Annotated in this window: 58 protein-coding genes, 2 tRNA genes and 1 pseudogene (1 of these 61 running past the window's edge); 32 read left to right on the forward strand and 29 right to left on the reverse strand. The window is 51.5% G+C overall.

The window, feature by feature from the left end; all coding sequences use genetic code 11:
- Positions 1-632 (forward strand): c-type cytochrome (locus FDX01_RS23885; RefSeq protein WP_249360994.1); only part of this gene is annotated, 632 nt, incomplete at its 5' end.
- Between the two features lie 91 nt (positions 633-723).
- On the opposite strand, the gene FDX01_RS15090 is transcribed toward FDX01_RS23885, so the two are convergent.
- Positions 724-2199, reverse strand: coding sequence for a PLP-dependent aminotransferase family protein (locus FDX01_RS15090; protein ID WP_137400054.1), 1476 nt, complete (start codon positions 2197-2199; stop codon positions 724-726).
- A 107-nt stretch (positions 2200-2306) separates the two neighbouring features.
- Here FDX01_RS15090 and puuE point away from each other — a divergent pair, with 107 nt between their 5' ends.
- From puuE to FDX01_RS15110, 4 genes are all read left to right on the forward strand, one after another.
- Positions 2307-3572, forward strand: coding sequence for a 4-aminobutyrate transaminase (gene puuE / locus FDX01_RS15095; RefSeq protein ID WP_115258599.1), 1266 nt, complete (start codon positions 2307-2309; stop codon positions 3570-3572).
- 186 nt (positions 3573-3758) lie between these two features.
- Positions 3759-4814: an ABC transporter substrate-binding protein gene (locus FDX01_RS15100; protein ID WP_137400055.1), complete on the forward strand. Its 1056-nt coding sequence runs from the start codon at positions 3759-3761 to the stop codon at positions 4812-4814.
- Positions 4801-5805, forward strand: a complete 1005-nt coding sequence (locus FDX01_RS15105; protein WP_137400056.1) for an iron ABC transporter permease — start codon at positions 4801-4803, stop codon at positions 5803-5805. The genes FDX01_RS15100 and FDX01_RS15105 overlap by 14 nt, the downstream gene beginning before the upstream one ends.
- On the forward strand, positions 5802-6554 hold the full coding sequence (locus tag FDX01_RS15110; RefSeq protein ID WP_115258596.1) for an ABC transporter ATP-binding protein: 753 nt from the start codon (positions 5802-5804) through the stop codon (positions 6552-6554). The genes FDX01_RS15105 and FDX01_RS15110 overlap by 4 nt, the downstream gene beginning before the upstream one ends.
- On the opposite strand, the gene FDX01_RS15115 is transcribed toward FDX01_RS15110, so the two are convergent.
- Both FDX01_RS15115 and FDX01_RS15125 read right to left on the reverse strand, forming a co-directional pair.
- A complete protein-coding gene (locus FDX01_RS15115; protein WP_137400057.1) occupies positions 6538-7263 on the reverse strand; it encodes a substrate-binding domain-containing protein in 726 nt (241 codons plus the stop codon). The two genes, FDX01_RS15110 and FDX01_RS15115, sit on opposite strands and share 17 nt — an antisense overlap.
- A gap of 389 nt (positions 7264-7652) precedes the next feature.
- Entirely contained in the window at positions 7653-8297 is a 645-nt protein-coding gene (locus FDX01_RS15125) for a LysR family transcriptional regulator (protein ID WP_170974780.1), read from the reverse strand.
- 545 nt (positions 8298-8842) lie between these two features.
- Here FDX01_RS15125 and FDX01_RS15130 point away from each other — a divergent pair.
- From FDX01_RS15130 to FDX01_RS15140, 3 genes are all read left to right on the forward strand, one after another.
- A complete protein-coding gene (locus tag FDX01_RS15130; protein WP_137400060.1) occupies positions 8843-12727 on the forward strand; it encodes an inverse autotransporter beta domain-containing protein in 3885 nt (1294 codons plus the stop codon).
- Positions 12728-12781: 54 nt separating this feature from the next.
- The gene (locus tag FDX01_RS15135) at positions 12782-13444 is read left to right on the forward strand and encodes a ZirU family protein (RefSeq protein WP_223240221.1); all 663 of its coding nucleotides are present in this window, start codon (positions 12782-12784) and stop codon (positions 13442-13444) included.
- A 75-nt stretch (positions 13445-13519) separates the two neighbouring features.
- A complete protein-coding gene (locus FDX01_RS15140) occupies positions 13520-15181 on the forward strand; it encodes a hypothetical protein (RefSeq protein ID WP_137400061.1) in 1662 nt (553 codons plus the stop codon).
- A gap of 163 nt (positions 15182-15344) precedes the next feature.
- On the opposite strand, the gene FDX01_RS15145 is transcribed toward FDX01_RS15140, so the two are convergent.
- Positions 15345-15421, reverse strand: a tRNA-Val gene (locus FDX01_RS15145).
- A 4-nt stretch (positions 15422-15425) separates the two neighbouring features.
- Positions 15426-15502: transfer RNA gene (locus FDX01_RS15150), tRNA-Val, on the reverse strand.
- A gap of 294 nt (positions 15503-15796) precedes the next feature.
- Here FDX01_RS15150 and FDX01_RS15155 point away from each other — a divergent pair.
- Positions 15797-16078: a hypothetical protein gene (locus tag FDX01_RS15155; RefSeq protein WP_137400062.1), complete on the forward strand. Its 282-nt coding sequence runs from the start codon at positions 15797-15799 to the stop codon at positions 16076-16078.
- 79 nt (positions 16079-16157) lie between these two features.
- Here FDX01_RS15155 and FDX01_RS15160 read toward each other — a convergent pair whose 3' ends face one another.
- On the reverse strand, positions 16158-16541 hold the full coding sequence (locus tag FDX01_RS15160) for a cupin domain-containing protein (protein WP_137400063.1): 384 nt from the start codon (positions 16539-16541) through the stop codon (positions 16158-16160).
- A 197-nt stretch (positions 16542-16738) separates the two neighbouring features.
- Between FDX01_RS15160 and FDX01_RS15165 the strand changes: the two genes are divergently transcribed.
- From FDX01_RS15165 to FDX01_RS15175, 3 genes are all read left to right on the forward strand, one after another.
- Positions 16739-16927 (forward strand): hypothetical protein, encoded by a 189-nt coding sequence (locus FDX01_RS15165; protein WP_137400064.1) that lies wholly within the window; start codon positions 16739-16741, stop codon positions 16925-16927.
- A 741-nt stretch (positions 16928-17668) separates the two neighbouring features.
- Positions 17669-18052: a hypothetical protein gene (locus tag FDX01_RS15170; protein WP_137400065.1), complete on the forward strand. Its 384-nt coding sequence runs from the start codon at positions 17669-17671 to the stop codon at positions 18050-18052.
- Positions 18049-18396, forward strand: a complete 348-nt coding sequence (locus tag FDX01_RS15175) for a hypothetical protein (protein ID WP_137400066.1) — start codon at positions 18049-18051, stop codon at positions 18394-18396. The genes FDX01_RS15170 and FDX01_RS15175 overlap by 4 nt, the downstream gene beginning before the upstream one ends.
- A 98-nt stretch (positions 18397-18494) precedes the next feature.
- Here the strand turns inward: FDX01_RS15175 and FDX01_RS15180 are convergent, their stop codons facing one another.
- From FDX01_RS15180 to FDX01_RS15190, 3 genes are all read right to left on the reverse strand, one after another.
- Positions 18495-20279, reverse strand: coding sequence for a diguanylate cyclase (locus FDX01_RS15180; protein ID WP_137400067.1), 1785 nt, complete (start codon positions 20277-20279; stop codon positions 18495-18497).
- Between the two features lie 118 nt (positions 20280-20397).
- Positions 20398-21507, reverse strand: coding sequence for an AI-2E family transporter (locus FDX01_RS15185; RefSeq protein ID WP_096757171.1), 1110 nt, complete (start codon positions 21505-21507; stop codon positions 20398-20400).
- 119 nt (positions 21508-21626) lie between these two features.
- On the reverse strand, positions 21627-22520 hold the full coding sequence (locus tag FDX01_RS15190) for an ABC transporter six-transmembrane domain-containing protein (protein WP_170974781.1): 894 nt from the start codon (positions 22518-22520) through the stop codon (positions 21627-21629).
- A gap of 99 nt (positions 22521-22619) precedes the next feature.
- On the opposite strand from FDX01_RS15190, the gene FDX01_RS15195 reads away from it, so the two are divergent.
- Entirely contained in the window at positions 22620-23192 is a 573-nt protein-coding gene (locus tag FDX01_RS15195; protein WP_137400068.1) for a TetR/AcrR family transcriptional regulator, read from the forward strand.
- A 28-nt stretch (positions 23193-23220) separates the two neighbouring features.
- On the opposite strand, the gene FDX01_RS15200 is transcribed toward FDX01_RS15195, so the two are convergent.
- Complete coding sequence (locus tag FDX01_RS15200; RefSeq protein WP_117343122.1) at positions 23221-23565, reverse strand: DUF1294 domain-containing protein; 345 nt, start codon at positions 23563-23565, stop codon at positions 23221-23223.
- A 719-nt stretch (positions 23566-24284) separates the two neighbouring features.
- On the opposite strand from FDX01_RS15200, the gene FDX01_RS15205 reads away from it, so the two are divergent.
- The 4 genes from FDX01_RS15205 to catA all read left to right on the forward strand — a co-directional run bounded on the left by FDX01_RS15205 (position 24285) and on the right by catA (position 26512).
- Positions 24285-24674: a hypothetical protein gene (locus FDX01_RS15205; RefSeq protein ID WP_137400069.1), complete on the forward strand. Its 390-nt coding sequence runs from the start codon at positions 24285-24287 to the stop codon at positions 24672-24674.
- Positions 24675-24914: 240 nt separating this feature from the next.
- Positions 24915-25289 carry a hypothetical protein gene (locus FDX01_RS15210; RefSeq protein ID WP_137400070.1) on the forward strand — a complete coding sequence of 125 codons (375 nt, stop codon included), beginning with the start codon at positions 24915-24917 and terminating at the stop codon, positions 25287-25289.
- Positions 25290-25371: 82 nt separating this feature from the next.
- Positions 25372-25620: a hypothetical protein gene (locus FDX01_RS15215; RefSeq protein ID WP_137400071.1), complete on the forward strand. Its 249-nt coding sequence runs from the start codon at positions 25372-25374 to the stop codon at positions 25618-25620.
- A gap of 214 nt (positions 25621-25834) precedes the next feature.
- A complete protein-coding gene (gene catA / locus FDX01_RS15220; protein WP_137400072.1) occupies positions 25835-26512 on the forward strand; it encodes a type A chloramphenicol O-acetyltransferase in 678 nt (225 codons plus the stop codon).
- A 127-nt stretch (positions 26513-26639) separates the two neighbouring features.
- Here catA and FDX01_RS15225 read toward each other — a convergent pair whose 3' ends face one another.
- The gene (locus tag FDX01_RS15225) at positions 26640-26948 is read right to left on the reverse strand and encodes a monooxygenase (protein WP_137400073.1); all 309 of its coding nucleotides are present in this window, start codon (positions 26946-26948) and stop codon (positions 26640-26642) included.
- Between the two features lie 143 nt (positions 26949-27091).
- On the opposite strand from FDX01_RS15225, the gene FDX01_RS15230 reads away from it, so the two are divergent.
- Positions 27092-27790, forward strand: coding sequence for an RluA family pseudouridine synthase (locus FDX01_RS15230; protein ID WP_137400074.1), 699 nt, complete (start codon positions 27092-27094; stop codon positions 27788-27790).
- A gap of 45 nt (positions 27791-27835) precedes the next feature.
- Here the strand turns inward: FDX01_RS15230 and mdtK are convergent, their stop codons facing one another.
- Positions 27836-29209, reverse strand: a complete 1374-nt coding sequence (mdtK, locus tag FDX01_RS15235) for an MdtK family multidrug efflux MATE transporter (protein WP_096757166.1) — start codon at positions 29207-29209, stop codon at positions 27836-27838.
- Between the two features lie 217 nt (positions 29210-29426).
- On the opposite strand from mdtK, the gene FDX01_RS15240 reads away from it, so the two are divergent.
- Positions 29427-30068 (forward strand): riboflavin synthase subunit alpha, encoded by a 642-nt coding sequence (locus tag FDX01_RS15240; RefSeq protein WP_096757165.1) that lies wholly within the window; start codon positions 29427-29429, stop codon positions 30066-30068.
- A 45-nt stretch (positions 30069-30113) separates the two neighbouring features.
- Here FDX01_RS15240 and cfa read toward each other — a convergent pair whose 3' ends face one another.
- Together cfa and punC are read right to left on the reverse strand one after the other, a co-directional pair.
- The gene (gene cfa, locus FDX01_RS15245) at positions 30114-31262 is read right to left on the reverse strand and encodes a cyclopropane fatty acyl phospholipid synthase (protein ID WP_137400075.1); all 1149 of its coding nucleotides are present in this window, start codon (positions 31260-31262) and stop codon (positions 30114-30116) included.
- A 285-nt stretch (positions 31263-31547) separates the two neighbouring features.
- Complete coding sequence (gene punC / locus FDX01_RS15250) at positions 31548-32756, reverse strand: purine nucleoside transporter PunC (protein WP_096757163.1); 1209 nt, start codon at positions 32754-32756, stop codon at positions 31548-31550.
- A gap of 112 nt (positions 32757-32868) precedes the next feature.
- Here punC and punR point away from each other — a divergent pair, with 112 nt between their 5' ends.
- A complete protein-coding gene (gene punR, locus FDX01_RS15255) occupies positions 32869-33780 on the forward strand; it encodes a DNA-binding transcriptional activator PunR (RefSeq protein ID WP_096757162.1) in 912 nt (303 codons plus the stop codon).
- Positions 33781-33797: 17 nt separating this feature from the next.
- On the opposite strand, the gene purR is transcribed toward punR, so the two are convergent.
- Positions 33798-34823, reverse strand: coding sequence for an HTH-type transcriptional repressor PurR (gene purR, locus FDX01_RS15260; protein WP_096757161.1), 1026 nt, complete (start codon positions 34821-34823; stop codon positions 33798-33800).
- A 297-nt stretch (positions 34824-35120) separates the two neighbouring features.
- On the opposite strand from purR, the gene cydH reads away from it, so the two are divergent.
- The gene (cydH, locus tag FDX01_RS15265; protein WP_072036634.1) at positions 35121-35210 is read left to right on the forward strand and encodes a cytochrome bd-I accessory subunit CydH; all 90 of its coding nucleotides are present in this window, start codon (positions 35121-35123) and stop codon (positions 35208-35210) included.
- Positions 35211-35388: 178 nt separating this feature from the next.
- Positions 35389-36558, forward strand: coding sequence for an MFS transporter (locus FDX01_RS15270; protein ID WP_115258577.1), 1170 nt, complete (start codon positions 35389-35391; stop codon positions 36556-36558).
- Positions 36559-36598: 40 nt separating this feature from the next.
- Here the strand turns inward: FDX01_RS15270 and sodB are convergent, their stop codons facing one another.
- Together sodB and FDX01_RS15280 are read right to left on the reverse strand one after the other, a co-directional pair.
- On the reverse strand, positions 36599-37180 hold the full coding sequence (gene sodB / locus FDX01_RS15275; RefSeq protein ID WP_096757159.1) for a superoxide dismutase [Fe]: 582 nt from the start codon (positions 37178-37180) through the stop codon (positions 36599-36601).
- A gap of 127 nt (positions 37181-37307) precedes the next feature.
- Positions 37308-38138: a C40 family peptidase gene (locus FDX01_RS15280; protein ID WP_137400076.1), complete on the reverse strand. Its 831-nt coding sequence runs from the start codon at positions 38136-38138 to the stop codon at positions 37308-37310.
- Between the two features lie 332 nt (positions 38139-38470).
- Here FDX01_RS15280 and grxD point away from each other — a divergent pair, with 332 nt between their 5' ends.
- The gene (gene grxD / locus FDX01_RS15285; RefSeq protein ID WP_003832760.1) at positions 38471-38818 is read left to right on the forward strand and encodes a monothiol glutaredoxin 4; all 348 of its coding nucleotides are present in this window, start codon (positions 38471-38473) and stop codon (positions 38816-38818) included.
- A gap of 50 nt (positions 38819-38868) precedes the next feature.
- On the opposite strand, the gene rnt is transcribed toward grxD, so the two are convergent.
- From rnt to FDX01_RS15305, 4 genes are all read right to left on the reverse strand, one after another.
- Positions 38869-39516, reverse strand: coding sequence for a ribonuclease T (gene rnt / locus FDX01_RS15290; protein ID WP_096757157.1), 648 nt, complete (start codon positions 39514-39516; stop codon positions 38869-38871).
- Positions 39517-39610: 94 nt separating this feature from the next.
- Entirely contained in the window at positions 39611-40018 is a 408-nt protein-coding gene (gloA, locus tag FDX01_RS15295; protein WP_115258575.1) for a lactoylglutathione lyase, read from the reverse strand.
- Positions 40019-40115: 97 nt separating this feature from the next.
- The gene (locus tag FDX01_RS15300; RefSeq protein ID WP_135912092.1) at positions 40116-41213 is read right to left on the reverse strand and encodes an alkene reductase; all 1098 of its coding nucleotides are present in this window, start codon (positions 41211-41213) and stop codon (positions 40116-40118) included.
- 58 nt (positions 41214-41271) lie between these two features.
- Positions 41272-41871: a TetR/AcrR family transcriptional regulator gene (locus FDX01_RS15305; RefSeq protein WP_117343060.1), complete on the reverse strand. Its 600-nt coding sequence runs from the start codon at positions 41869-41871 to the stop codon at positions 41272-41274.
- Between the two features lie 101 nt (positions 41872-41972).
- On the opposite strand from FDX01_RS15305, the gene FDX01_RS15310 reads away from it, so the two are divergent.
- From FDX01_RS15310 to sodC, 3 genes are all read left to right on the forward strand, one after another.
- The gene (locus FDX01_RS15310) at positions 41973-42212 is read left to right on the forward strand and encodes a DUF1289 domain-containing protein (RefSeq protein ID WP_115258572.1); all 240 of its coding nucleotides are present in this window, start codon (positions 41973-41975) and stop codon (positions 42210-42212) included.
- Between the two features lie 49 nt (positions 42213-42261).
- Complete coding sequence (locus FDX01_RS15315) at positions 42262-43158, forward strand: aldo/keto reductase family oxidoreductase (RefSeq protein ID WP_137400077.1); 897 nt, start codon at positions 42262-42264, stop codon at positions 43156-43158.
- Between the two features lie 80 nt (positions 43159-43238).
- Positions 43239-43760 (forward strand): superoxide dismutase [Cu-Zn] SodC, encoded by a 522-nt coding sequence (sodC, locus tag FDX01_RS15320; protein ID WP_137400078.1) that lies wholly within the window; start codon positions 43239-43241, stop codon positions 43758-43760.
- On the opposite strand, the pseudogene FDX01_RS15325 reads toward sodC, so the two are convergent.
- The 3 genes and pseudogenes from FDX01_RS15325 to FDX01_RS15335 all read right to left on the reverse strand — a co-directional run bounded on the left by FDX01_RS15325 (position 43736) and on the right by FDX01_RS15335 (position 46875).
- Positions 43736-45776, reverse strand: a pseudogene (locus tag FDX01_RS15325) (FUSC family protein). The gene sodC and the pseudogene FDX01_RS15325 sit on opposite strands and share 25 nt — an antisense overlap.
- Positions 45773-46636: an HlyD family secretion protein gene (locus FDX01_RS15330; RefSeq protein ID WP_115258568.1), complete on the reverse strand. Its 864-nt coding sequence runs from the start codon at positions 46634-46636 to the stop codon at positions 45773-45775. Before FDX01_RS15330 ends, FDX01_RS15325 begins: the two are co-directional and overlap by 4 nt.
- 2 nt (positions 46637-46638) lie before the next feature.
- On the reverse strand, positions 46639-46875 hold the full coding sequence (locus FDX01_RS15335) for a DUF1656 domain-containing protein (RefSeq protein ID WP_137400080.1): 237 nt from the start codon (positions 46873-46875) through the stop codon (positions 46639-46641).
- A 193-nt stretch (positions 46876-47068) separates the two neighbouring features.
- On the opposite strand from FDX01_RS15335, the gene slyA reads away from it, so the two are divergent.
- On the forward strand, positions 47069-47509 hold the full coding sequence (gene slyA, locus FDX01_RS15340) for a transcriptional regulator SlyA (protein WP_269473706.1): 441 nt from the start codon (positions 47069-47071) through the stop codon (positions 47507-47509).
- 50 nt (positions 47510-47559) lie between these two features.
- Here the strand turns inward: slyA and slyB are convergent, their stop codons facing one another.
- Positions 47560-48027, reverse strand: coding sequence for an outer membrane lipoprotein SlyB (gene slyB, locus FDX01_RS15345; protein ID WP_096757147.1), 468 nt, complete (start codon positions 48025-48027; stop codon positions 47560-47562).
- 273 nt (positions 48028-48300) lie between these two features.
- Between slyB and anmK the strand changes: the two genes are divergently transcribed.
- The 5 genes from anmK to pdxY all read left to right on the forward strand — a co-directional run bounded on the left by anmK (position 48301) and on the right by pdxY (position 52873).
- Positions 48301-49422, forward strand: a complete 1122-nt coding sequence (gene anmK / locus FDX01_RS15350) for an anhydro-N-acetylmuramic acid kinase (RefSeq protein ID WP_115258567.1) — start codon at positions 48301-48303, stop codon at positions 49420-49422.
- 93 nt (positions 49423-49515) lie between these two features.
- Positions 49516-49839, forward strand: a complete 324-nt coding sequence (gene mliC / locus FDX01_RS15355) for a C-type lysozyme inhibitor (protein ID WP_096757145.1) — start codon at positions 49516-49518, stop codon at positions 49837-49839.
- 60 nt (positions 49840-49899) lie between these two features.
- Positions 49900-50556, forward strand: coding sequence for a pyridoxamine 5'-phosphate oxidase (gene pdxH, locus FDX01_RS15360; protein WP_096757144.1), 657 nt, complete (start codon positions 49900-49902; stop codon positions 50554-50556).
- 126 nt (positions 50557-50682) lie between these two features.
- A complete protein-coding gene (gene tyrS, locus FDX01_RS15365) occupies positions 50683-51957 on the forward strand; it encodes a tyrosine--tRNA ligase (protein ID WP_096757143.1) in 1275 nt (424 codons plus the stop codon).
- Between the two features lie 55 nt (positions 51958-52012).
- The gene (gene pdxY / locus FDX01_RS15370; protein WP_137362578.1) at positions 52013-52873 is read left to right on the forward strand and encodes a pyridoxal kinase PdxY; all 861 of its coding nucleotides are present in this window, start codon (positions 52013-52015) and stop codon (positions 52871-52873) included.
- Positions 52874-52958: 85 nt separating this feature from the next.
- Here pdxY and gstA read toward each other — a convergent pair whose 3' ends face one another.
- The 4 genes from gstA to FDX01_RS15390 all read right to left on the reverse strand — a co-directional run.
- Positions 52959-53564, reverse strand: coding sequence for a glutathione transferase GstA (gstA, locus tag FDX01_RS15375; protein ID WP_096757141.1), 606 nt, complete (start codon positions 53562-53564; stop codon positions 52959-52961).
- A gap of 104 nt (positions 53565-53668) precedes the next feature.
- On the reverse strand, positions 53669-55174 hold the full coding sequence (gene dtpA / locus FDX01_RS15380; protein ID WP_115258565.1) for a dipeptide/tripeptide permease DtpA: 1506 nt from the start codon (positions 55172-55174) through the stop codon (positions 53669-53671).
- Between the two features lie 614 nt (positions 55175-55788).
- Positions 55789-56424, reverse strand: coding sequence for an endonuclease III (gene nth, locus FDX01_RS15385; RefSeq protein ID WP_137400081.1), 636 nt, complete (start codon positions 56422-56424; stop codon positions 55789-55791).
- Positions 56421-56475 carry the final stretch of an electron transport complex subunit E gene (locus FDX01_RS15390; RefSeq protein ID WP_115258563.1) on the reverse strand. Its footprint extends 641 nt past the window's final position, so the window shows 55 of its 696 coding nt (coding positions 642-696); its start codon lies off the right edge, out of view; it ends in the stop codon at positions 56421-56423. Before FDX01_RS15390 ends, nth begins: the two co-directional genes overlap by 4 nt.

Genomic DNA, 56475 nt, shown 5'->3' on the forward strand with positions numbered 1-56475 from the left:
CGATGAATGAGAAAGCCTATACTCATGCTGATGCACAGTACCTGAGCGGGGCGATGATTGACGGCTGGTATGCGCCGTCCCTTCGGGGCACCGGGATGTCTGAGCAGGAGTTAACGTCGCTGTTACTGACCGGTAAAAGCAAGCATGCTGCGGTTTCGGGTTCAATGGCTGAAGTCGTCAGTGAGAGTACGCAATACCTGACGGATGAAGATGCTGCAGCGATTGCACAGTATCTGCGGAGCCTGAAAAACGCCAAACCGGAGACGACACGAGCGGGCACCACCACGGCGTCCTGGTCGAATTCACCGCAGGCGGGAAAAGTGGTCTACAACCGTTATTGCTCGACCTGTCACGGTCTGGAAGGCAAGGGCACGGATAACAACGCGCCGTCACTGATCCACAATCCGCTGGTGATGGTTGACGATCCGACCCCGCTGTTCAGGGTGATTTCGCAGGGCGCGGAAACGCCGACCACGCGGGGCAACGTGTCGTTTAAGATGCCAGCGTATAACGGATTGCTGACCGAAGTTGAGATGCGCGATGTGATCAACTATGTACGAAAAAGTTGGGGTGAAGGCAATGGCGAGGTCAGTCAGGAGGAGCTTGCCGGACTTAAACCAGCTACACACTAAGCGTTATGCCTGATGGCGCTGCGCTTATCCGACCTATAAAAACCGTATTGTAGGTCGGATAAGACGCGTTAGTGACGCCATCCGGCAACGTTTATCCTACGTTTGCCTTGATAATGCCCGCCAACCGGGAAAATGCCGCGGCCATCTCATGTTCTTCAATACTGGCAAAACCCAGCAACAGACCGCTGCGTTTCTCTTCGTTGACGTAGTAACGTGACAGCGGTCGTACCAATAACCCCTGCGTATTCGCCAGCTGTGCAATCATGCTGTCGTCGGCATGGGCTGGCAATTGTAATATCAGATGCAGCCCGGCGTTACTGTTGAACGGTCCCAGATAATCCTCTCCGAGTTGCGTGGCGATCAGGTCCACCAGCGTCTGACGACGGCGGCTGTACAGTTGGCGCATTTTACGGATATGCGCGGCGTAGTAGCCTTCGCGGATAAACTCTGCCAGCGCGGCCTGGATCAAAAGGTGTCCGCCGCGATAGAGGTCGTTATGCACTTTCTTCAGCGGTGCAGCGAGCGGTTTGGGCAGCACAACATACCCGAGTCGGAGGGCAGGATAGAGCGTTTTGCTGAATGTGCCGATGTAGATAACTGGACTTTCTTCCTCCAGTCCTTGCAGTGAAGGAATAGGCTGCCCCGAAAAGCGAAACTCGCTGTCGTAGTCATCTTCCACGATCCAACTGCGTGTTTCACGTGCGCGAAACAGTAACTGCCGTCGCCGGCTCAGGCTCATCACCGACCCCAGCGGATATTGATGTGACGGTGTCACAAAAATTAACTTCGGGGCCATCGCTGACGACACTGGTGGTACCATGCCCTGTTCATCAACGGCCATCGCCGAGAAGTTAACCGCGTTGATGCGCAGAATATTTTTGATTCCCCAATAGCCTGGCTCTTCAATCCAGGCGTTATCGCCAGGGTTACACAGTGTGCGGGTCACCAGATCCAACGCCTGGTGAATGCCTTCGGTGATCAGTATCTGTTCAGGAGCACACCTGACGCCGCGCGCGGTACGCAAATAGTCCGCCAGCGCTTCTTTTAGTTCACCGTCGCCACCCGCCGCATCATAGGTGAGAAACTCCGGGCGCAGGCGTCTTGCCAGCCTGTCCTGAATTTTTTTAAGCGTGCGGTGGGGGAAATGTTGCACATCCGGAACGCCAGGAATAAACGCCCCCCACTGGCGCGGGCTGGCGCTGGCATTACCGAGCAGCTCCAGGCAGCGGGTGGACAGGCTGGCGCGGTCTTCCTGTGCGGGGGGCGCGTTTTTTTTATCGGGCCGTTGCGCGAGGTTGTCCAGCACGCTATCGGTGACAAATGTGCCGCTGCTGGTGCGTGCAGAAATATACCCTTCGGCCTGCAGTTGCTCATACACTCGCAGGACGGTATTGCGCGATAACGCCAGTTCGCCCGCCAGATCGCGCGAAGGTGGCATACGGGTGGCGGGTTTCAAGCTGCCTTCAAGAATGCAGCTGCAGATGGCGGCATACAAACGCCGGTGCAGTTTCTCGTCGGTTTGCTGGCTAAATGCATGCTTGATCACATCTCCGGCAAGTGAACGCATTTGGATCCTTAAAATAAAACGATTTGGCTCTCGATTAAAGTACCAGATGGCGTCTAGATTTAAAGGGTAATTCAACCCTGAATGTGTTTATGGACAAGGTGTAGAGAATGAACAATAAAAACCTGCAACAACGTCGTCTGGATGCAACCCCGCGTGGCGTGGGCGTAATGTGTGACTTTTTCGCCCAGTCGGCAGAAAACAGCACCATTACCGATATCGAAGGCAATCAATATATTGATTTTGCTGCCGGGATTGCCGTCCTGAATACCGGACACCGTCATCCTCGTATGGTGCAGGCGGTTGAAGCGCAACTTCAAGCCTTTACCCACACGGCCTATCAGATTGTCCCGTACGAAAGCTACGTCTCGCTGGCGGAGAAAATCAATGCGGCCGCGCCGATTGACGGTTTGCGTAAAACCACGTTCTTTACCACCGGCGCAGAAGCTGTCGAAAACGCGGTTAAAATTGCCCGCGCGCACACCGGCCGTCCAGGTGTGATCGCGTTTGGCGGGGGATTTCATGGCCGTACCTATATGACGATGGCGCTGACTGGCAAGGTCGCACCGTATAAAAAAGGCTTCGGGCCGTTCCCGGGGTCGGTTTACCACGCACCGTATCCTTCTGAGTTGCAGGGCATCACCACCGCCGATTCGATAAAAGCCATCGAGCGTCTGTTTAAAGCTGATATCGACGCCAGCCAGGTCGCAGCGATTATCTTCGAACCCGTCCAGGGTGAAGGGGGCTTTGTGGTGGCCCCACCTGAATTCGTTGCCGCTATTCGCCGCATCTGCGATGAGCACGGTATTGTGATGATTGCCGATGAAGTCCAGAGTGGTTTTGCCCGCACCGGCGAGCTTTTTGCCATGGACCATTACGCCCACAAAGCCGATCTGATGACCATGGCGAAAAGCCTGGCGGGCGGTATGCCGCTGTCCGGCGTGGTCGGCAAAGCCGAAATTATGGATGCCCCTGCACCGGGTGGTCTGGGCGGTACCTATGCCGGTAACCCGCTCGCCGTGGCGGCCGCTCACGCGGTGCTTGATATCATTCATGATGAGCAACTGTGCCAGCGAGCAGCAGCGCTGGGTGAACAACTGCGTGCTACGCTGACCGATGCCCGTGCGTGGTGTCCGGAACTTGCCGAAGTGCGTGGGTTAGGATCGATGATTGCCGCTGAGTTTTGTGATGCCAGCACCGGAGAGCCTTCTGCGGCCACGGCGCAACGCGTACAGAAGAAAGCCCTTGAGCAGGGACTGCTGCTGCTTACCTGCGGCCAGTACGGCAACGTGATCCGTTTCCTTTACCCGCTGACCATTCCGCAGGATCAGTTCGTAAAAGCGCTGGAAATTATTAAATCCGTCACTAAATCGTGATAGTGCGCGTATAGCGTCAACCCTGGCCGACGGTGGTACACATCGTCGGCTTTTTTGTTCCTGTCGGTTTCTCAACGTCAATTGATCTTCATCGGTAGAGTTACCTGATTTATTGGAAATGCGTTGCCAGATACCTCGTTATATAATTTAATATATATCGATTTTTCTCCTGTCCAGATGGTATCTATGTTAACTCTTCGTTCATTTTTGCTGGTATGCGCCAGCATGTTGTTTGCGTTTTCGGCGCAGGCAGACCGCACGATAACCGATCAGCTTGGCCGCCAGGTCACGATCCCCGATAGCGTCAATAAGGTGGTGGTGTTACAACACCAGACGCTGAATATTCTGGTTCAACTGGATGCCACGCAGGACATTGTCGGCGTGATGTCGAGCTGGAAAAAACAGCTTGGACCGGCGTTCGCCCGCTTTATGCCGACGATTACGACCCTGCCGACGCCGGGCGATCTCACCAGCGTGAATATTGAAAGCCTGCTGGCTACCCACCCGCAAGTGGTGTTTGTTGCCAACTATGCACCTGCCGAGATGATTCAGCAGATTCAGAATGCCGGGATTCCGGTGGTGGCTATCTCATTACGTCAGGATGCTGCTGGCCAGCAGAACAAAATGAACCCGACTATGGCTGACGAAGAGCAGGTCTACAACGAAGGCTTAAAGCAGGGGATTCGCCTGATTGCCGACGTGGTGGGACGTAAACCGCAGGCTGAAACGCTGATCGACTACGTTTTTTCGGCCAGGGCTAAATTCAATGCGCCGGTGGCGGCGATTGCACAGGCGCAAAAAGTCCGTATCTATATGGCCAACCCCGATCTCATGACTTACGGTGCCGGAAAGTACACGGGCCTGATGATGCAGCATGCCGGAGGGCTAAACGTGGCTGCGGCGAGCGTTAAAGGCGCGCGGCAGGTTTCGCTGGAGCAGGTGTTAGCGTGGAACCCGCAGGTGATTTTTGTCCAGGACCGCTACCCGCAGGTGGTGACGGAGATCCTAAACGATCCCAACTGGCAGAACATCGATGCGGTAAAAAATCATCGCGTCTGGCTGATGCCGGAATACGCCAAAGCCTGGGGATATCCGATGCCGGAAGCGCTGGCGCTGGGTGAATTGTGGATGGCAAAAAAACTCTATCCGAATGCCTATAAAAACATCGATGTTGATGCGCAGGCACAGGATTACTACCACCGTTTTTACCGCGTGAACTGGCAGTCCGATGCTGCTAAGTAATCGCGCTTTCCCCCTGCAACCGATACTGATTACCGTGGTGCTACTGCTGGGTGTTGGTTCACTGTGTGTGGGGCAATATCCGCTGTCGCTGCGCGATGTGTTCTCATTGTTGAGCCATTACGCAGACTCGCAGGGTATGGCGCACCAGGTCGTCTGGACCGTCAGACTCCCGCGTATTTTGATGGCACTGCTGGCGGGCGGCGCGCTGGGGTTATGTGGGGCTACGCTGCAAGGCGTGTTTCATAATCCGCTGGTGGACCCGCATATTATTGGGGTGACCTCTGGCTCAGCATTTGGCGGCACGCTAGCGATTTTGTTTGGGCTTGATCCGTTCCTGATGATGGGGTCGACGTTCTTCTTTGGTCTGGCGGCGTTGATTCTGGTATATGCCATTGCCGCGCTACAGGGGCTGGAAAACACGCTGGTGCTGATCCTCTCGGGCATTATTTTGAGTGGTTTTTTTGCCGCGCTGGTGAGCCTGATTCAATACCAGGCCGATACCGAAGAGACGTTACCCAGCATTGTATTCTGGCTGTTGGGCAGTTTTGCGACCGCCAACTGGCATAAAGTGTGGCTGCTGACGGTGCCGGTCGGCATTGCGGCCATGCTGTTGTACCAGTTGCGCTGGCAAATCAACCTGTTATCACTCAACGATAAAGACGCCACAGCGCTCGGGGTGGCGGTGGTTCCGCTGCGGCGCAGCGTGTTGCTGTGCTGCGCATTGCTGGTTGCGGCGCAGGTCTCCGTCAGCGGCAGTATTGCCTGGGTGGGTCTGGTGATCCCGCATCTGGCCCGCCTGCTGGTAGGCGTTGATCACCGTCGGTTACTCCCCTGTGCTTTCTGGCTGGGCGGCGGTTTTATGATTGTGGTGGATGATATTGCCCGCACGCTGCTACCTACGGAAATTCCTCTGGGGATCATCACCGCCTTGCTCGGTGCGCCGCTGTTTGCCTTTTTGCTGATTCAGTCCAGCCGACGGGGGATACGATGATATCTGCCGCACTTAACGTCGATCAGTTGGAGTATGGCTACCGGATGCCGTTGTTTGCGCCGCTCACGTTCCGCTGTGAGAAAGGCAATATCTGGGCCGTGCTCGGGCGTAACGGTTTGGGGAAGAGCACGTTGCTGGATACGCTGACCGGTACGCTGCCGTTGTTGGGTGGAAACATACAAAGTGAGGGGGGAATGGGTATTGTGGCGCAGCATACGCGCTTACCGTTTCCCTACACCGTTAGCGATGTCGTGCTGATGGGCCGCGCGCAGCATGTAAAGTTATTTGCTCAACCGGGCCAGCAGGATAAAAAGCGGGCGATGCAGGCGCTGGAGCAGCTCAATATTGCGCATCTTGCGTCCTGTACCTTTTGTTCACTTTCCGGCGGGCAGCAACAGTTGGTAATGATCGCCCGGGCGTTGGTCACGGATTGTCAAACGCTGTTGCTTGATGAACCCTGTTCCGCGCTGGATTTAGCCAATCAGCAGGTGGTGCTGCAGCTTATCAGCGATCTGGCGTATCGCCAGGGCTGCAGCATACTCTTTACAACGCACGATCCGCAGCATGCACTACAGATAGCCAGTCATACGCTGCTGTTGTTGCCGCAGGGGAGATGGCTGGCGGGGCCAACGCAGGAGATTGTGACGGAAGATAATTTGTTCCAGGCGTACGGTTTACCGCTGCGAAAATTTAGCGTGGACCCGCATCCGACGCCGTTTATCGCGCCGCTGTTTACCATTCATCGTTAAGTGTTTTAAAACCGGCGCTGGCCAAACATGTTTGTCCGTCGCGCGCGAGGATAAAATCAACCAGCGCTTTGACGTTTTTAGACGCCTCGAGCACCGCCAGCTGGTATTCACAGCGAATGTTATGGTCCGTGGGGATCGTTACGCAGCGAATATCGGGCTGCCCGGCAAGTGCTGTTGCATAGTGCGCGTAGCCAATAAACAAATCCGCCAGGCCCTGGCGAATAATCCACGCGCTGGCCAGTTCGCCATTTGGCACCTTAACCGTGTCACGGCCACCGACAAGGGGAATAGCGCGTTCGCGCAGGCGCTGTCCAAGGCCGGGTTCGAGCACATCGAGGCTGTCGAATAATGCCCAGGTATAATCCCCGGAAGGGTCACAGCCGGGGGTTGAGGTGCCAATACGCAGGGTTGGATCTCGCAGTAACTCCAGCCATTCGCCGGTTTTGCGGGTGGTGAGGCTCAGTTGGTTCCAGCAAAAGGTATGCACGGACAGTGCCCTACCGCTGGCCAGCAACTGCTGCGGATGTGCACGATTGGCCGAGGCAAATAAGGCACAAGGTTCACCGGCTTCTATACGTTCGCGTAATAATCCGGCCGGGCCGTATTCCACACAAACGTCAATTCCGCTTAGAGACGTGAACTGGTTTATCAGCGGGGTAAAGGCCAGCCGTAAACTGCCAGCAGCGAAGAGCGTGATGGGGCATGACATAATGTAGTGAGTCCTGAATTCGAGGTCCGAAATGAATGACAGACATCTTAAACGTCATCATATTGTATATGACCAACTATTCGATGCAAATGGCAATAATTATCTGGGTAATAATTTTTTTAAGATATTAACAATTGAATTAATGATTAGCTGTACCCGGAAAGGCTGCTGGGTCTTTTTACTGTAAATCACAAACAGATCCAGATGGGTGGAGAAGTTATCAGGAAGTGTAGGGACCAGACCGTCGATATCTGTTTCTTTAATGATCAACTCGGGCATAAATAAATAACCAAGACCCGCTTTGGCGAGTTCGATTGCGGCATACGAGTTATCGCAGGCAAAATCACCGCTAATGATTATCTTTCTTATTTCTTTATGTGAGTCGTCATTTATATACCAGATGTTATGATTGTCTTCCATATGTGAGAAAAAAGTATACAGGGACTGTGTCCATAATCTTCAATGGAGTGGATCGGATATCTCGCAATCATGTCGCGGGTGCCATATATATTGGCCGGAATCGATGCGATATTTCGCGCAATAAGTTCGTCATTGTCGGGCAATGAATGCGTAAACAAGATGTCGCAGTCATCACTAAAAGGGACGCCAAGGGTAAATTCAGCGTTGCTGAGGTTACTGGTTGTCAGCATTAATTTAATTTCCGGATGCTGCGCTTTCAACCCAGGAATGACGTACTTGGAGATAAATAACAGCTGACCGGTAGGGGCATGGATCCTGACAAACCCATCAGACGCCAGCTTATAGGCCATTGTAAACTTCTGGATATCTTCACATGACTTCATGTGTTTTTTGACGTAGGGGAGAAGCTCTTCACCGAAACGGGTCAATTTTATCGGCCGACAAGAGCGATCGAACACGGAGAATCCAAAACGGTCCTCCAGTTGTTGTAAGGTTCTACTGATATTGGGTTGCGCAATTTTTAGCGTTTCCGCAGCCAGACTCAAACTACGGGTACACGAAAGTTCATAAAGGATACGGAGTTCGTTATCGTTAAAGCTGATTTTCTGGACCACTGAGACCTCAGATATGCCTTGTGAATATTATCTGTATACATTCCCGCACGGCTTCGGCCAGTGTCTTTTGAAATTGAATGTATACAGTCCAGCCAACAAAAATAGCGCAGGCATGTTACGTGAACATACCTTTTAAACGGTTGCACAATAATATTTCAACCAATTCTTATCCATTAAAAGATAGCATGGTTTGTGTAAGAAAACAAAAAAGCAAAATGCGAAAATTACAATGAATAAACGTGTTGTTACGGGGTTCATGACTATTTTGATAATGGGTGGGCGGTAGATAAAGCCTGTTTCTACCCATTTTAAGGTTACTGCAGGAGTGTAGGTAACGCATTATATCTATTACGCATAATGTTATGCACATTGTTTGCGAGACGCATGAGGTGAATCTGACTAGAATACCGCGCAAATTTATGGTCACAGGCTGGATTCAGGGATAACGAGTTAATACTTAAGCAAATTTTACCGAATGAATAACGTTTTATTCACTTTTATTACAAATTAAACCCTGAGCCCTCTGTAAAAGTCGCACACTTATTATGATCGAAAGAACTGCATGGCTTTGCCTGATTGTACACCTGTCGATCATTACGACGCCGGTACTGGCAACAATAACAAGCGAACCTCAATCGTCGCAATGGCAAAGCGAATTACTTGCACGACCTTCTGTCGTATATGTGCTTCAGGCCGAAGAAACAACGGATTCCGTTGCCGAACGCTTAGGTCTGACGACCATCCAACTGCGCTATTTCAACCAATTCAGAACATTTAACAAACCGTTTGAACAATTAGGTCAGGGTGATGAGCTTGATATTCCGGCCCCAGCCTCCGGTGGGAATAAGGCGGCAGGCGCGAGTGACAAGCTACACCAGGAACAGGAAAACGACACCGGGGTTAAACGCCTTGCCAGCGGTGCTTCGGGCCTAGCGAATATTCTGGAAAACGGCGATGCGGCACAAGCGGCCAGCGGTCTGGTCCGTTCGGAAATTAACAGTAAAGCGAATGAAACAGTCACTGGCTGGTTAGGGCAGTTTGGCACGGTACGGGCGCAGTTGAATGTCGGCGAACAGTTTTCCCTTGATGATAGCAGCGTAGATTGGCTGGTGCCGGTATATGAAACACAGACGAATGTCTTATTCACCCAACTGGGTTATCAGAATCAGGACGACCGTAATACGCTGAACGTTGGCGTGGGCGTACGTCATTTCAGCCATGACTGGATGCTGGGATTTAATACCTTTTATGACGCCGATTTGAGTGGCGATCATCGTCGCCTTGGCGTTGGGGCTGAACTGTGGCGCGACTATTTTCAACTTGCTACCAACGGGTATTTCAGACTGTCTGACTGGAAGGCCTCGAAAGACGTGGAAAATTATGACGAACGCCCGGCGAACGGTTTTGATGTCAGAGTGCAAGGTTGGTTGCCTGACTATCCGCACCTTGGCGGCAAGTTTATCTATGAGCAGTATTTTGGCGATGAGGTCGGGCTGTCTGGCGAAGACGAACGGGAGAAAAATGCCTGGGCCTTCACGACCGGTATCACCTGGACGCCGTTCCCACTGATGACGCTGGGTATTGAGCAGAGTATGGAAAAGGGTGATGAGCGAGACACCAGCGTGCAAATGGAGCTGGCGTGGCGACCGGGTGAAACCCTGGAGTCTCAACTTTCGCCTGATGAAGTGGCCTCTCTGCGCGAGCTGGAAGGTAGCCGCTACAGCCTGGTTGATCGTAATAATGTCATCACTCTGGAATATCAGGCACAGGATCTTGTGCAGTTGACGCTTTCTGAAGAGGCGATTCAGGACGCTGAATATACAGTGCATACGATTTCGACCGATGTCACGAGTGAATACCCGCTGGCGCAGGTCACCTGGGATAACGCGGCGTTTCTGGCGGCTGGTGGAGAGTTTCGCGAGCTGAGCGTGAATATGTTTTCACTGACATTGCCTCCTTACCAACGCTCGCCATCCTCAGACGGGACGGCAAACCAGTATCGCGTCGTTGCGATGGCAGAGGATACCGAAGGGAATACCAGTAATGCCCAGACCTTGCTGATTGAGGTTCTACCCGTAAATCTGGCGTTTGGCGATGCGTTACAGGTCACCGGTAACGGTGCGCCCGCTGATGGTAAAACGCCGGTTACTGTGACCGCAACCCTGGTCGATGATGACGGCAAACCGGTTAGCGGAAAAAATATCACCATGGGAATGACATTCGCCGACGGCAGTATCACCGCTGAGGATGTGATGAGCGATGCGGCAGGGCGGGCGATGTACAGCGTGGTCTCTCACGTTGCGGGTCAGGCAACGGCGACGGCCAGGGTGCATGAACTGAGCCAGAGCGCGAAAGTATTGTATAGCCAGGCGAATTCGGGTGTCGATGAAATGTACTCGGCGTTGCTGGTGAACCCGGCGGTGATTCGGGCCGATGGCGAAGATGTTGCTGAAATGACCTACAAAGCCAATAACAGCGAGGGCGAGCCGGTAACGGGCCTCGAGAACGTGTCGTTTCAGGTGTCCGGTGTGCCCAATACCACCTCCACAGTAGTGCGTGAAGTCGCGCCGGGTATCTATCGTGCAAAGTTGAGCGGTATTCATGCCGGGAAAGGCGTGGTGCAGGTTATGCAGGGAAATGTCGTGGCGAAGACCTTGCGCCGTCCGGTTACCCTCATCTCCACCGGTAACCCTGTCGACCCGCAGCAATCTTCTTTAAATGCGACGCCGGGAAGAATATCCGCCAATGGTAACGCGGAATCGACTCTGGTTCTGCAGTTAACCGACAGCAGCGGGAACCCACTGAAAGAAAAAAACGTCCGATTTACCAGTAGCCTCGCCGGAACGACGATCGGCAACGTCACTAACCGGGAGGATGGTACGTATACCGCCACATTGACGGGTACCGCAACCGGAAACGCAAAAATAAGGACGCATGTTAACGGGTTTCTGACCACTATCGCGCCGACGGTGGTCAAGCTGGTACGTGATGACAATTCGGTCAGTCTTGAGGCTGTGGTGGTGCTTGACGATCATGCGCTGGCGGATGGTGTAGATGAGAATGTCATCAAAGTCACCACCTTTAACGCGGATGGGACGCCTGCTGCGGGTGAAACCGTACGACTGTACGCGAACAATCATGCGGATATTCCCCCTGCAGCCACCACCGATGCTAACGGTGAGGTCTCGGTGTCGTTGACCAGTCGGGTCGCGGGTGAGGTCACGGTGATTGTTGAACTTAACGGCAGCACAGAGGAAGTTGAAACGAGTTTTGCCGTTGATGATGACAGCCTGGATCCAGCGAAATCTCAACTGAATGTCGTCCCTGAACGTATTGAAGCGAATGGCAATGCTGAATCATTTATTCACTTTTTATTAAGGGATCAGCAGGGCAACCCGGTTACCGGGCAAAAAGTGACCTTCACCAGTCCTCTGGAGGGCACGACTATCAGTCAGGCTAAGGATAACCATAACGGCCTGTATAAAGCGTCGTTATCTGGCGTAACAGCGGGCGTGGCCGAGATTTCTGTCAACGTGAATGACCATCACTTTGCGGTTACTCCAGTGAGCGTTACGCTCACGCCAAAAGTGGGTGAGGCCGGGCAGGGCGTCACGCAGGTGGTGGCAGACAATGCGCCGGCCAATGGCAGATCGGCGAATCAGGTGAAGGTCACCATACACCATGCGGATGGGCGTCCGGCCAGCGCGCAGGCGGTGCGATTCGTGGCGACTAACGGGGCGGCAGTACCCACCTCGGTGATGACTAATAGCGAAGGCGAAGCAATGGCCATGGTGACCAACCGCATCGCCGGAAAATCCGTGGTGTCGGTGATGTTAAACGGACATGTCCAGCAGGTTGAACTCACCTTTCTGTCTGATGAAGGCAGCGCCACCATTTTCCCTGGCGACCTGCGCATCATAGCGGACAACGCATTAGCTAACGGCACTGCTGAAAATAAAGTCAGCGCGACCGTCAGGGATGCGTTTGGTAATCCTGTGGCGGGGCAGCAGGTGAAATTTAAGGCCAGCCACGGCGTACGTGCTTCTGCACAGGGTGTGACCGATGCGAACGGCGTGATAACAGCGACCCTGACGAGCACTGCTGCGGGACGCAGCGAGGTTGTGGCGCTAATTAATCGTCGCGGCGAGCACGTGTCGGTTAATTTTGCCCCCTTTGCATCATCGGTGAAAGTGCTACGCAATGGGCAAGCGCTGACCACCCATCCGCAGGTGGGCGACCGTTTATCCGCTGTCGTCATGTGCGGTGAAATTGTCTGCGAAGAGCAGCCAGAACATTTTCAGTGGCAGGGGGAAACCGCTGCAGGCAGTAACCAATTCACCGCGATTCCACAGGCGACGGGCCGTATCTATGTTGTGTCTGGCGAATGGCAAAAACGTGCTTTGCGCGTGGAAACACAAGAATCACCCTGAAACCCGTAATTTCCCGGCTGACGCCTTAATCCCTTTTTATTATTGAGTACGCAAATGAAACGCAAAAACTTTACCTTAACCGCCAGTAGCGCGATGTTAATCCTGTCATTTCCCGCCCTGGCCGTCTTGTCCGATCCAACCGATACCGTAAAAGGACGCGTGCCGGTTATCACCCAGAGCACGATTGTTTCTGCTGATACCAACAGCAATGGCGTCTTCGACATTGGCGATGTGATTTCCATCAGCCAGCAAGGCGCGTTCAGCGACCCGGACGGGGATGCAGAATCGCAAAGAACCTTTCAGTGGCAGGCGGATGGGGCAGATATTTCGGGCGCCACCAGTGATACTTACACCGTGACGGCGAGTGATTTAGGCAAAAAGATCACCGTGTTGGTTACGCCGCATACTGACCCAACGATAACCGATCCGGATACCGGTATCGCAGTTGCGTCAAATGAGCTGTCAGCGGCTTCTGCATCAACGCCGATCGCCGTACAGATTGATGGCGCAGTGAATGGCTTCCCGCAGGTTGATACTGAACTTAGCGCCGTCGTACAACTGGCTGACGGCAGCGCCGGTGATGCTGGCACCTATCAGTGGAAGATTGAGACCGCGATTGGTTCTGGCGTATACCAAAATATTCCAGGTGCGAACGGTAAGACTTACAAACCGGTAGCCGGGGATCAGAAACGTAAGATACAGATCGAGGTGAATTAATGTCACCCATTGTGCAGCAGCGAAGTGTTCAAGCGCTGCTGCGTATAATCGCCGTTCATTCGGATTGCCTGAGCTATGAAGCTGAATAGTGTCGCGCTCACTCTGCGCAGCGCCGCGGGTGTGCTGGTTGTTTTTGTCGCCACTGAAGCCCTGGCGGTGACAGCACAGACCGCGACGGTAAAAGGACGCCCGCCCGTGGCCGGTCAACTGCAGGTGATTAACACCTCTGCGCCGGGATTAAATCCGGCTCAGGGAGATACGCTGGAGATTGCGTATCAATTTCACGATCCTGATGGTTTGCAGGAAAGTCCATCAGAGACCCTGTTTCGCTGGTTGGCCGACGAGCAGGTAATCTCAGGGGCGAATGAGCGTCTTTATACGCCCGGCCCCGCGCAGAATAAACGCTACCTGACGTTTAAGGTGTTGCCGGTTGAGATTGAACCTTCCGATCCCGACCGACCGGATGCGCCTTTTGTCAGCCCAAACGCGAACGCGCCGGTGCTACCCGCGCGAGCAGACTTGTCGGCCGCGTTTCATTATGCTTCGCCAGCGCTGCGCTGGGGGGATGCGTATATGCACTGTGCGAACAACGGTATGCGTTTACCAGATGAGGGCGATCTGCAGGATATGTTTGTGACCTACACTCGGGCAAATCGTGTGGGGCAAGATTCTAAAGGCGATTTACGGCATACCTATGGCATTGCTGGACGTAACGCTATCTGGACGACACGCGCGCTCAATGATACGCACCATGCGGTGATTAATGCTTTTACCGATGGGCGTAGTAGCGCGGCGGCAAACGCCAGCAGACAGACAGTGGTGTGCGCGCAAACCGGTATACCTGACATGCTCCCGGCGATCGTCAATTTAGCGATACCGGCGCCCCGCGAAGGGGAAGATGTCACACTTTCCTATCTTTATCAGGGGAATGAGACGATTCCCGACCGGTCGCGTTTTCAGTGGTTTCGTGCGGATAACGCAGCAGGAACGGCCAGAAAAACGGCAATTCCAGGCGCGGTTGAAAAAAGTTATACCCCCGTTGCAGAGGATGTAAATCGCTATCTGGTGGTGGAAGCCACGCCAGCAAGCTATGACACGGTAATGGGGACAATGGTCAGTACGGTCAGCGAGCAAGTGGCACCAGGCGGCAGCAACGTCCTCCCTGGGAACACGACTATTCACGTCAATGGCGCCACGTTTGATACCGACAGCGGTTTTCCTCGCAGCGGATTGGTTGGTGCCAGTTTCCAGTTGCGCATGAATGGCAATGCTGCCAGCAACCGGGAGTATTCCTGGCATGACGATCGTTCGTGGTTAAGCGTGGATGATAAGGGTGTGGTGACGTTTAACCGTCGGCCTGAAGGCGCAGAGAAAACTGCCACCATTACCATACGGTCGAAAAATGACGGTGGGTCTTATGCTTATACCTTCACGGTCACGAAGTGGTTAATCACTGACGGCAATCCAACAGGATTTAATAATGACTGGTGTGGTAAACAAGATGATGGCTATCGTCGGCCGACTGCAGAGGAATCGACCCGCAACGGCGAGCGAGCGGCTTCAACCGGACGCTGGTGGAGCGAGTGGGGGCCGTTGTACAACTTTGGTGGCAACTGGGTCAACGCACCTTACTGGATAGATGAACTGGGCAGTAAAAATACGTTGAATATGAGTAATGGGATAGTGACGAATAGCAGGAAAAGCAGTCACGTGGTCTGTATAGCGGATGTGAATTAAGGCGTTTTTCTGAACGGATGGTTGCCTGTAAGACGGTGAGGAAAGCAGGCAGCCACAGCCAATTGTTGAAGGCCGAATAGCAATTACGTAAGAGTGTTTTTTTGAAAAAAAGAAAGTGTAGATAAGGACGAGAGAGTAAGCACCAAATCAACGGGAATTGATTTGGTGCGTCCGAGTGGACTCGAACCACCGACCCCCACCATGTCAAGGTGGTGCTCTAACCAACTGAGCTACGGACGCAAGATGGTGCGTTCAATTGGACTCGAACCAACGACCCCCACCATGTCAAGGTGGTGCTCTAACCAACTGAGCTATGAACGCAACGTTGTAGGTGACAACGGGGACGAATATTAGCGGCACAGACCGAATGAGGCAAGAGGGAAATTGTGTTTTTCTGCATGTTTTCACGCGATTGCAGAGTAATTAAGCAAGTTGATTATATTTTGTTGATTTTGCAGCGTGTTTTTTATTCACCCAGTCCTTCGAGTGCACAAATTAGGCGTGCGGGGTAGAATCAGAACTTCTCTCAGGGACGATCGCAATGGCCGACTGCTGGTGGGGTAATGTTCTGCTGCTTGGACGATATCCGATCAACGCGGATGCCAGAAGAGTGAAATGGTGGCGCAAAAATGTCGCGAAGTAACGTTGCTGCCCATACTGCTGCGGCACATCGGTGGATTGGGAACGTTTGTGATTCTTGATGGGGATTATCGTTTACAGCCCACGATTGCCGAAACCATTCCGCCGATACTTTTGGTGCTGAGCGAGATGAATGAACGTGAAATTGTGGGTGGCCCTGTACACCAGCAGCGAATCTCCCGGGCGCTGGAAGGTTATTTACAAAAGCATCGCCTGAAAACGTGTTGGGAAAAGATCGTTAATCGGGTGAATGGCTAATATTGTCAGGATCTAAAAATGGTTTTGAGATCCACTCCAGTAAGTCCCGAATGTCGCGATCATCCGGGGTTTTTTGCTGTTATGGCGAGTCGTTACAGCCGGTATCTTTATGTCTGGCCCAGTCGACCATGCCCTGAAAGTCAACAATGACCACCGACTCATCCCCGACGACCCAGGCGTCGTGCCCTGGAGGGATGTGTGACAGATCGCCGGGGCGGCAATCAAATTCACTGCCATCGTCCATTTTTACCCGCAGCACCCCGGCTACGTGGTATTGAAAATGCGGGGCTTCACAACTCTTTGTTCCCGCTATCGACTGGATCGATGTCGCCCATCGCCAGCCGGGCTCCAGCACCGCACGTCCGACGATGGCTCCGCCGATATTGAGAAGTTCCAGTCGTCCATTCGCAAACTCGCGAACCTCATCTGGTATATCGAATGATTTCACATCTGCTTTGTCCATTGCGTACCTCCTTAGCTTGATTACGCACATGGCCGCTCTTCAATTATATCAGCCTGGTTGTTTTTTGTTCGGTTTCGCCATGGGGAATTCTGCAACAGGACCTACCCGTAGACCGGGTTTAAGCCGTGCCCGGATTAGCGTAAAATGTCCGCTTTCTGCCGCAACGCTACTGGCTAACTCAACCAAGTGAATTTTTGATGAAAAATAAACCGACGCTCTCCCTGATGTGTTTTCAGATGCTGGAATCTGGCGCGAGTCGCCGTACGGTGAAAAGGGCTCTTACATCCCGCCGCGTTAAGGGCCGTCAGGCTGTGGTGCTGCTTTGCAAGCAAGAGATGGCGCTGCTGAGAAGCGGGAAATTGCACACCCAAAATACAAAAGAGTGAGATTTGATCAATGGTTCCCTGAACATCACTCTTATCTGAAAGGATGAGGTGAATTGAGATTGCCCATTAAGGCGAATAGTGGACGTAACTGCTGTCAGGTTCAGGTGATACGTCCTACGTATAAAACATGTCATTTATTACAACAAACTGTTGGGGTTAATTATACGATAAGTGAATAAATTGTTGAATCACGTCATGTAATGTTATTTATATAACAACCCTATAGGGTTACCACTGATGTGGTAAAAGCATTATCCTCTCCGATTAACTTTATTAAACATATTATAATTCAATTGGTTATTGAGGATGTAATGCTGCGACTAATAAATTCAGCTCTTAGTATTCATTTTTAATATGTATTCTTGCCAATAAGTGCTGTACTATTCAATATAAGTCAGGTGCTGTATTTGTTGGCTTATTTATATAAAAAGTTAAGCGTAAGTTACCTAAAAAATCAAATTAACATTGTTATGTGAAAGGTATTACATATCTATTGATACATTATCACGTGTCAAAGGTTAAAGTGACACGTGGCGTATTCTCTTGAAAATAATAAGAGATGGATTTGTATGCGAAGTCGATAACATCATACAAGAACATAAAAATCGCTGTTTAATAGCATTAAATTAAATATTGATATAAGCGACGACAGAAGAAATACCCAAGACCAGGTAAATTAACTCGGTGAGCTTTTCTGACGCTGCGAAATTACTGAAACGACATTTATTATGAAGGGGTGAAATGAAACGCTTATTCGTTGTTGTCTTTATGGCATTGCTTGCTGGGTGTGCCGAACGGGCAGAAGTTGCGCCAGCACTGGATGAAATGGGTAATGATGCCCTTACTTTAGCGACTCTTGAAGCAGAAAGCGTGGGGGGGAAGGGAGAATATGATTACCTGTTACCAGAGGATCAGGCATCTTTGCTCATGACTTTTCGCACTAAATTTTTAACTGCGCAATGTTACAACCGGGCGGCAAATGATAAAGCTACTGTAAAAAATCAGGCTGCATATCTAGCTGGTGTAAAGACAAGGGTTGCTATGCAGTTTAATGATGCCAATCCGGCATTCCATGATCAGGCTATTGCGCTTTGCACTAAATGGGCAATGAGAGGCTTACAATGAAAAACTTAATATTAATTACTGTCGCCTCGGTTGTTTTAGTCGGTTGTTCGAACAATCCTAACGCTTCAGATTATGAGCTTTGTCAGGCCATGAGTGGTGACACCTTTACCAGTAGCGCTGAAGCAGCTCGTATGATGCAAGATAGAGCACAAGCAGGTACGGCAACGATTTCGTCTGCTGACTGTATCGCAATAGCACAGGGGACGGCGGCTGGTTGGCAACAAAAAGCGGCTAACCTCAATGCTGCGGCTCAGACCTACAACCAAAGCATACAGCCTAAACCGTCAACACAAACCACCTGTAATCCGACACTCGGCGGCGGTTTTACCTGTAACCAAAACTAAGATGTTAAGTTCAGTTCGCATGATGATGACACCCCCTGTCAAAGCGCAGGGGGTGTCTTTTCTAGAGTGAGGATGTGTATCACATAACCGGCCCGCGTTTAGCTCGCTTGCAGCATACCGAAGCTCACGATTCGCGATCGGCCCAACTCTTTGGCGCGATACAGGGCCACGTCAGCGGCGCGCAGCAGGTTGTCGCTTTGGGTGTGCTGTGGGTAGCTGGCAACGCCAATAGACACGTCGATATGGCTGATGTCCGACGTCCCAAAGCGCAGCGTAAGCGCATGCACGCCGTTGTAGATGTCCGTCGCCATGCGGTTAGCCTCTTCTTCACCCATGCCGCTGAGCAGGACCAGAAACTCTTCACCACCGTAGCGGAACGCCATCCCACTGTCGCGTATGGCGCGCTGAATAATCGCGGCAACGCCCTTGATAACGCCATCGCCCGCCTCGTGGCCGAACCGATCGTTGACATCTTTGAAGTGATCAATATCAATCATCAGGCAACTGATGGGTGTCTGATTATGTATCGCCTGGCCCATCTGGGTGCGCAAAGTGTCTTCCAGATGATGGCGATTGCGCAGACCGGTCAGCGGGTCGTAGAGTGCTTTTTCCAGTAACGCATCGCGCAGACGCTGATTGGCTAATGCCAGACCGAGCGCTTCTGCCATCAGTTCCAGATACGCGCGGGAAGGCGCGGTATCATCGCTGAGATTCTGAAATGAGAGCAGGCCGATAGCCTCACCTTGAGCAATCAACGGCACACACAGCGTGTGATCCTGACATGACTCTGGCAGATGGTAGCAGGCGATGTCCGGCTCGCCGTGGACCGGGGGATGACTCTGCCCGCGACGCACGGCCCAGCATTCGTCCGGGTGGAAGGCATCCGCTTTTCCCTGCGGAGAAAGCCACTCAGCGACGCAGCGCATCTGCCATGGTTCCCGGTCAAGAATGTAGAGGCGTCCGGCGACGCCGGGAGCAATATTCGGCGCGAACAGTTGTGCAACATTGATAACGTCAGCGAAGTTCTCACACCCCTGTAAGCGCTGAGTCATCCGTGCCAGCAGTTCGCGTATCGCCCAGTCGGCGTCACGCTCTTTCTCCAGCCGCTGCCGTACCAGGCCGTTCTCGCGAAAAATGCGGATGGCCTGTGCCATATCGCCGATTTCATCAATCTGGTTAAAGTTAGGTGTTTCAACCGCGTAATCCTGCGAGGCCAGTCGATGAACGACGTCGCTCAGTCGCACGACGGGGCGCAGCACCCGACGTTTTAAAATAAAGCCGAGGACAAACAAAAACAGTAGTGCCGTCAGTCCGACCATCACTTCGGACAGCGTGCGCAGTGTACGGGACGTCTGCGTGGCGTCCTCAATGGCGTTGCGGGCGCGGCTGTCGAGCATCTGGCGGAAATGGTCTATTTTATCCTGCGTCCGTTCGAGCTCCTGCTCATAGGATTTACCGAAGAGCAGGGCGATAGCCTGCGCCTGCTCTCCGCGCGCGACGCTTTCGATCGCCGTTTGTTGTTCGTTCTGTAGCGTATCAACAATTTGCAATCCCTCGTGCAGGAGCGCCAATTCTTCCCCTGATGCTCCGGTATCCTTCAGTTTCGTCAATCGGTGCTCAACGGCTTTTAGCGAGGTCTCTTTCTGTTGGTAGGCTTGCAACGCATCAGGATCTTTACTGACCACATACAGGCGCGCCAGATCGGACAGTGACCAGGCGTCAATTTCAACTTCTTCGGTCAGCTGATCGAATATATACCGCTGTTCTACCGCCTGTCGTTCGGTGTTATCGGCGTTTGACGCCATTAGCATGACCACGCCGGAGGCGAGGGTCAGGCATACCGTCGCACTGTAGGCCCAGTTGGTGATTGTGGCTATTCGCACCTGTTTATTCCTTTTGCGACGAGTAATGAATGTGCATGATTGAAATTATAGAAAACGTATGATTTTGCGTGACAATAAAAAGGCGACCCCGTGGTCGCCCTTTGTTATCGTCATACCGTTATAAATCTGGAGGATTTTTTCCTTCTTCCATAAAGTCTTTATCGATCTCCTCCACGTTGCCCTCGTGATCGCGCCCGGATAACAGATTCCAGCAGGCAAGGAACAGTGCCGCGATCAATGGGCCAATGACAAACCCGTTAATACCGTAAATCTCCATCCCGCCGAGGGTGGAAATCAAAATTAGATAATCGGGCATCTTGGTGTCTTTGCCCACCAGCAATGGGCGCAAAATATTGTCTACCAGCCCGACGATAATGACGAAGAATCCGACGATAAACAGTCCTTGCCACAACTGCTGTGTGGCAAAGAGGAAAATTGCCGCGGGTACCCAGACAATGGCTGAACCCACCGCAGGCACCAGTGAGAGAAACGCCATCAATGCGCCCCACAGAACGCTGCCGTCGATGTCCACAATGGCAAAAGCAATGCCACCGAGTGTGCCCTGAACCACCGCGACCACCGCTGTGCCTTTTACCGTGGCACGGGTGACACCGACAAATTTGGCAAACAGGTGCTGTTTAGCGAAATCGGTCAGCGGTAAAGAATCCAGAATCTGACGCACCAGGTACGGCCCGTCCTTGAGCAGGAAAAACAGCAGATACAGCATGATGCCAAAGCTGATGGCAAAGCCGAATGTCCCTTTGCCAATCAGGAATGCACTGCCGGCGAGGTACTGCCCGCCCTGTAATGCAACATCGGAGAGCTTTTGCTGAATTTGTGCCACGTTATCCAGATGGTGGTCCGCAAGGAATCCTCTGGCCCAGTCAGGAAGATACGACAGGATCGCGGTGACGACTTCCGGGAACTGCGTGTTGTTCTGTTGCAGCTTGCTGTACACCACGTTCAGTTCGATAGCCAGTGATGACAGGATCACCATCAGGGGAATAAAGACAATCAGGCAGATAATGCCAATGGTGATAAGCGACGCCAGCCCGTTGCGATCGCCCAGCGCGCTGCGCAGTTTGTTTTTCACCGGATTAAAAATAGTGGTTAATATCGCGGCCCACAGAATGGCGGAAAAGTAAGGGGACAGCACATCAAAGAACGCCCACGTCACGAGGGCGAGAATGAAAATGAAAAAACCTTTGGTCAGTCCGTTAAAACGCATTAGTGGATCCTGTAAATAAGAAGCAGTCCCGACTATAGAACTGTTCAGCGGATTTACCAACCTGCAACTGTCGGCGTGCCAGGACACGCTGAGCGAAATGGACGCGAGTCTACCGGGGTTTATTCATGTCCGGTGTTTACTCGTTTACCAATATCTTTGAGCTGAGAATACTTTTCCAGCAACTGCGGAGCATCATCCAGGCTCATGGCAAACATCCACATATAGGTCATCACAGAGTAAATGTGACCCGCATCAGCCCCGCCGCCGAGCGTCATGATGAGGATCGTCATGCCAAATAACAGAGCGACCACAATGCCAATGGACAAGTAACCCAGCGCCTCACGGTCGGATAAACAAATACGCAGCCTGGACAACAGGCGGTAATGTTTGCCGAGCGGGGAGGCGGCGGCACTATTGACCATGGCTATCTCTTTTTCGAGTCGATTATTTAATCGCAGGAAAAGCGCTTCGTTTTTGCGCGTATAGCTGCTCAGGAACAGTGAAAAAAAACCAAGAATGACAAGGCAGGCCACACCCGTCCACAACTCTATAACCAGCAGCATGATGGCAGCCCCCAGAATAGAGGCGATCGAGGTGATAAGCGCAGGCAGATGCTTTTCAAAAAAATCGACGAACTCGCGGGAAAGCGCGACCCGTGCTGCAATGGTCGAGGTATTTTGATTGTCCCGACGTTGAGCGAGAATGACGGGAACCGCCAACTCAGCATAGATCCGGGTAAATGTACGGGTATCAACACTCCGACGAGCCGCCCCTATGGCCCACATAATAAAGACCACAATGGCATAAAAAACCGCGTGTAAGGCGTTACCCGCAATAATTGCATTGATGGCAAAGCCGGCCATTAGCGGATACAGCAGATACGTCAGGTTCTCGGCAACGACGAGAAGAAATGTGACCAGGAGTTTTTTACGGTGGCGGCGGGCCAGAGACTTAAGCGTGCCAACTGCACTGTATAAGGATGTGGATTTATCGTGACTCTTCAGGCTTATCATTATCTGTGATTCTGTTAAAATTAATAATTGAGCGGTTGCTCAATTATTGCAGGTTGAGTGTATTTGAGCGGTTGCTCAAAGTCAATGCGGGGTGAATTGATGAAAAAAAAGACAGAAGAGTTGAGAGTACGAATTCTGGATGGCGCGGTGGCGCTGTTTATCGAAAAAGGGATAGAGAAGGTGACAACCCGGGAGTTGACGGAACATCTCGGCCTTTCTCGCAGCCATATCTATCACTACTTTAAGGACTGGCAGTCATTGTGCCTTGCCGCGCTGGAAAGATTTATGCAACAAGAGCTGGACGATTTAGCCGAATCGTTAGCCGGGCGCGAACCTCACGAAAAGTTAAGTGTATTGATCAAATACTACCTTCCTGAAGGTCCGGATGCCGTCTGGCAGCTTTATGACTCTTTATGGCGTCTGGCGAGCCATGACGCCGCTTACGCAGAGCTTGCAGAGCGCAATATGAATTGCTGGATGGAAATGATCGCCGACATTATTCGTGAAGGTGTGGGGTTGAAAGCGTTCCGGGCGCTGGATGCCGAACGTGTTACACGCCAGTTCGTTGCCATGCTTAACGGGTACTCAGAGAACCTGATTATTCATCCTTCACCTGAAAAATGTCAGTTGGTCAGCGACGATCTCCACGACTTTATCAGGCAGATGTTGTAAAGCTGTATAGTTCGCGCGTAGCCAATGTTCAGAAAGGCGAAAAAGGATAGAGCTGATACACCGCTACCATCACGGAGATGCTCAATAATACGCTGATGATAAAGTAGGTTTTGAATGGCTGTTTTTGTGTTTTGTGGCGAAAGAGTTGCTGACCTGCTATCGCGCCGGGCCATCCGCCGACAACGCCAAACATCAGTAATGTGAACTCTGGCACTCTGCGCCAGGCTTTTCGCGCCGCCATTTTGTCCATGCCGTAAATCACCAGCGTCAGTACGTTGGCGAGCAGTAACCATATAATAAAGGGATGTGATGTAAACAGGCTGCCGATCGCAGCGAGGATCAGCAGCAAATAACAACCGCGATTGAGATTCATAGTATTCGCCACAGCCATTTCCAGAGAGTATCGACCCTGCATTGTACGCAATACCCACGGTGAGCTGAAGCCCTGTCGGAAGCCGTAACCATAACCTGTTACTCATAGAATAATGTTCTATTCTAAAATTTGTCTTTTTAATACCAGACTTGTGCGCAAGGACGCTCACAAATAAAAATACGCGATGCCAATTGACTTACATCAATCTTTAGTCCTATTTTTACTACTCCTTTAGAGATAAATACGCATCCCTCTTTAAGGGGTTGTTACAGATATGGACAGAGATGATAGAGGGTTATTGCTAAGAGGAGAGGCTTGACGAGTGGGGAAATTGAAAAGTTAATGGCAGGGCAGGTGTGAATGTCTACATTAATATATTATAAACCGATTTTTATTATATATCGTAATGTATTGTCAGTGCTTATAATTAAAGTGAGCATAGTGTAATGCAGATTCACTTTTATGTATTCAATGCCACCATATTTTCCTTTCAATATCACTGTGTCTTCTCATCGTTCTTCTGATTTCCCACTTGTTATGATAACTTTCATATGAAGTAAATGCGCTAAATAGATGCTGCTTTTAACATTTAACGAACAAATTTCAAGGTGTTTTCAGCCGTTGACTTGAATTTACCAGACGGTCATATTTCAACACGCGAAATATCACTACCGCCCGTGGACGCGGTGCAACGGATTTAACGAACTGGAAACCAAAGAATGAAAAAAGTACTCATCGCTAGCCTGACCTTAGTCGCAATGACCACCGCACCAGCGCACGCCATCAACGCACAGTACCGTGCCCAGTTGGAGCGTTCCGGCTGCAACGAGATGAATGCTGGCAAGGGGTGCGACATCCACAAAACAAAGGCAGAGAATGCAAAAAACGCCGTGAAGCATACACCTAACTCGGTAAATGAATCCAACGTGCCGCAGTACGTTAAAGAGGCTGAGAATATTATCAACCTCAAAGGGATCGCCGCAGAAGAATATTTGATACAGCGTGGCTGGCGTCAGCAGGCAGATGGCGACTGGAAAAAAGGCGCTCACCTGATGCGCGTCATTGAGGATAAAAAAGGATTTGTGGCAAATGCCCAGATCATCAAGTAATAAAAGACCCCACACCGGGGGCCAGCCTTCGGCTGTTCAAATTCGTTCCTGACGAATTTATCACACAATTACTGACTTTATGAAATTCGAATTATTTTGGATATAGGGGGGATGTTCTTCAGGAATATGTAGTTTATCGCCATGGATAAAGAAAAGCTTTTTAAAGCATAAAATACGTGGCGGTATGATTGAGTGAGCTGTAAATAAAAACATTGACGATATACACAAAGGGTAAATGTAATGAAAGCAAAATTAATTATGGTGTTGCTTTGTTTGTCTGTGGTGGGTAATGCTAACGCTATTAGCGCCTCATACCGTAGCCAGCTTGAGAAATCAGGTTGCACACATGTTACTGATGGTAACGGCACATGTGATATTCATAAAAGTAAACGCGAAAACATGAAACACCATCACGCGGAATTAGCCCCCGCTGAACGCACTATAGATCAGGCTGTAGCCGGTAAAAAATTGAGTGAGGTTGTTCCCCTACTGGTTGCTAATGGCTGGGAACAGGATGATAACGCACCTTTAGAATTTGTCTCAAAAGAAGGTGTACGGATGATTTTAGACGTTAATCAGTCTAATGATCAGGTACAGGGCGTAAATTTAAAATAATGAATAATCCTATTTTTATACTGTGGGCGGTAGTCTGTTTAGTAGGTTACATCATAACACTTCATCTTTATCGAGTTGATCAATGAAAACTATTTTTAAAATTCTGATAGTTTCTGCGGTTTGTGGTTCCCTCTATGGCTGTGTGGTACCTCTTGCAAATGATGATTATCAGGGAGCTGGCCACCATCATCATAAAAACAATAAGGGTTATAATGAAGAAGCAGGAAATCATAGCCATTATGTGACTCGAGACGGATTCACTCTGCCGCCTTGTGATGAAATCCCCGATGCCTCCCAGGCAGATAATGGCAACCGTTGCTGGTTCGAATGATAAACGATACGCAACTGACAGCGTTGTCGTGTTAGCGCATTGATAGTGCTCGCGTTCAATACTTCAAGGGAGGCGATACGTCTCCCTTTATCATCTTATATATTAAAGGGTTATCATTTCCTTCCCTTATTTACAAGGATGCGCTACTCTCACGAATGCGTTCGCAACCAAAATGGTTCGGGTCTGTATGCGTGCTTATTAAAGGCTACTAAAAATGAAAAAAACAATCCCAGAATATACGCCAGTTGACTTATCTTGTTGGGCAAGGAAGGAGCATTTTGAGGTATTTCAGACCTTTGCTCAAAGCACAATTAACCAAACAGTTCTCTTAGACATTACCGCGCTGTTAAAACATATAAAAGAGGTTGGCTGGAAATTTTATCCTACTATTATTTTCCTGCTTTCTAAAGTCGTAAACAGACATACAGAGTTTCGTATGGCGATAAAGGACAATGAGCTTGTCATATGGAATGAAGTTCATCCAAGTTATACGATTTTCCATAATGAAACGGAGACCTTTTCATCATTATGGAGTCACTACGATGGCAATATTCATCACTTTCAACATGTTTATGCAGAAGACATGGCACGTTATGGTAATAACCTTTCTTACTGGCCTAAGGGAGAGTCGCTGGAAAATATATTTTTCGTGTCGGCCATTCCTTGGGTAAGTTTTACCAGTTTCAATATCAACGTTGCCAACATGCAGAACTTTTTTTCCCCCATGTTCACTATTGGGAAATACTACAACCAGGATGGAAAAGTAATGTTACCCCTCGCCGTTCAGGTACATCATTCCGTGTGCGATGGTTTTCATGTGGCAAGATTGATCAATGAGTTACAAGAGATTAGCGATAACATATTGCACCATTCAGAAGAGCGCAATGCTTGATGTGCCAGACGATCTCTTATTACAAGCAAGGATAGCAGTCATGTCTGCTAAGAGTACATAACCTCCTGCTACAGGGCTGCTTGAACGTAAAGCCGCCCTTTATTTTGCCTGTGATGAAGCAACAATGTTACTCAGTCATGCCGTGGTTAATGCGCGTTAACGGTTCATTGACATTAAAGATTTTGAATTGCACGTTTTGCACACCCAGCGGCTTCAGACGGGCTGTATGCTTTTTAACATATGCCAGCGCAGTTTCTTCGTCCTGGAACAGGTAGATGCCGCCGGCTTCCTGGGTTGCTTCGTTTTCTGTCCAGATTTTCCAGATAAAGCCAGGCTCCTGGTTAATGGATTCTGCCAGGTCGACAAGCTGGCGTGACATCTCTTCGCCAAACGGGCCCTGAAAATCAAAGTGCAACTGCAATAGTGTGTTTGACATAATTCCTCCATGGATAACGCTGATGCGGGTAAGTCAGTATCTTATTTTTAATTTATTGCACAATAAACGGCAAAAGATCGCTGATTCGCCAGTCGGTTGAAAATTCGTTATGATCCGCTCCCGTACTTTATCATGGCTGCCTGATGTCTACTCTCTTTGATACCTTTATTGCTCCGCCGTGCCATGACGAGATAGAGGTCCTCTATCAGGACGACCATCTGCTTCTTATCAATAAACCCACCGGTTTGCTAAGCCTGTCGGGAAAAAATCCGCAAAATATCGACTCGGTACATCACCGGCTGGTTCAGATTTATCCCGGCTGCACGCTGGTGCATCGACTTGATTTTGGCACTTCCGGGCTGATGGTGATTGCCCGCAATAAGGCTACCAATGCTGCGCTGTGCCAGCAATTCAGCCTGCGCGCTGTTACCAAGGTGTATAGCGCCTTGCTCTGTGGGCATTTGAGCGAGGATGAAGGGGTGATAGACGCTGCTATTGCCAAGGATCCGGCGCTGTTTCCGCTGATGTCGATATGCGCCATCAGCGGCAAACCCGCGCGCTCCCGCTATCGGGTTGTCGAGCGCTTTAATCATCCGCTGGAAGACGGGACTGTACTGCCGTTAACGCGGGTACATCTTTTCCCCGAAACCGGTCGCACCCATCAGTTGCGTATTCACTGTCAACATCTGGGATACGCCATTTGGGGCTGCGATCTGTATGGGGGGCGTCTGTTGCCGGGTACAGAACGGACGCCACGACTGATGCTGCATGCCAGCGAACTGCATTTTAAGCATCCTGTCAGCGGAGAAGCGATCAACGCCCACAATGGCAGTCCGTTCTGAATAGGGTGGAGACAATAGCCGCCGGGGGGCGGCTATTGCGGGGTGTTATCGCGCCGCGCGTTGTAAAATAATGGCGGACGGCTGGCGTTGCAGATAACGCATGCGCAGCATCATCATTACTGCAGCAGAGGTCAGACCGATAATAAAGCCGATCCAGAAACCTGCTGGACCCATGCGTTCAACTACCAGGTCGGTCAGTGCGAGGATATATCCGCTCGGTAAACCCAACACCCAGTAAGCGATAAAGGTGATAAAGAAAATGGAGCGCGTATCTTTATAACCACGCAGGATCCCACTGCCAATGACCTGAATCGAGTCCGATATTTGATACACGGCGGCCAGCAACATGAGCTGGGCAGCTAGCGTCACCACTTCAGGATTATTGTTGTAGAGCAGGGCGATGTGCTCACGCAGGGTCACGGTGAACACTGCGGTTAACACCGCCATGCAAACACCGACGCCCAACCCGGTTCTGGCTGCAGTTTGGGCATCAAGCGTTGACCCCTGGCCCAGACGATAACCCACGCGAATCGTTACGGCGGCTGCCAGCGACATCGGCAGAACGAACATGAGCGAGCTAAAGTTCAGCGCGATTTGGTGTCCGGCCACGTCAACAATCCCCAGCGGGGAAACCAGCAATGCCACTACGGCGAACAACGTTACTTCAAAGAATAATGCCAGCGCAATCGGTAAGCCCAACTGGATCAGGCGCTTCATCACCGCGGTATCGGGTTTCTGGAAACCGCGGACGTTGCGAATATCACGCATTGAGCGCGCACGTTTAACGTAGGACAACATGGCGAGAAACATCACCCAGTACACCGCCGCAGTGGCAACGCCGCAGCCTACGCCGCCGAGTTCTGGCATGCCAAAATGCCCATAGATGAAAATGTAGTTAACCGGGATGTTGACCAACAGGCCGAGAAACCCCATCACCATCGCCGGTTTGGTTTTGGCCAGACCTTCACACTGGTTACGAGCTACCTGGAAGAATAAATAGCCAGGCGCGCCCCACAACAGCGCGCGCAGGTAGCCGACGGCTTTATCGGCCAGCGCCGGATCGATATTATCCATGGAGCGGATAATGTATCCCGCATTCCAGAGCACCACCATAATGAGCACAGATACGCTGCCCGCCAGCCAGAAACCCTGGCGTATTTGATGAGCAATGCGGTCGCGGCGACCCGATCCGTTAAGTTGCGCAATGACTGGCGTCAATGCCAGCAGGAGTCCGTGACCAAATAAGATGGCCGGGAGCCAAATGGAGGTCCCGATAGCGACGGCAGCCATGTCCGTCGCGCTGTATCCACCCGCCATGACGGTATCGACGAACCCCATTGCGGTTTGGGCGATTTGCGCAAGAATCACCGGAATTGCCAGAGCTAATAACTGACGCGCTTCGATTACATACTTTTGCACGTTTACACCATTATATTGTTGTTATTTGAGAGACTAAAAAAGCCGCCTGAGAGGGCAGCAAGAAGAAAATACAGGGGAAATTGCAGTCTATTGTAGCGAGGAATACGTAATTCTCCAGTGAAAAAACAGGTGGGGGCGGTGCATTGCTGGCAACCGCAATTTTCACCTGCTATTGTGCACAACAGATATGTCTTAATTACGTTCAGGAGTTAGAGGTATGTTTACGGGTATTGTGCAGGGCACCGCGAAACTGGTGTCTATTGATGAGAAACCAAATTTTCGTACGCATGTAGTGGAGTTACCTGAATACATGCTGGATGGCCTGGAGACGGGTGCATCAGTTGCACACAATGGTTGTTGTCTGACGGTGACCGACATTAACGGCAATCACATCAGCTTTGACCTGATGAAAGAAACGCTGCGTATTACCAATCTGGGCGAGCTTAAAGTGGGCGATCGGGTCAACGTAGAGCGCGCGGCAAAATTCAGCGATGAGATCGGCGGGCATTTAATGTCAGGCCATATTATGACTACCGCTGAGATATCAAAAATTCTGACCTCAGAAAATAATCGTCAGATCTGGTTTAAGGTGCAGGATGCGTCGTTGATGAAATATATCCTGTACAAAGGATTTATCGGCATTGATGGTATCAGCCTGACGGTTGGCGAAGTAACACCGACGCGTTTTTGCGTGCATTTGATCCCGGAAACGCTGGAGCGTACGACGCTTGGTAAGAAAAAACTGGGGGCTCGGGTCAACATCGAAATCGACCCACAAACGCAGGCGGTCGTGGATACCGTTGAGCGCGTGCTGGCGGCAAAAGAAAGTGCAGTAAATCACGTCACCGGCGAAGTCTAAGCCGGCGCGTTTCCAGGCCCCCGTTGAAGGCGGGGGCGAGAATGACTAGCGTGGAACGCGCAGACCGTGTTCTACGCCACGTGAGAACACCACCTGCCAGAGCTGAATATCACGGGCGCGAAATGCGCCGGCACAGGCGTTGAGGTAGTAGCTGAACATACGTTTAAAGCGCTCGGTGTAGTGATCGGTGATTTCAGGCCAGGTTGCCATAAAGCGCGTATGCCAGGCCATCAGTGTAGTATCGTAATCGGCGCCAAAGTTGTGCCAGTCTTCCATCACAAAATGCGGCTCGCTGGCTTTCGCAATCTGGCGCACGGACGGCAAGCAACCATTCGGGAAAATATACTTATTGATCCACGGATCGACGTTATTGTCGGTTTTTCTGGATCCAATGCTGTGGAGCAAAAACAGACCCTCTGGTTTTAAATTGCGATCGACAACATCAAAATAGGTGTTGTAGTTTTTTGGACCCACATGCTCAAACATGCCAACGGAGACAATGCGGTCGAAACGATCGTGCAGGTCGCGGTAATCCTCAAGCAAAATAGTGACATCCAGCCCTTCACTCCGTGTTTGTGCCAGTTTCTGCTGTTCGGCAGAAATGGTCACCCCCACGACGCTGACGCCGTAATGGGCGGCCATAAACTGGGACAAGCCTCCCCAGCCGCAGCCAATGTCCAGCACGCGCATCCCCGGTTTGAGCTGTAATTTTTCGGCGATCATATTGAGCTTCGCCTGTTGGGCTGACTCCAGGGTCGTGGCGTCCTTCCAGTAGGCACAGGAATATTGCATGTAGGGATCAAGCATGCGGGTGAAGAGATCGTTGCCTAAATCGTAGTGTTCTTTTCCGACAACCCACGCGCGTTTTTTATTCTGTAAATTGAACAGGCGCGCGGCGGCGATTCGCAGCGTGTCTTTAAAGTGGCGGGGGAGTTGGCCTTCAAGGCCGGCACGTAAAACCTGAGTAAAAAACATGTCCAGCCGATCGCATTCCCACCAGCCATCCATATAACTTTCACCTAAACCCAGCGAACCTTCCTGTAAAACTCGCTTGTAAAAATCGGGGTTGTTAACGCGAATATCTGCCGGTGCAGTACCATTAATGGTAATGCCCGCACGGTTTAATAATTCACTGGTGATTCGATACCAGTCATCATCTGGTACGCTGACGTCTTCTATACACGATGAACTCATAGCTTCTCCATCACAGGTCGGTGATCAGAACCTTAAAACAGCGTAGACGCTTTTTTGGGCTTTGTGAGAAATCTCACGGAATGAATCCGCGAATCTGTTTTCCGACGTAGAACAGAGGAAGGGAGAACCCCTTACCGAAAAGGCCATCCGTGGTTAAGCGGGAACATGCGTGTTCCCGTTAACACATAAAAATTATCGTTTTTGTAACAACTGGAAATCAGTATAGGCCTGAATTTTTGTGGGTTCAATCAAAAAATATTAGCCCACTAATTAATTATTCAAGCGCTATGAATGTGATTCGCCGGGCGCAGCAGTAGAAACCTCATCAGCGTGAGAGCGACATTCTTTCTGCGACTGCATTTTGTACCCCAGCGCGGCCAGCAACACCGTGGACAGCATGACGCCGGTGGTGGTGAATAGCGGCGTGCTGATCAACCACGACACAACCAGACTTGCCAGGAAGCATAAGCCCAGTTGCAGCGTATTCTGCAGCGCTGCGGCACGTCCTGTTGCCTGTGGGAAGGGACGCAAAGCCTGAGCAACGACAATCGGATAGATAGCACCGTTCGCTATTGCCATCACGCAGAATGGGATCAGGATTTCGGCCAGCGCAACGTGGTGAATAAAGCCGACCGCCCAGGTAGCGATAACGCTCACTGCATACAGAATGAGCAGCCACGGCAGTAATTGACGACCTTCCCATTTTTGCAGGGCGGCACGACAGCCGTATCCGCCGATCAAAAAGGCGATGGTTTGCGGCACATAGCTCAGGCCAATGACGGCCGGGCTATAGCCCATCTCGCTCAGGATAAACGGCGAGCCGGTCAGCCACGCGAAAAAGCTCGCAGAACAGGCCGCATAAATCAGCACGTTGCCGCGGTAGGTTCTGGAGCGCAACAGGGTGGCAAAGGTGAGCTTATCCTGGCTATCGTCACGCGCTTTAGCCGTGGGCTTCAGGCGCAGGGCCGGCAGCATCAGGATCAGGGTGATGGCAAACAGGGTGGCAAAAATAGCCTGCCAGGAAAAATGCATCAGGATCCAACTGCCTAATAATGGTGCGAGCGCGGGAGATAACCCGACCAGCGGCATAATGGTGGCAAAGATACGGTTCACTTTTTGCGAGGGATAATAATCAGCAACCAACGCCTGCCAGATAACCGACGCCGCACAGACGCCCACAGCCTGGATAAAGCGCAGCACCAGCAAGCCGGTGGCGTTTTCGACCCAAAGCATGCCAAGACTGCTCAGCGCGAAGATGGAGAGGCCCAGTAGCAAAATAGGCTTGCGGCCATAATGGTCGGAGAGTGGCCCCCACAGAAGTTGCGCGATGGCAAAACCCGCTAAGAACAGGCTAAGGCTGGCGCTGACGGCTGATGCTGGGGTTTGCAAATCGGACTGAATAGCCGCAAATGCTGGCAAATACATATCCGTTGCCAGAAAACCGAGCACGCTAAGACCTGCCAGCCAGACTAAAAACCCTTTTCCAGGTTGCATCATTATTTCTCTTTATAAGCAATAGAACAGTGCCGCTGAGTGTAGTGAGTGAAATTCTTGCTGTGAAACGCTAATATTTGCTTATTGATTTCAAATTTTTTGCAGGCAGAGTATGTGGTCAGAATATTCCCTTGAAGTGGTGGATGCAGTCGCACGCAACGGCAGCTTTAGTTCTGCCGCCCAGGAGTTGCACCGCGTGCCTTCGGCGGTGAGCTATACCGTGCGTCAACTGGAGGAGTGGTTGGCTGTGCCTCTTTTCGAACGTCGCCATCGGGATGTGGAATTAACCCCCGCCGGGGCGTGGTTTTTAAAAGAAGGGCGTTCTGTTATCAAAAAAATGCAGATCACTCGCCAACAATGTCAGCAAATTGCCAACGGCTGGCGTGGGCAACTGGCGATTGCCGTCGATAATATTGTCAGGCCGGAGCGGACCCGGCAGATGATTGTGGATTTCTACCGTCATTTTGATGATGTGGAGTTAATCGTTTTTCAGGAGGTGTTTAACGGCGTCTGGGATGCGTTATCGGACGGGCGCGTGGAGCTGGCGATTGGCGCGACGCAGGCTATTCCGGTAGGGGGGCGCTATACGTTTCGCGATATGGGAATGTTGAGCTGGAACTGCGTGGTGGCAAGTCATCATCCGCTGGCGTCGATGCCGGGACCGCTCAGTGACGATACGTTGCGCAACTGGCCGTCGCTGGTACGAGAAGATACCTCCCGTACGTTGCCAAAACGTATTACCTGGCTACTGGATAACCAAAAACGGGTGGTAGTGCCTGACTGGGAGTCATCTGCCACCTGCTTATCGGCTGGGCTCTGTGTTGGGATGGTGCCGACGCATTTTTCCAAACCGTGGATCGACAGCGGAAAATGGGTTGCACTACAGCTTGAAAATCCCTTTCCTGATGCCGCGTGTTGCCTGACCTGGCAGCAAAACGATACGTCACCCGCACTGAGATGGCTGCTGGACTATTTAGGGGACAGTGAAACGTTGAATAAAGAGTGGTTGCGGGAGCCAGAGTAAGGCTCCCGCACAACAGATTAACGACGATAATCGCGGAACGGACCATCGGCCACGGAGCGACGTTCTACCAGGCGCGGGTGCACCTCAATAGACTGTGACTCTTCGCGTTTATTCACGATACGGTCTAACAGCATGTTAAAGGCCGTTTCACCGAGCGAATCTTTTGGCTGATGAATGGTGGTTAATGCCGGGGTGAAGAAGCGGGCGTTACGCACGTTGTCGTAACCAATCAGCGACACATCTTGGGGGACGCGCAGGCCCATCTCGTCAGCGGCGCAAAGCGCGCCCATCGCCATGATATCACCACCACAGAAGACGGCGGTCGGGCGGTGCGACTGGGAGAGGATCTGCTGCATGGCGCGATACCCGGATTCAGGCTCAAAATCGCCCTGGACAATCCAGTTGTCAGGCACTTTAATCAGCGCTTCTTCCATCGCCTTCATAAAGCCCGCCAGGCGTCCGGCGCCGGTGTTACGCTCCATAGGTCCTGGGATCACACCAATCTCGCGATGACCGCGTTCAACCAGATAACGGCCTGCCATATAACCGCCTTCAAAGGCGTTATCGATGACCGTATCGGTAAAATCGGCTTTGGCTTCGCCCCAATCCATCACCACCATCGGAATATGGCGATATTCTTCGAGCATGGAAAGCAGAGGTTCCGGGTATTCAGAACACATCACCAGCAGACCATCTACGCGCTTCTGCGCCATCATGGAGAGGTAGGCCTGCTGTTTCTCGAGGCTGTTCCACGCGTTGCCCAGAATCAGCGTATAGCCTTTCTGGAAGCAGTTCTTCTCAACGGCTTCGATGATTTCCGCAAAGTAGGCGGCTTCGCTGCTGGTCGCCAACAAGCCAATCGATTTAGTGTGATTCACCTTCAGACTGCGTGCCACCGCGCTTGGGGAATAATGTAGTTCTTTAATTGCTGCCCAGACGGCATTGCGCGTTTCTTCCGCGACAAAGCGTGTTTTGTTAATTACGTGTGATACGGTTGTAGTGGAAACGTTTGCTCGCTTCGCTACATCTTTAATTGTTGCCATTACATCTCACTCCAGACCATATCCTAAGTTCCTGAGAATACTCCAGGTAAACGTTTGCCTTCACACACCCTTCGCGCAACATCAGGGTTGCGGTACGCCAGGAAAACGACACGGAACGTCAGGAAGGGGTCAATGGCCGGTACGCTAATCAAGTAAGCGTGGAATTTTGTCTGATCTTTACGAAAAGGGGAAGAGTTAAAAGCATTTATCAATATAAATCGTGAGAGATTTTTACCTTCAAGTGTGCAAAAATGCGCAATATCATTTTTTGTGTGGGAATAAAAAGGAGAAAACTTGATGAGCACCGATCTGAAATTTTCGTTAGTCACCACCATTATTGTTCTGGGTTTGATTGTTGCCAGTGGTTTAACCGCCGCGCTGCATTGATGTATCGCCGAGGGAGAGCTATCTCCCTCATCCCGCCAACCCGTCCTCCCACTGCTATTGTTTGCAAATAAGCAAAAGTCTTTTGCATTTTTGTTAACTTTATTATTTTTGCGATCAATGTCATGCTTTTGACTCTTATTCTGTGTCGTGCCACGGCTCGACGTTACGGAGTCGCTGTATGAAAATAAATTATCCACTACTGGCGCTGGCGATAGGGGCGTTTGGTATCGGCACGACAGAGTTTTCTCCGATGGGGTTATTACCCGTCATCGCTAAAGGCGTCGATGTCTCGATTCCGGCGGCAGGGATGCTAATTAGCGCCTATGCGGTAGGGGTGATGGTCGGTGCACCGTTAATGACCTTATTGCTTTCTCATCGCGGGCGCCGCAATGCGCTGATTTTTCTGATGGCGATTTTTACGCTCGGCAACGTGCTGTCGGCGTTATCTCCCGATTACACTACTCTGATGCTGTCGCGTATTCTGACCAGTCTTAACCATGGGGCCTTTTTTGGTCTCGGCTCGGTTGTAGCGGCAAGCGTGGTGCCAAAGCACAAACAGGCCAGCGCTGTCGCCACCATGTTTATGGGACTCACCATCGCCAATATTGGTGGCGTTCCTGCAGCGACCTGGCTGGGTGAAACCATCGGCTGGCGCATGTCCTTTATGGCAACGGCGGGTCTGGGGGTTATCTCGATGGTCAGCCTGTTCTTCTCGTTGCCGAAAGGCGGAGCAGGGGAGCGTCCGAACGTGCGCAGAGAGCTGGCGGTGCTCATGCGCCCGCAGGTGGTGTCAGCGTTGCTGACTACTGTGCTGGGCGCCGGTGCGATGTTCACGCTCTATACCTATATTTCACCGGTGCTACATAGCATCACCCATGCCACGCCTGCCTTTGTAACCGGAATGCTGGTGCTGATTGGCGTCGGGTTCTCAATCGGTAACTATCTGGGCGGCAAGCTGGCGGACCGCTCAGTCAACGGCACGCTGAAAGGCTTCTTACTGCTATTGATGGTGATTATGCTGGCAATCCCGTTACTGGCGCGTAGTGAATTGGGTGCAGCCATCAGCATGGTAGTCTGGGGTGCGGCAACCTTTGCGGTAGTTCCGCCGTTACAGATGCGTGTGATGCGCGTTGCCAGCGACGCGCCGGGCTTATCATCCTCGGTCAACATTGGTGCGTTTAATCTGGGGAATGCGCTAGGTGCGGCGGCGGGTGGCGCAGTGATATCGGGTGGTTTAGGTTACAGTTTTGTCCCGGTGATGGGGGCAATTGTGGCTGGGATGGCGTTGCTACTGGTCTTTGTCTCCGCGAGAAAACAGCCTGACGAGGCCTGCAGCGTCACGAACTAACGCTAAAACGCAGAAGGGAGTCCCTTCTGCGTTATCATTTTTATGCTGCGAAGTTTTTCGCAACAAACTCCCAGTTCACCAGCGCCCAGAAATGTTCCAGGTAGCCAGGACGCGCGTTGCGATAGTCGATGTAGTAGGCGTGTTCCCACACATCAACGGTCATCAGCGGCGTTGCATCGGTGGTCAGCGGTGTTCCGGCATTTGACGTGGAAACGATAGCCAGTTTGCCATCAGTACCTTTTACCAGCCAAGTCCAGCCAGCGCCGAAGTTTTTGATCGCCGCATCGGTGAATTGCGCTTTGAAGTCAGCGAAGCTACCAAAAGATGCAACAATGGCTTCAGCCAGTTCACCGGTCGGTTCACCGCCCGCGTTGGGTGCCAGGCAGTTCCAGTAGAAGGTGTGGTTCCAGACCTGAGCCGCGTTGTTAAACACACCACCTTCAGAGCTACGTACGATCTCTTCCAGTGATTTGCCTTCAAACGCCGTGCCTTTGATCAGGTTATTCAGGTTAGTAACGTAAGTCTGGTGGTGTTTGCCATAGTGGTATTCCAGCGTTTCAGCAGAAATGTGCGGCGCCAGAGCATCTTTGGCATACGGTAATGCAGGTAATTCGAACGACATTGCTTCTCTCCTTATTATTTATATTGAGTACACACAATAGCCTCATTGTGAGTAAGGATAGGGTAGCAAATTGAAAGGTTATGCAAAAGAAGAACTTACCCTACAGCACATACTGTAGGGTAAGATTTTAGCGAATTGTTTTTGGCGTCATGACACGACGAGCGCCCACATAGTGGCGCTGCCAGTAATCTTCACTCAGGGAGGTGATTTGGATCTCCTGACCGCTACGTGGTGACTGAATAAACTTACCGTTGCCAACGTAGACACCAACGTGATCGGCGGTGCCGCGGCCCTGGGTACGGAAGAAGACCAAATCGCCGTTTTTCAGTTCATCGCGGTCGATCGGTGCTGCGTCGCGCAGGTGGTACATTTCATTGGCAGTACGCGGAATGCGGAACTTCACCAGGTCCTTATACGCGTAATAAACCAGACCACTGCAATCAAAACCGGTTCTCGGCGAAGAGCCACCCCAGCGGTAGGGTTTACCGATCTGGTTCATCAGAGTAGACATCGCGGTTTTGGTCGCTTTTTGCACTTTCACTTTATGGGCATCAGCGAGGGCTACCGGGGCTGTTGATTTTACTTTTACACAGCGCGGCTTGTGACCTTTGCGCGGGGTGCATTTTTCAGTCCAGGTGACCGCAGCGGTTTGTGTTGTTGCGATTTTACTGCGACGGTTGACCGTTTTGGTTGTTTTTGCAGGTGTCGCGGTGCGTTTTTTGGAAGAGGAAGCGGTTTTGGTGCTGGATTTACTGGTGGTTTTTTTTGCCGTTTTCTTGCTGGTTTGTGTGACTTTTTTACTGGCTGTCGCGCTTTTCTTTTTATCTACCGTTTTGAGCGTGTGGGAAACGGCAGGTGTCGTCCTGGCCTGCTTCGAAGCATGGGCCACTGACGTAAAAGGGAGTGTGGTAAAAAGCAAAGCACAGAGCGTGATCGAGATCCGGTTTATCCGCGCCACTGAGCAGTCCTCTGTTAGGGCAGGTCTATCATGCCTGCGTGTGATTTTCAAAACTTGATGATTCTAATCTATAGAAACGGGGAAAGTTAATAGCTTTTTTTGTTTAAAATAGTGTTTCGTTACCGACCGCAAAAAAAAACAGCAATCAACGCCAATACTGGCGAAGGGATAATCAATTCCTTGTGCATAAAAGGGATAAGTAATATTCTGAATGCAACTTATGGCGACTGGCGATAAAATAATAACCGTAAGAAAAATGTTATTTTCCGTTGTCAGTCAGACCCGTTACAATGTCAGACTACTGCCGTAAAAGAAGTTAAGGAAGCAAGATAATGAGCACCACTATCGAAAAAATCCAGCGCCAGATCGCTGAAAACCCGATTCTCCTGTACATGAAAGGTTCTCCAAAACTGCCAAGCTGCGGTTTTTCCGCTCAGGCTGTGCAGGCGCTGTCTGCCTGTGGTGAACGCTTTGCTTATGTTGATATTCTGCAAAACCCGGATATTCGCGCCGAGTTGCCGAAATACGCAAACTGGCCAACCTTCCCGCAGCTGTGGGTTGATGGTGAGCTGGTTGGCGGCTGCGACATTTTAATCGAAATGTACCAGCGCGGTGAATTGCAGCAGCTTATCAAAGAGACTGCGGCGAAGTACAAAACCGAAGAGCCGGACGCTGAGTAATCAGCAGAAACGAAAAAGCGACCAGTCTGGTCGCTTTTTTTATGGTCCGCTTATGCCTCTTCAGGCATTGGCAGGGGCCACCCACCAAGACGTTTCCAGCGGTTAACGATTTCGCAAAACAGCACTGCCGTCCGTTCGGTGTCATACAGCGCAGAGTGCGCCTGGTTGCCATCAAACTCCATTCCTGCAGCCAGACACGCTTTAGACAGTACGGTTTGCCCGAGCGAAAGACCGCTTAAGGCCGCAGTGTCAAAGGTCACAAACGGGTGAAATGGGTTGCGCTTCAGCGAGGCGCGTTCGGCGGCTGCCATCATGAAGCTGTGATCGAAGGTGGCATTATGCGCAACCATAATCGCCCGATTGCAGCCGCTGTCTTTGATGCCTTTACGCACCATTTTGAATATGGCGTGCAGGGCGTCGTATTCGCTGACCGCGCCGCGCAGCGGGTTGCTCGGATCAATACCGTTAAACGCAAGTGCTTCTGGTTGCAGATTTGCCCCTTCAAACGGTTCGACGTGGAAATGCAACGTCATGTCCGGCATCAGCCAGCCTTGTTCATCCATTTTCAGCGTGATGGCTGCAATCTCGAGCAGCGCATCGGTTTTGGCGTTAAATCCTGCTGTTTCTACATCAATGACGACAGGATAAAAACCACGAAAACGGTCACACAGACCGGAAAGTTGAGCGTTATCGGACATCTGGGTCTCTTAATACGGGAAAATTGCAGCGCGTATTATGACAAAATGATGAGTATAAAACTACGGGCACAGACGATCTGCGCCCGAGGGGAGGTTAGTCACCCAAGCCGCGGCCTGCGTCTTTCTCTTCGATCAGTTCGATTTTGTAACCGTCCGGATCTTCTACAAATGCGATAACCGTCGTCCCGCCTTTGACCGGACCCGCTTCGCGCGTCACGTTGCCGCCGTTCTGACGAATGCGCTCGCAGGCTTCTGCGGCGTTGTCTACGCTCAGAGCAATGTGGCCGTAGGCAGTGCCCAGGTCATATTTGTCGACGCCCCAGTTGTAGGTCAGCTCAATGACGGCTTCATCGGTCTCAGGACCGTAACCGACAAAGGCCAGAGAATACTTGTATTCAGGGTTTTCACTGGTACGCAGCAGCTTCATGCCCAGCACGTTGGTGTAAAATTCGATGGAACGCTGCAGGTCACCTACGCGCAGCATGGTATGAAGTAAACGCATCTTTTTCCCCTTCAAAAATGGCTAGTACATTCAATATGTTGTTTTAGTATAGCGGCGTTGTTGCGCCGCTATCAATGCCAGAACGGAGATTGCGCAATTACAGGGTCGGATAATCCGTGTAACCCTCTGCACCGCCGCCGTAGAAACTCTCTGCGCGCTGTGGGTTCAGTTCTGCTTTGTGCTGCAAACGTGCGACCAAATCCGGGTTGGCAATATAGGCGCGGCCAAAGGCGACGGCGTCGATCAACCCTTTCTCAATCAGCGCTTCTGCTTTTTCCGGGGTGTAGGCACCAGCACCAATAATCGGACCGTGGAAACGCGCGCGAACTTTCTCGCGGAACGCATCGCTATACGGCTCTCCGCCGGCCCAGTCTGGTTCGGACATGTGCAGATAAGCGATACCACGTTTACCCAGCTGTTCAATCAGGTACAACGCATCGGCTTCTTCATTCGGGCCGTTATCAACGTTCTGGAAAGAGCCGATAGGGGATACGCGGATGCCAATCCGGTCTGCGCCCCATTCTTTGATACCGGCATCAACGACTTCCAGCACCAGACGTGCACGATTTTCGACGCTGCCGCCGTACTGATCGGTACGCTGGTTAGAGGTGGGTGACAGGAACTGGTGTAGCAAATAGCCATGGGCAGAGTGCAGCTCAACCATGTCAAAGCCAGCTTCGCGTGCGTTGGCGATGGCCTGACGGAAATCATTGACGATGCCGGGGATTTCGTCGGTTTCCAGGGCGCGCGGCATTGAGGTGTCGGCACGCGTTGCCAGACCGTTTTCATCGCGCAGCGAGGTACGGGTACCGGCGCTGATGGCGGAAGGGGCAACTGGCGGTTGTCCGTTCGGCTGCAGGCTGACGTGAGAGATACGACCGGTGTGCCACAACTGTACGGCAATATGACCTTGTTCAGAGTGGACGGCGGCGGTGATTTTTTTCCAGGCTTCAATTTGTGCTGCGCTGTGTAATCCCGGCGCACCGGCGTAGCCTTTTGCCTGAGCAGATATCTGAGTGGCCTCGCTGATGATAAGACCAGCGCTGGCGCGTTGGCGATAGTACTCGGCCATCAGCGGAGTTGGGATGTCGCCAGGTTCAATGCTACGCAGGCGCGTCAGTGGGGCCATAAATACGCGGTTGGCCGCCGTGATGGCTCCTACTTTCAGCGGGGAAAACAATTTTTCAGATGACATATTAACTCCAGGTATGAATAGACCGGTCGTCTAGCAATTGGGTAAATAAAAACGCCTGTTAAACGGCAGGCGTTGCAATAATGTTTTTAACGTGTGCCAGCGCATTTTCCAGTGGGGTGGCACTGCGAGACATCTTGGCCTGCAGGTTGGCCCCGAGCCACAGCGCATACAGCACTTGCGCTTGCTGCAGCGGTTCGCCGCTAAACGACAGGCAGTGTGTGTCGCGACCTTTTTCCAGCGCTTGCGCCAGCAGGGTAATAATGTGCCGAGCGCCTTTATCCATCGCCGTACGCATATCTTCAGAGAGATCGCATACTTCAGCCGACAGTTTGACCGTTAAGCAACCGCTAATAATGCCGTGTTGACTAAACTGATTCAGGGTTTCCTGATAGTAGGCGAGGATTCTGTCGCGGTAGTTACCGGCACCCGATGCTAAATGTGTGGCCAGCCGAAGGTGGTAGGCCGCGTAATGGCGTTCAAGCATGGAAACACCAAACGCTTCTTTAGAGCGAAAATAGTGGTAAAACGACCCTTTGGGCACCTCGGCGGTTTTCAGCAGTTCGCTTAAACCCATACCGGTGAAACCGCGCTGCATGCAAAGCTGCTCGCCGGTTGCCAGAAGATGTTCGCGTGTGTCGTGTTCAGTTGCTTTGTTCATGGCATGGAGTGTAATAGACCAGTCGGTCTAATGCAATAGCGCTTGCCAGAAATTCAGTTAGCGTCTTCAATAGGTATAACTATCTTACGTAAGGAGGGGATGTGGCCGAACAGCTGGAGTTTTTCCCCGTCCAGAGCCCGTGCCGTGGGATCTGCCAGTCCGACGAACGCGGCTTTTGCCGTGGATGTTTTCGTAGCCGGGATGAGCGCTTTAACTGGCAGAAAATGAGCGATGCCGAAAAGCAGGATGTGCTGCGTCTTTGTCGTCAGCGTCTGATGCGTAAATTACGTGCAAACAAACCCAGCCCGCCAGAAGAACCGCAACAACCTTCACTCTTTTAAAAGCGTAATTGCGTATACTCGATGCACACTCATTGTTAAGGAAGCTGCTATGGTTCAGCGTATTACTATTGCGCCGCAAGGCCCGGAATTTTCTCGCTTTGTCATGGGGTACTGGCGGCTGATGGACTGGAATATGTCCGCGCGCCAGCTCGTCAGCTTTATTGAAGAACATCTTGACCTGGGCGTAACCACCGTCGATCACGCTGATATTTATGGTGGATACCAGTGCGAAGCGGCGTTTGGCGAGGCGATGAAGCTGGCTCCGCATCTGCGTGAAAAAATGCAGATCGTGACCAAATGCGGTATTGCCACCACGGCACGGGCGGAAAATACCCTCGGTCACTACATCACCGACAGCGACCATATTATTGCCAGCGCGGAGCAGTCGCTGAAACTGCTGGCGACCGATCATATTGATCTGCTCTTGATCCATCGTCCCGATCCGCTGATGGATGCCGACGAAGTGGCTGAGGCGTTTAAGAAACTGCATCATAGCGGCAAAGTGCGTCACTTTGGCGTGTCTAACTTTACGCCTGCGCAGTTTTCCCTGCTGCAATCACGTCTGCCGTTTACGCTGGCAACCAATCAGGTTGAGATTTCCCCGGTGCATCAGCCACTGCTGCTGGATGGCACCTTAGATCAGCTGCAACAACTGCGCATCCGGCCAATGGCCTGGTCCTGTCTGGGTGGTGGACGACTGTTCAATGATGATGCTTTCCAACCGCTGCGCAATGAACTCGCCGTCATTGCGCAAGAATTGAATGCGCAGTCCATTGAGCAGGTGGTCTATGCGTGGATCCTCCGTCTACCGTCACAGCCGCTGCCGATTATTGGCTCAGGGAAAATTGAGCGTGTTCGCGCTGCTATTGAGGCCGAATCGTTAACCATGACCCGCCAGCAATGGTTCCGTATCCGTAAAGCCGCGCTGGGTTACGACGTACCGTAATCGCGTTTTCGGCGTTCCGTCGCTCAAAATTGCGTCACTGGTTTACACTTATCAGTCAGACACATAGTGACGGAGGTCGTATGAAGCGTTTGAGTATCGCCATAATCACCTTACTGGCCTGTGCGGGCGCACAGGCTGCCAGTGAGCAAGTTGAGATGAACCTGGTGACTTCGCAAGGGGTAGGTCAGTCGATTGGTTCAGTAACTATTTCTGAAACTGCGCAAGGGCTGGCGTTTACGCCTGACCTGAAAGCACTGCCGCCAGGAGAACATGGTTTCCATGTCCATGCCAACGGCAGCTGTCAGCCTGCGATTAAAGAAGGCAAAGCTTCTGCCGCTGAATCGGCAGGGGGACATCTTGACCCGCATAAAACCGGAAAACATGAAGGTCCGGAGGGGGCTGGGCACATGGGCGACCTGCCGTTGCTGGTGGTCAATGCCGAAGGTTACGCCACAACGGCTGTTACCGCCCCGCGCCTGAAATCACTGGATGAGGTCAAAGGTAAGGCGCTGATGGTCCATGTGGGTGGCGATAACATGTCCGATCAGCCAAAACCTCTAGGCGGTGGCGGGGCGCGTTACGCCTGCGGGGTTATCAAATAATCAACGGCTCAGCGTGCCTGGCGGCGGAGCCTGTTCAAGCTGAGACAACGAACAGTGTAAACGCCAGATAAGCGCCGCTAGCTCTTGTGCGGCAGGCTGATGATGATGGGCAAGCGTATCGCAGATGCGCTGTAACTCGTTAAGCGTGGCATTCAGTGGACGCTGCTGGACGCCACGCTCGCTCATCACATCGCGCAGCAGTGAAATACACACATCCCTGACGCGGGCCAACGGATCGGAGCGCGCTTCCCAGGCGCGCAGCTGCCACACCACATGCGAGCAGTTCAGCAACACGACGCCCCAGCGTAATAACCACCGACGCGCCAGCGCATCCTGGCTGTTACTGAGCTGGCTGACATGATGATAGGTTAACGACTCAAATTCATTTTCGCTGTGTGCCGGATGCCGACTGAGCTGATCGACAAAATCCCGGCGCAGGGCGCGAATATGACGTCGACTCTTTCTCGCGTCTGAGCCTGGCCGCAGGATAGCAAAGGCCAACCAGGATAGCGCTACGCCGGTTATTTTTGCCAGATTATCATTCAGGAAATCGGCGAAGTCATACACCGGCGGATTGGTCACGGCGATAAACGATCCCATAAAGACGATCAACTGCCCCCAAAGCCCCGCCAGAGCAGGTATTTTCAGCTTTAGCAGTTGCATGGTGGCGAGCAGTGGGAAGAGAAACAGAATGAATTGCCACAGGTCGGTAATTTGTACCATCAGACCGAACTTCACCACAAAGCTGAACAATGACAGCAGCACCAACGTGCGCATCAGCAGTGAGAGTGATTTGAACGGGGTGGCAACGGCGGAATACAGTACGCAGCTAATCGCCGCCAGCGTCAGCGCACCCGCGCCGGATTCCCATTGTGCGCCGATGCTCCACGCGCCAATCACCATCAACGTGATGAAGGTACGTAACCCACTCCAGATGGCTTCCGCGTTGTCGGTATGGCGGGCCAGGCCCGGCGTGCGGTTCACGCTGATGCGCTCGGCGGTCACGCCTTTTTCCAGCAAATGCAGATAATGGCTGCTTTGCAGGTAAATTCGGCAGAAATAACGTAGCCGTTGCCAGAAGGCGACATGCCGGTAGTCGTGGGAGTCCTGCGGACGCAGGGGGGCAATAATGCGGGCTACCGTGTAGCTATCGGTATCGGATTTCACCAGTGCACTGAGTAGCTGTTCGATGACTTCCCGCGTGTGAGCAGGAGGATTTGGCCAGTTAAGCAGCATTCTGCGCAGGCTGGAGATCACGCTGGTCAGACGCAGTTGCTGATGCAGCAGTGAATTGAGCAGGGCATTCTGCCGTCGAAAGCGATAGTGGCTCCAGAATGCCTGAATACGCAGCAGATTCATGGTCAGAATCTGGCCGATTACCCCTTCGTGGGCTGAGCGGATCGCATCGGTGGTTTCGGGTTGCCAGAGTAAGCTGGCATGTTCCAGCAAACGCGCGTGCATGTTTTTCAGCGCCGTCAGCAACGCTGTACCATCAGACGTGCTGGGCAGGATCATCATCATCATGCCCCCGCAGAGTATCCCGACCATCACTTCGCACACGCGCGCCTGGGCAATATCCCACAGTTGCGTAACCTCAATGGTGTTGACCATCGGAAACGCAATAATAGCCGCGGTGTAGCCTGCCAGTTGAAACGCGTAGGCCACGTTGTTGGTAAAGTGCGCGCAGGCCCAGGTGCATAAACCAATCCAGGCCGACATGCTGAGTAAAAATAACCACGGTTCATTGAGGGTGTGGCCAGCAATAATCAATGCCGCCGTGGCACCAAGCAAACTGCCTGCCACGCGGCCCAGACTTTTGCTGATGACACCGCCCACGGTGGGAAAGCTAACCACCGCAGCGGAGGTCATCGCCCAGTAGGGTTCATCCAGATTCAGGTAATAGGCGAATGTTAACGCCAGGCACATCGCGATGGTGTTTCGCAGCGCGTAACGCCACTGTGCCGCGGTGGCTTTCAACCACGGTAAATTGCCCGGCGTCAGGTGAAGCCGTTTCATTTTTTCTGACCAATCGACACGCTGCAGGTGGTACCTGAAACCAGTGTGACATCGTGCGGTAGTGCGTCAAATTCGATACGCACGGGCACCCGTTGCGCCAGACGCACCCACGGTACGTTGGGTTTGATGTCAGGAATCAGACCGGAATCACTCTCTACGCTTTGATCGTAAATCGCACGACCAATACTGGAAACGTGACCCTGTAACTTTATATTGCCGCTGTACAATGTAATCAGCGCCGGTGCGCCCTCGCGAATATGGCGTAGCTTGGTTTCTTCAAAATAGCCCATCACATAAAATGAACGACTGTCGACCAGCGCAAACAGGGGTTTACCGGTACTGGCATAATCGCCACTGCGTGTAGAAAGATTCGTCACCCAACCAGCGACTGGAGCTTTAACTTCCGTTTGGGTCAATTGCCACTGCGCTTGCCGTAATTGGGCCTGGGCTGCCTCCACGCTTGCCTGCATCGCTTTCACGTTGAGGTTGGCCGTGTCCAGATCCTCGGCAGAGATATAATTTTGCGACAGATGACGGCGGCGATTGGCCTCGTTATTAGCCTTTGCCAGATCGGACTGTGCTTTCGCCAGCTGCGCCTGTGCATTCAGTTCAGCAATATGAAACGGCGTCTTATCGATAACAAACAGCACGTCGCCTGCATTAACAAACTGATTATCTTTAATATTGAGTTGGGTAATGCTGCCGGAAACCTGTGGGGTGATACTGACCTGCTCCGCACGAACTTTGCCATCGCGCGTCCAGGGGGACTGCATATAATAATTCCACATCCACCAACCCGCGAGAACGGCAACAACTGCGACTATAATAGTGGAGAAGTATTTAACGGTTTTGAGCGACATAATCACCACACAATCAGCATAACAAAGCCCAGACACACGCAAAACGCAAAGAGCGACAGATCCATTAACAAGGGATGCCAGATTTCGCCGGAGTACATCCAGTCGCGCAGTACGCGATGAACAACCAACCAGAAGATAAATCCGCAGATAAACGCTTTGAAAAGTGGAGGGAAGTAGACAGATGCACCGATCATTAAATCTTGTAGGGGCAATCCTGTTGCATTAAACATAAACTTCACGGGCAAAATCCTTGACGGAAGAGAGCATTGCTATAGGTTTAGCAAAAAAAGGGACAATCAGTCTCTTTAACGCATAATGTCTGAAAAAATGTCATCCGGTAAGCAAATTTGGCAATACATTTGTTTTGGGAATACAAATGCTGCACACTATTCTAAAATCAGCATAACAACTTAGCAAGCTAATTATAAGGAGATGAAATTGGAATCGCCACTAGGTTCTGATCTGGCACGGTTGGTGCGCATTTGGCGTGCTCTGATTGACCATCGCCTGAAGCCTTTGGAGTTGACGCAGACGCATTGGGTGACGCTGCACAACATTCATCAGCTGCCACCGGATCAATCGCAGATCCAGCTGGCTAAAGCGATAGGGATTGAGCAGCCTTCTCTGGTGCGTACGCTCGACCAACTGGAAGAAAAGGGACTCATTTCACGACAGACTTGCGCCAGCGATCGTCGAGCAAAGAGAATTAAACTGACGGAGAAAGCCGAGCCGCTGATCGCTGATATGGAAGCGGTTATCAACAAAACGCGCGGAGAGATTCTGGAAGGGATTTCAACCGAGGAAATTAATCTGCTGATTAAACTGGTTGCCCGACTGGAACACAATATTATTGAGCTACAGTCTCAGGGCTGATGCAAAAATCTACGTGTGGCCAGTATCTGACTGACCACACGTAAATTCGATTAGCGCGGAGAAACGGTAACTTCTTTGCCGTTGCTGGCCATCACAACACGCTGACCTGAAGCGAATTTGGTCGCGCCTTGTTTCTGCACCACCATAATGGTGTTCCCGTCATCCTTACGGATTTCCAGCTCCACACCCTGTGTTTTATTGATCGCACCCTGGACGCTTTGACCTGCGACGCCGCCTGCAACCGCACCTGCCGCCGTAGCTAATGAACGACCAGAACCGCCGCCGACGGTGTTACCAAGGAATCCACCGAGTACAGCGCCGCCGATCGCGCCGATGACGTTGGCATCATCGCCACCCTGAATTTGCACCGGACGGACATGAACGATCGTACCGTAGGTTACGTTCTGTACCTGTTTCGCTTCGGATGCGGTATACACGTCACCTGAAAGACTATCACTGTTAACACAACCCGCTAAAGATAATCCCATTAATGAAACAATCAGTGCACGTTTAATCATTTATAACTCTCCTTTACACCACGAAACGCTAATAAAGCACCCTTCATGGTTAAATTATATGGCATTTGTGAGCCTAAGGTCACATGTTCTACTGGAACAATATGAAAATCTTAACCGAAATCAGGTTAACTGAGTATAAACGAATCATTCATCAAATTGATTGAATAGATGGCGGCTTGTCATGATTAGCCATCAAAAATCATCAACGAAGCATGGAATTAATCAGCACTTTATGGTTGAGTGTCAAGGCTAACATGTTTAAAAGGATGACGTATGAAATCGGGCCGTTTTATCGGTGTTATGTCTGGAACCAGCCTTGATGGTGTTGATGTTGTGCTGGCAGCAATAGATGAAACGATGGTCGCGCAGCAGGCGAGTCTGACCTGGCCCATCCCTCTCCATTTGAAACAGGCCATTCTCGATATCTGCCAGGGGCAGCAACTCACCCTCTCGCAGTATGGGCAACTGGATACACAATTGGGGCGTTTATTCGCCGAGGCGGTAAATGCGCTGCTGGCGCAGCAAAAATTAAAGCCGCAGGATATTGTCGCAATTGGCTGCCACGGACAAACCGTCTGGCATGAGCCGACAGGCAGTGCGCCGCATACCCTGCAAATTGGCGACAACAACCAGATTGTGGCGCATACCGGCATCACCGTAGTCGGCGATTTTCGCCGGCGTGATATTGCGCTAGGCGGGCAGGGTGCACCGCTGGTTCCCGCTTTTCATCAGGCGCTGTTGGCGCACCCAACTGAGCGTCGGATGGTGTTGAATATCGGCGGTATAGCTAATTTGTCACTGCTTATTCCTCAGCGCCCTGTACGCGGTTATGACACCGGGCCAGGTAATATGCTGATGGATGCCTGGATCTGGCGGCAATGTGGAAAACCTTACGATAAAGACGCGCAATGGGCCTGCGAAGGTACGGTTATTCTTCCGTTGTTGCAAAGCATGCTGAGCGATCCCTATTTTGCCGCGCCGGCACCTAAAAGCACCGGCCGCGAGTACTTTAATTATGGTTGGATCGAACGTCATCTGGCGCAGTTCCCGGGACTGGCCGCACGTGATGTGCAGACGACGCTTGCTGAACTGACGGCGGTGACGATATCCGAGCAGGTCCTGTTGAGCGGTGGCTGCGAGCGCTTGATGGTCTGCGGCGGTGGAAGCCGTAATCCGCTGCTGATGATGCGCCTGGCGGCACTGTTGCCCGGCACGGAAGTGACCTCGACCGATGAAGCCGGTATTAGCGGGGATGATATGGAAGCGTTAGCTTTTGCCTGGCTGGCATGGCGCACGCTGGCGGGATTACCGGGCAATTTACCCTCAGTTACCGGTGCGACGGAATCCAGCGTTTTAGGCGCTATTTTTCCCGCAAACCCACGAACTCAGAGTTAACTGAAATTATCCTGGCGACGATACCGGTAAACTAGGGATGTTAGGGAGGGGGTTATTCCCCTCCGGGACCAGGAATGTCTTCAGGATAGGGCTATGAAAAAACTGTTATTGGTATGTTTGCCGGTACTGCTTACCGGCTGTAGTGTCTACAACCAATTTGTCGAGCGTATGCAAACGGATACCCTCGAATATCGCTGTGATGAAAAACCGCTGACCGTGAAATTGAACAATACCCAACAAACGGCAAGCTTTGTTTACGATAATCAGTTAGTGAATCTTAAACAGGGTGTATCAGCATCGGGCGCGCGTTACACCGATGGCATCTATGTCTTCTGGTCTAAAGGCGACAGCGCGACGGTCTATAAACGTGACAGAGTTGTGTTAAATAACTGTCAGTTACAGAACCCGAAGCGTTGAGATTTTCACCTGGGCGGCGCACAATAGCGTCACCCACTGACAATCCGTAGCCCAAACATCATGTCTGATAACGACGAATTGCAGCAAATCGCGCATCTGCGCCGTGAATACACGAAAGGCGGTCTTCGCCGCCGCGATCTTCCCGCCGAGCCGCTTGCGCTTTTTGAGCGCTGGCTCGGACAAGCCTGTGACGCCAAACTCGCCGATCCGACTGCCATGGTGGTGGCCACCGTTGATGAAAACGGCCAGCCGTACCAGCGTATCGTGTTGCTCAAACATTATGATGACAAAGGTTTGGTATTTTATACCAACATGGGCAGCCGTAAGGCGCACCAGATAGAGCATAATCCCCGCATTAGCCTGCTGTTCCCGTGGCATACGCTGGAACGGCAGGTGATGGTGATAGGTAAGGCCGAACGTCTTTCTACGCTTGAGGTAGTGAAGTACTTCCACAGTCGCCCACGCGACAGCCAAATTGGCGCCTGGGTATCAAAACAGTCCAGTCGTATCTCCGCACGCGGTATTCTCGAAAGCAAATTTCTTGAACTGAAGCAGAAGTTTCAGCAGGGGGAAGTCCCGCTGCCAAGTTTCTGGGGCGGTTTTCGCGTGAGTATTGAGCAAATGGAGTTCTGGCAGGGCGGCGAAAACCGCTTACACGATCGTTTTTTATACCAGCGTGAAGACAACGCGTGGAAAATCGATCGCCTGGCCCCCTAAAGATGCAAAATTCTTGTTTTAAGCGCTGGCACTGATGAATCCGGCGCTTTATTCTATGTCTCTTTCGCATCAGGCGAAAAGTCGTGTACCGGCAAAGGTGCAGTCGTTTTATACATGGAGATTTTGATGGCAAGCAGTAACTTGATTAAACAATTGCAAGAGCGGGGGCTGGTGGCCCAGGTGACGGACGAAGAAGCGTTAGCAGAGCGACTGGCGCAAGGCCCGATCGCGCTCTATTGCGGCTTCGACCCTACCGCTGACAGCTTGCATTTGGGGCATCTGGTTCCATTGTTATGCCTGAAACGCTTCCAGCAGGCAGGCCATAAGCCTGTCGCACTGGTAGGTGGTGCAACCGGTCTGATTGGTGACCCGAGCTTTAAAGCCGCCGAGCGTAAACTGAATACCGAAGACACCGTGCAAGAGTGGGTGGATAAAATCCGCAAACAGGTTGCACCGTTCCTCGATTTCGACTGTGGCGACAACTCCGCGATTGCTGCGAACAACTACGACTGGTTTGGCGGTATGAATGTACTGACTTTCCTGCGTGATATCGGCAAGCATTTCTCTGTGAACCAGATGATCAACAAAGAAGCGGTGAAGCAGCGTCTGAACCGTGACGATCAGGGCATCTCCTTTACCGAGTTTTCTTACAACCTGCTGCAAGGGTATGACTTCGCCTGCCTGAACAAACTGCACGGTGTGGCGCTGCAAATCGGGGGTTCTGACCAGTGGGGTAACATTACCTCCGGTATCGATCTGACCCGCCGTTTACACCAGAATCAGGTGTTCGGCCTGACGGTTCCGCTGATCACCAAAGCAGACGGGACCAAGTTCGGTAAAACGGAAGGTGGCGCAGTCTGGCTGGATCCGAAGAAAACCAGTCCGTACAAGTTCTACCAGTTCTGGATTAACACAGCCGATGCTGATGTCTATCGCTTCCTTAAATTCTTCACCTTTATGGACATTGAAGAGATCAATGCCCTGGAAGAAGAAGATAAGAACAGCGGTAAAGCGCCGCGTGCCCAGTATGTTCTGGCGGAGCAGGTTACGCGTCTGGTTCACGGTGAAGAAGGTCTGGTGGCGGCAAAACGCATCACCGAATGCCTGTTCAACGGGAACTTAAGCGATCTCAGCGAAGCTGACTTCGAGCAGTTGGCGCAGGATGGCGTGCCGATGATCGAAATGGAAAAAGGTGCCGATCTGATGCAGGCGCTGGTGGACTCAGAACTGCAGCCGTCTCGCGGCCAGGCGCGTAAGACCATTGCGTCGAATGCGGTAACCATCAACGGTGAAAAACAGTCAGATCCGGAATACTTCTTCCAGGACAGTGACATTTTGTTTGGGCGCTACACGTTACTGCGCCGCGGCAAAAAGAACTATTGTCTGATTTGCTGGAAATAATGCGTTAAGGAATGGGAGTGAGAAATCACTCCCTTATTTTTGTTCAGGTAAAAAAATGAAGAATATCCTCGCCATCCAGTCCCACGTTGTTTTTGGTCATGCGGGCAACAGTGCAGCAGAATTTCCGATGCGCCGTCTTGGCGCCAACGTCTGGCCTCTTAATACCGTTCAGTTCTCTAACCATACCCAATACGGCAAATGGACCGGCTGCGTGATGCCGCCCAGCCACCTGACCGAAATTGTCCAGGGTATTGCCGATATCGATAAACTTAAAACTTGTGATGCTGTGCTGAGCGGCTACCTCGGTTCAGCAGAGCAGGGCGAACATATTCTGGGAATTGTCCGTCAGGTAAAGTCGGCTAATCCACAGGCGAAGTATTTCTGCGACCCCGTGATGGGACATCCGGAAAAAGGCTGTATTGTCGCACCGGGCGTCGCCGAGTTTCACGTGCGCCACGCGTTACCGGCCAGCGATATTATCGCGCCTAATTTGGTAGAGCTTGAGATCCTTTGCGAGCACGCGGTGACCAACGTTGATGAAGCGGTATTAGCGGCGCGTGAGCTGATTGCTCAAGGGCCTGAGGTGGTGCTGGTGAAACATCTTGCTCGCGCAGGGATGAGTCCCGACCGTTTCGAGATGCTGCTGGTCACCGCTGACCAGGCATGGCATATCAGTCGTCCGCTGGTGGATTTTGGTGCGCGTCAACCTGTGGGTGTGGGTGATGTGACCAGCGGTTTGCTACTGGTGAAACTGTTACAGGGCGCGACGGTGCAGCAGGCGCTTGAGCATGTAACGGCGGCGGTGTATGAGATTATGATTGCGACCAAAGAGATGCATGAGTATGAACTGCAGGTCGTTGCTGCTCAGGATCGCATTGCAAAACCAGAACACTATTTTAGCGCTACGCAGCTGTAATCAATGCCCGATGGCGCTCACGCTTATCGGGCTTACGTTTGTTTGGCTGTAGGCCGGGTGAGCAAGCGCCACCCGGCAACAACTATTAATTTAACCCTTCTGCCTTAAGCGCCGCTGCCACTGCCGGGCGCTCAGCCATCCGCGCCATATAGGCTTCGATATGGCTTAATCCTGCCATATTCAATTTCACGGCATACGCCCAACGCAGTACGGTGAACAGATAAGCATCTGCAATGGAAAAACGCTGGCCGCAGATCCACGGGTTGTCCTGCAGTGAATCGTTCACATACTGCATTTTTTTCTCCAGCAGTGCGCGTACGGTCGGCTTGTACTCTTCCGGCGTATCGGGACGGAACAATGGCGTAAAGCCTTTATGCAGTTCTGTCGCAATATAGTTAAGCCACTCCAGCGTTTTGTAACGCGAGAGGCTGCTGGTTGGGGCAAGAAGCTGGCGATCGGGTACCGAATCGGCCAGGTACTGCATGATGGCCACACCTTCGGTTAGTAGCGTACCATCGTCCAGCAGCAGAGCAGGAACTTGTCCCTTTGGGTTTACCGCGAAAAAATCATCGCCGTTTTCCAGGCGTTTCTTCATCAGATCAACACCATCAAGGGTGAAATCTTTACCGCTTTCGCGAAGCGTGATGTGCGAAGCGAGAGAACACGCGCCCGGTTTGTAGAACAGTTTCATCGGTAACTCCTTTTGGCTGAGGTATATCGTATGGTAGTGCGACCTCAGCCAAAAAAAAAGCCGCTAACATCAGTTAGCGGCCTGAAAAGAAGTTTCCCTGAGAATTACGCTGTTGCGGTCTTAGAGGCTTTCTCGCTGACATCATCGTCCTGAGTCATACGGTTCAGCTTCGGTGCTGTCAGCAGCATCAGAACAGCGATAACTGCCGTTGCAATACCGATTTGCAGGAACACACGGCCATAGACTTCCAGAGACATCAGTGGGTCGGTCACATTCTCCGGTACAGCCATCATGTTAGCAACATAGCCACCGATGATGTTTGCACCGGCAGTGGTCAGGAACCAGCTACCCATGATGAAGCCCATCAGACGCTGTGGTACCAACTGCGCAACCATTGCCAGACCCAGACCAGAGATCATCAGTTCACCGATACTCTGCAGACCGTAGCAAATGATCAGCCAGTTAACGGAAACGATACCCGCATCGGTGGCAAATTTCGCACCCAGCGGCAGGATCAGGAACGCACCGGAACACAGCACCATACCGATAGCAAACTTGGTCGGCATTGGCAGTGTGTCACCCATCTTGTTATAGATAGCGGCAAGGATTGGGCTACCAATGATGATCCAGAACGGGTTCAGTGCCTGATACTGCTCAGGTTCGAACGCGATGCCCAGAATAGAGTGCTCAACGTTACGAATTGCAAAGAAGTTCAGTGATGTCGGCATCTGGCTGTACAGCACGAAGAAGATAATCGCTTCCAGCATCAGAATGAAGGCGACGATCATTTTACGACGCGCGGCACCTTTCATGGCGAAGGCTTCTTTACCGAAGATAAACACGATACCCATAGCCACGACGCCCAGAACCATACGTGCAATGCCCTGGTTGTGCAGTAACCATGTTGCGATAACAATCAACACCACCACGCCAACAATGGTCAGCAGCAGGTTGCGGAAGTTGATCGGCTCAAAGTCTGGTTTAGACCCGTATTGTTTAACCCAACGCTGGCAGAATGCGAAGTTTACGACGGTAATCAGCATCCCGACGACGCTCAGTGCGAACGCGGTGCTCCAGCCGTATCGTGCCGCCAGCCATGGAGTAGCAAGCATTGAGAAGAATGAACCGATGTTGACGGACATGTAGTACATAGTAAATGCACCGTCAAGACGCGGGTCATCTTTGGCATAGCAGGTAGAAAGCAGGGAGGATGGGTTCGCTTTAAACAGGCCATTACCGACCGCGATGGCCGCCATACCCATATAAACGATACCAGCATCATGACCGGACCATGCGACCAGCGCATAACCGATAGCCAGTACAATGGCACCCAGCATAATGACACGCTTAGTACCCAGAACTTTATCACCTAACCAGCCGCCAATAGCCACCAGGCCGTAAACCAGGGCACTAAAGGAGGAGAAAAGGGTGATGGAATCCGCTTCTGACATACCCAGTTGTTTCACCAGGTAGACGGCCATAATCCCTTGCAGGCCGTAGTAGCCAAAACGTTCCCACAGCTCAATTGAGAAAATGAGATAGAACGCTTTTGGTTGTTTGAAGGCGTTTAAGCTCACGCTTTCAGTTGGTTTATTGTTTGCAGTAGACACTTTTACCTCTTTTTTTACATCCCATATCTACGGGGGTGTTCAGGTACGTGATGAGTCAAGTTCATCCGTCCGATTGTTATAGTGGGAGGGGAAACGGCAAGTAATGTTCACTATCTTGCCCCTTCAGACAAGAGGTTTGTAATATTCTGTTACATATATCCAGGGTGGTGAAATCATCGGGGCAGGTAAATGTTATCTAGCGTTAAATTTCTTCAATTGAAAAATGGCAGTTTTTTTCACTGTTCAATGGGGGCGAAAATGGCAAAGCGGCGATATGTTCTGCTATTCAGTGTTGAATCCAGTGATATAGGCCATTATCTGAAAAATACCCAGTGTAATGTTTTGTATCGAATCGACGGGAATAGGTCATCTGATTGTCATTTTAACTATAAAAATAAGAAAAATTAACATCACATTATCAATGTGATCTTGATCACGTATGAATAGAAATTTCTACTACTAAAAAAACGATTAACCTGCTCAGGTGTTAAAGCACAAGAATATTGCATTAGATATACGCAATAGCATGGCATCATTGTCGGGGATTAAGCGATTGGAGAGTGCATAACTAATCGTTATGGTAATAAGGGGCAACGAACGTTACCCCGATTGCATTAGATGTCGACTTTTTCTTTGAATTCACAGAGATCCTCAATGATACAGGAGCCGCAGCGCGGCTTCCTGGCAATGCAGGTGTAGCGACCATGAAGAATTAACCAGTGATGGCAGTCGACTTTAAATTCACTGGGAACGACTTTCAGCAGCTTTTCTTCGACCTGCTCGACGTTTTTCCCTGGGGCGAATTGTGTTCGGTTACACACCCGAAATATATGAGTATCGACAGCGATAGTGGGCCAGCCAAAGGCGGTATTGAGCACCACGTTAGCGGTTTTACGCCCGACGCCAGGCAACGCTTCCAGTGCTGCTCTGTCCTCCGGAACCTCGCCATTGTGCTGTTCGAGCAAAATACGGCAGGTTTTAATCACGTTCTCCGCTTTGCTGTTGAACAATCCGATGGTCTTAATATAAGACTTTACGCCGTCGACCCCAAGTTCCAGCATCGCGGCTGGGGTGTTAGCGACAGGGTACAGTTTTGCGGTGGCTTTATTGACGCTGACATCGGTCGTCTGCGCCGAAAGCAGCACCGAAATCAGTAGCTCAAACGGCGACGTAAAATTGAGTTCGGTGGTGGGGTGCGGATTGTTATCGCGCAGGCGCGTCAGTATTTCCAGCCGTTTTGCTTTGTTCATGACACATTCCCTGTTTCACCCGCCGGAACGTCTGTTAACGCAGCCTGCGCG

The sequence above is a fragment of the Citrobacter sp. wls613 genome (genome assembly GCF_005281195.1).
In the GTDB taxonomy this organism is placed as follows: Bacteria; Pseudomonadota; Gammaproteobacteria; order Enterobacterales; family Enterobacteriaceae; genus Citrobacter; species Citrobacter gillenii.

Bases quoted from the DNA above. Each gene is read 5' to 3' on its own strand.
- FDX01_RS15090 (WP_137400054.1), bottom strand. From the start codon at position 2,199: ATGCGTTCACTTGCCGGAGATGTGATCAAGCATGCATTTAGCCAGCAA.
- puuE (WP_115258599.1), top strand. From the start codon at position 2,307: ATGAACAATAAAAACCTGCAACAACGTCGTCTGGATGCAACCCCGCGT.
- FDX01_RS15100 (WP_137400055.1), top strand. From the start codon at position 3,759: ATGTTAACTCTTCGTTCATTTTTGCTGGTATGCGCCAGCATGTTGTTT.
- FDX01_RS15105 (WP_137400056.1), top strand. From the start codon at position 4,801: ATGCTGCTAAGTAATCGCGCTTTCCCCCTGCAACCGATACTGATTACC.
- FDX01_RS15110 (WP_115258596.1), top strand. From the start codon at position 5,802: ATGATATCTGCCGCACTTAACGTCGATCAGTTGGAGTATGGCTACCGG.
- FDX01_RS15115 (WP_137400057.1), bottom strand. From the start codon at position 7,263: ATGTCATGCCCCATCACGCTCTTCGCTGCTGGCAGTTTACGGCTGGCC.
- FDX01_RS15130 (WP_137400060.1), top strand. From the start codon at position 8,843: ATGATCGAAAGAACTGCATGGCTTTGCCTGATTGTACACCTGTCGATC.
- FDX01_RS15135 (WP_223240221.1), top strand. From the start codon at position 12,782: ATGAAACGCAAAAACTTTACCTTAACCGCCAGTAGCGCGATGTTAATC.
- FDX01_RS15140 (WP_137400061.1), top strand. From the start codon at position 13,520: ATGAAGCTGAATAGTGTCGCGCTCACTCTGCGCAGCGCCGCGGGTGTG.
- FDX01_RS15155 (WP_137400062.1), top strand. From the start codon at position 15,797: ATGGTGGCGCAAAAATGTCGCGAAGTAACGTTGCTGCCCATACTGCTG.
- FDX01_RS15160 (WP_137400063.1), bottom strand. From the start codon at position 16,541: ATGGACAAAGCAGATGTGAAATCATTCGATATACCAGATGAGGTTCGC.
- FDX01_RS15165 (WP_137400064.1), top strand. From the start codon at position 16,739: ATGAAAAATAAACCGACGCTCTCCCTGATGTGTTTTCAGATGCTGGAA.
- FDX01_RS15170 (WP_137400065.1), top strand. From the start codon at position 17,669: ATGAAACGCTTATTCGTTGTTGTCTTTATGGCATTGCTTGCTGGGTGT.
- FDX01_RS15175 (WP_137400066.1), top strand. From the start codon at position 18,049: ATGAAAAACTTAATATTAATTACTGTCGCCTCGGTTGTTTTAGTCGGT.
- FDX01_RS15185 (WP_096757171.1), bottom strand. From the start codon at position 21,507: ATGCGTTTTAACGGACTGACCAAAGGTTTTTTCATTTTCATTCTCGCC.
- FDX01_RS15190 (WP_170974781.1), bottom strand. From the start codon at position 22,520: ATGATAAGCCTGAAGAGTCACGATAAATCCACATCCTTATACAGTGCA.
- FDX01_RS15195 (WP_137400068.1), top strand. From the start codon at position 22,620: ATGAAAAAAAAGACAGAAGAGTTGAGAGTACGAATTCTGGATGGCGCG.
- FDX01_RS15200 (WP_117343122.1), bottom strand. From the start codon at position 23,565: ATGAATCTCAATCGCGGTTGTTATTTGCTGCTGATCCTCGCTGCGATC.
- FDX01_RS15205 (WP_137400069.1), top strand. From the start codon at position 24,285: ATGAAAAAAGTACTCATCGCTAGCCTGACCTTAGTCGCAATGACCACC.
- FDX01_RS15210 (WP_137400070.1), top strand. From the start codon at position 24,915: ATGAAAGCAAAATTAATTATGGTGTTGCTTTGTTTGTCTGTGGTGGGT.
- FDX01_RS15215 (WP_137400071.1), top strand. From the start codon at position 25,372: ATGAAAACTATTTTTAAAATTCTGATAGTTTCTGCGGTTTGTGGTTCC.
- catA (WP_137400072.1), top strand. From the start codon at position 25,835: ATGAAAAAAACAATCCCAGAATATACGCCAGTTGACTTATCTTGTTGG.
- FDX01_RS15225 (WP_137400073.1), bottom strand. From the start codon at position 26,948: ATGTCAAACACACTATTGCAGTTGCACTTTGATTTTCAGGGCCCGTTT.
- FDX01_RS15230 (WP_137400074.1), top strand. From the start codon at position 27,092: ATGTCTACTCTCTTTGATACCTTTATTGCTCCGCCGTGCCATGACGAG.
- FDX01_RS15240 (WP_096757165.1), top strand. From the start codon at position 29,427: ATGTTTACGGGTATTGTGCAGGGCACCGCGAAACTGGTGTCTATTGAT.
- cfa (WP_137400075.1), bottom strand. From the start codon at position 31,262: ATGAGTTCATCGTGTATAGAAGACGTCAGCGTACCAGATGATGACTGG.
- punC (WP_096757163.1), bottom strand. From the start codon at position 32,756: ATGCAACCTGGAAAAGGGTTTTTAGTCTGGCTGGCAGGTCTTAGCGTG.
- punR (WP_096757162.1), top strand. From the start codon at position 32,869: ATGTGGTCAGAATATTCCCTTGAAGTGGTGGATGCAGTCGCACGCAAC.
- purR (WP_096757161.1), bottom strand. From the start codon at position 34,823: ATGGCAACAATTAAAGATGTAGCGAAGCGAGCAAACGTTTCCACTACA.
- cydH (WP_072036634.1), top strand. From the start codon at position 35,121: ATGAGCACCGATCTGAAATTTTCGTTAGTCACCACCATTATTGTTCTG.
- FDX01_RS15270 (WP_115258577.1), top strand. From the start codon at position 35,389: ATGAAAATAAATTATCCACTACTGGCGCTGGCGATAGGGGCGTTTGGT.
- sodB (WP_096757159.1), bottom strand. From the start codon at position 37,180: ATGTCGTTCGAATTACCTGCATTACCGTATGCCAAAGATGCTCTGGCG.
- grxD (WP_003832760.1), top strand. From the start codon at position 38,471: ATGAGCACCACTATCGAAAAAATCCAGCGCCAGATCGCTGAAAACCCG.
- rnt (WP_096757157.1), bottom strand. From the start codon at position 39,516: ATGTCCGATAACGCTCAACTTTCCGGTCTGTGTGACCGTTTTCGTGGT.
- gloA (WP_115258575.1), bottom strand. From the start codon at position 40,018: ATGCGTTTACTTCATACCATGCTGCGCGTAGGTGACCTGCAGCGTTCC.
- FDX01_RS15300 (WP_135912092.1), bottom strand. From the start codon at position 41,213: ATGTCATCTGAAAAATTGTTTTCCCCGCTGAAAGTAGGAGCCATCACG.
- FDX01_RS15305 (WP_117343060.1), bottom strand. From the start codon at position 41,871: ATGAACAAAGCAACTGAACACGACACACGCGAACATCTTCTGGCAACC.
- FDX01_RS15315 (WP_137400077.1), top strand. From the start codon at position 42,262: ATGGTTCAGCGTATTACTATTGCGCCGCAAGGCCCGGAATTTTCTCGC.
- sodC (WP_137400078.1), top strand. From the start codon at position 43,239: ATGAAGCGTTTGAGTATCGCCATAATCACCTTACTGGCCTGTGCGGGC.
- FDX01_RS15330 (WP_115258568.1), bottom strand. From the start codon at position 46,636: ATGTCGCTCAAAACCGTTAAATACTTCTCCACTATTATAGTCGCAGTT.
- slyA (WP_269473706.1), top strand. From the start codon at position 47,069: ATGAAATTGGAATCGCCACTAGGTTCTGATCTGGCACGGTTGGTGCGC.
- slyB (WP_096757147.1), bottom strand. From the start codon at position 48,027: ATGATTAAACGTGCACTGATTGTTTCATTAATGGGATTATCTTTAGCG.
- anmK (WP_115258567.1), top strand. From the start codon at position 48,301: ATGAAATCGGGCCGTTTTATCGGTGTTATGTCTGGAACCAGCCTTGAT.
- mliC (WP_096757145.1), top strand. From the start codon at position 49,516: ATGAAAAAACTGTTATTGGTATGTTTGCCGGTACTGCTTACCGGCTGT.
- pdxH (WP_096757144.1), top strand. From the start codon at position 49,900: ATGTCTGATAACGACGAATTGCAGCAAATCGCGCATCTGCGCCGTGAA.
- tyrS (WP_096757143.1), top strand. From the start codon at position 50,683: ATGGCAAGCAGTAACTTGATTAAACAATTGCAAGAGCGGGGGCTGGTG.
- pdxY (WP_137362578.1), top strand. From the start codon at position 52,013: ATGAAGAATATCCTCGCCATCCAGTCCCACGTTGTTTTTGGTCATGCG.
- gstA (WP_096757141.1), bottom strand. From the start codon at position 53,564: ATGAAACTGTTCTACAAACCGGGCGCGTGTTCTCTCGCTTCGCACATC.
- nth (WP_137400081.1), bottom strand. From the start codon at position 56,424: ATGAACAAAGCAAAACGGCTGGAAATACTGACGCGCCTGCGCGATAAC.